The 57,060-nt window shown below is 40.1% G+C and carries 59 protein-coding genes and 3 pseudogenes (2 of these 62 cut by a window edge); 38 read left to right on the top strand and 24 right to left on the bottom strand.

Annotated features, from left to right (window positions below):
- The 3 genes from ACOQO1_RS13620 to recA form a co-directional block, all read right to left on the bottom strand.
- A protein-coding gene (locus ACOQO1_RS13620) for an RNA polymerase sigma factor (protein ID WP_420603431.1) crosses the window boundary here: on the bottom strand, window positions 1-127 show its 5' end (the start). It extends 404 nt beyond the left edge of the window; the window shows 127 of its 531 coding nt (coding positions 1-127); it begins with the start codon at window positions 125-127; the stop codon falls past the left edge of the window.
- A gap of 47 nt (window positions 128-174) precedes the next feature.
- On the bottom strand, window positions 175-597 hold the full coding sequence (locus tag ACOQO1_RS13615; protein ID WP_420603430.1) for a hypothetical protein: 423 nt from the start codon (window positions 595-597) through the stop codon (window positions 175-177).
- 95 nt (window positions 598-692) lie between these two features.
- Window positions 693-1,700, bottom strand: coding sequence for a recombinase RecA (gene recA / locus ACOQO1_RS13610; RefSeq protein WP_420603429.1), 1,008 nt, complete (start codon window positions 1,698-1,700; stop codon window positions 693-695).
- Between the two features lie 106 nt (window positions 1,701-1,806).
- Here recA and ACOQO1_RS13605 point away from each other — a divergent pair, with 106 nt between their 5' ends.
- From ACOQO1_RS13605 to ACOQO1_RS13570, 8 genes and pseudogenes are all read left to right on the top strand, one after another.
- Window positions 1,807-2,217: a hypothetical protein gene (locus ACOQO1_RS13605; RefSeq protein ID WP_420603428.1), complete on the top strand. Its 411-nt coding sequence runs from the start codon at window positions 1,807-1,809 to the stop codon at window positions 2,215-2,217.
- Between the two features lie 356 nt (window positions 2,218-2,573).
- Window positions 2,574-3,735: pseudogene (locus tag ACOQO1_RS13600) on the top strand (PSP1 domain-containing protein).
- Entirely contained in the window at window positions 3,725-4,213 is a 489-nt protein-coding gene (locus ACOQO1_RS13595; RefSeq protein WP_420603427.1) for a gliding motility lipoprotein GldH, read from the top strand. The pseudogene ACOQO1_RS13600 and the gene ACOQO1_RS13595 overlap by 11 nt, the downstream one beginning before the upstream one ends.
- Window positions 4,214-4,218: 5 nt before the next feature.
- Window positions 4,219-6,546 carry a transglycosylase domain-containing protein gene (locus tag ACOQO1_RS13590; protein ID WP_420603426.1) on the top strand — a complete coding sequence of 776 codons (2,328 nt, stop codon included), beginning with the start codon at window positions 4,219-4,221 and terminating at the stop codon, window positions 6,544-6,546.
- Between the two features lie 202 nt (window positions 6,547-6,748).
- The gene (locus tag ACOQO1_RS13585) at window positions 6,749-7,450 is read left to right on the top strand and encodes a CoA transferase subunit A (RefSeq protein WP_420603425.1); all 702 of its coding nucleotides are present in this window, start codon (window positions 6,749-6,751) and stop codon (window positions 7,448-7,450) included.
- A gap of 23 nt (window positions 7,451-7,473) precedes the next feature.
- Complete coding sequence (locus tag ACOQO1_RS13580) at window positions 7,474-7,827, top strand: four helix bundle protein (RefSeq protein ID WP_420603424.1); 354 nt, start codon at window positions 7,474-7,476, stop codon at window positions 7,825-7,827.
- A gap of 35 nt (window positions 7,828-7,862) precedes the next feature.
- A complete protein-coding gene (locus ACOQO1_RS13575; RefSeq protein WP_420603423.1) occupies window positions 7,863-8,516 on the top strand; it encodes a CoA transferase subunit B in 654 nt (217 codons plus the stop codon).
- A gap of 325 nt (window positions 8,517-8,841) precedes the next feature.
- On the top strand, window positions 8,842-9,357 hold the full coding sequence (locus ACOQO1_RS13570; RefSeq protein WP_420603422.1) for a GNAT family N-acetyltransferase: 516 nt from the start codon (window positions 8,842-8,844) through the stop codon (window positions 9,355-9,357).
- Here the strand turns inward: ACOQO1_RS13570 and ACOQO1_RS13565 are convergent.
- Window positions 9,346-9,666 (bottom strand): hypothetical protein, encoded by a 321-nt coding sequence (locus ACOQO1_RS13565; RefSeq protein ID WP_420603421.1) that lies wholly within the window; start codon window positions 9,664-9,666, stop codon window positions 9,346-9,348. The two genes, ACOQO1_RS13570 and ACOQO1_RS13565, sit on opposite strands and share 12 nt — an antisense overlap.
- Window positions 9,667-9,812: 146 nt before the next feature.
- On the opposite strand from ACOQO1_RS13565, the gene ACOQO1_RS13560 reads away from it, so the two are divergent.
- On the top strand, window positions 9,813-10,517 hold the full coding sequence (locus ACOQO1_RS13560; RefSeq protein WP_420603420.1) for an XRE family transcriptional regulator: 705 nt from the start codon (window positions 9,813-9,815) through the stop codon (window positions 10,515-10,517).
- 1 nt (window position 10,518) lies between these two features.
- Here the strand turns inward: ACOQO1_RS13560 and ACOQO1_RS13555 are convergent, their stop codons facing one another.
- The 3 genes from ACOQO1_RS13555 to ACOQO1_RS13545 are packed head-to-tail and all read right to left on the bottom strand — an operon-like array spanning window position 10,519 to window position 13,064.
- Window positions 10,519-11,664, bottom strand: coding sequence for a methionine aminotransferase (locus ACOQO1_RS13555; protein WP_420603419.1), 1,146 nt, complete (start codon window positions 11,662-11,664; stop codon window positions 10,519-10,521).
- On the bottom strand, window positions 11,657-12,136 hold the full coding sequence (locus tag ACOQO1_RS13550; protein WP_420603418.1) for a very short patch repair endonuclease: 480 nt from the start codon (window positions 12,134-12,136) through the stop codon (window positions 11,657-11,659). The genes ACOQO1_RS13555 and ACOQO1_RS13550 overlap by 8 nt, the downstream gene beginning before the upstream one ends.
- A 46-nt stretch (window positions 12,137-12,182) precedes the next feature.
- Window positions 12,183-13,064, bottom strand: a complete 882-nt coding sequence (locus ACOQO1_RS13545; RefSeq protein WP_420603417.1) for a winged helix-turn-helix domain-containing protein — start codon at window positions 13,062-13,064, stop codon at window positions 12,183-12,185.
- A gap of 108 nt (window positions 13,065-13,172) precedes the next feature.
- Between ACOQO1_RS13545 and ACOQO1_RS13540 the strand changes: the two genes are divergently transcribed.
- The gene (locus ACOQO1_RS13540; protein WP_420603416.1) at window positions 13,173-13,757 is read left to right on the top strand and encodes a YceI family protein; all 585 of its coding nucleotides are present in this window, start codon (window positions 13,173-13,175) and stop codon (window positions 13,755-13,757) included.
- A gap of 81 nt (window positions 13,758-13,838) precedes the next feature.
- Here ACOQO1_RS13540 and ACOQO1_RS13535 read toward each other — a convergent pair whose 3' ends face one another.
- The 5 genes from ACOQO1_RS13535 to ACOQO1_RS13515 all read right to left on the bottom strand — a co-directional run bounded on the left by ACOQO1_RS13535 (window position 13,839) and on the right by ACOQO1_RS13515 (window position 19,878).
- Window positions 13,839-14,585, bottom strand: a complete 747-nt coding sequence (locus tag ACOQO1_RS13535) for a succinate dehydrogenase/fumarate reductase iron-sulfur subunit (RefSeq protein ID WP_420603415.1) — start codon at window positions 14,583-14,585, stop codon at window positions 13,839-13,841.
- A gap of 5 nt (window positions 14,586-14,590) precedes the next feature.
- The gene (locus ACOQO1_RS13530; RefSeq protein ID WP_420603414.1) at window positions 14,591-16,594 is read right to left on the bottom strand and encodes a fumarate reductase/succinate dehydrogenase flavoprotein subunit; all 2,004 of its coding nucleotides are present in this window, start codon (window positions 16,592-16,594) and stop codon (window positions 14,591-14,593) included.
- 2 nt (window positions 16,595-16,596) lie between these two features.
- Window positions 16,597-17,265 carry a succinate dehydrogenase cytochrome b subunit gene (locus ACOQO1_RS13525; protein ID WP_420603413.1) on the bottom strand — a complete coding sequence of 223 codons (669 nt, stop codon included), beginning with the start codon at window positions 17,263-17,265 and terminating at the stop codon, window positions 16,597-16,599.
- 202 nt (window positions 17,266-17,467) lie between these two features.
- On the bottom strand, window positions 17,468-18,082 hold the full coding sequence (locus ACOQO1_RS13520; RefSeq protein ID WP_420603412.1) for a collagen-like triple helix repeat-containing protein: 615 nt from the start codon (window positions 18,080-18,082) through the stop codon (window positions 17,468-17,470).
- An 83-nt stretch (window positions 18,083-18,165) separates the two neighbouring features.
- On the bottom strand, window positions 18,166-19,878 hold the full coding sequence (locus tag ACOQO1_RS13515) for a helix-turn-helix domain-containing protein (RefSeq protein WP_420603411.1): 1,713 nt from the start codon (window positions 19,876-19,878) through the stop codon (window positions 18,166-18,168).
- Between the two features lie 157 nt (window positions 19,879-20,035).
- Here ACOQO1_RS13515 and ACOQO1_RS13510 point away from each other — a divergent pair, with 157 nt between their 5' ends.
- The 4 genes and pseudogenes from ACOQO1_RS13510 to ACOQO1_RS13495 all read left to right on the top strand — a co-directional run bounded on the left by ACOQO1_RS13510 (window position 20,036) and on the right by ACOQO1_RS13495 (window position 22,472).
- Complete coding sequence (locus ACOQO1_RS13510; RefSeq protein WP_420603410.1) at window positions 20,036-20,926, top strand: RimK family alpha-L-glutamate ligase; 891 nt, start codon at window positions 20,036-20,038, stop codon at window positions 20,924-20,926.
- A complete protein-coding gene (locus ACOQO1_RS13505) occupies window positions 20,904-21,887 on the top strand; it encodes a succinylglutamate desuccinylase/aspartoacylase family protein (protein ID WP_420603409.1) in 984 nt (327 codons plus the stop codon). The genes ACOQO1_RS13510 and ACOQO1_RS13505 overlap by 23 nt, the downstream gene beginning before the upstream one ends.
- Window positions 21,884-22,249: pseudogene (locus tag ACOQO1_RS13500) on the top strand (family 16 glycoside hydrolase); the annotation flags it as partial. The gene ACOQO1_RS13505 and the pseudogene ACOQO1_RS13500, both read left to right, overlap by 4 nt.
- Entirely contained in the window at window positions 22,203-22,472 is a 270-nt protein-coding gene (locus tag ACOQO1_RS13495; protein WP_420603408.1) for a family 16 glycoside hydrolase, read from the top strand. The pseudogene ACOQO1_RS13500 and the gene ACOQO1_RS13495, both read left to right, overlap by 47 nt.
- A 13-nt stretch (window positions 22,473-22,485) precedes the next feature.
- Here the strand turns inward: ACOQO1_RS13495 and ACOQO1_RS13490 are convergent, their stop codons facing one another.
- From ACOQO1_RS13490 to ACOQO1_RS13460, 7 genes and pseudogenes are all read right to left on the bottom strand, one after another.
- Window positions 22,486-22,989, bottom strand: coding sequence for a hypothetical protein (locus tag ACOQO1_RS13490; RefSeq protein ID WP_420603407.1), 504 nt, complete (start codon window positions 22,987-22,989; stop codon window positions 22,486-22,488).
- A gap of 45 nt (window positions 22,990-23,034) precedes the next feature.
- A complete protein-coding gene (locus ACOQO1_RS13485) occupies window positions 23,035-23,589 on the bottom strand; it encodes a hypothetical protein (RefSeq protein WP_420603406.1) in 555 nt (184 codons plus the stop codon).
- Between the two features lie 126 nt (window positions 23,590-23,715).
- On the bottom strand, window positions 23,716-24,573 hold the full coding sequence (locus tag ACOQO1_RS13480; RefSeq protein WP_420603405.1) for an AraC family transcriptional regulator: 858 nt from the start codon (window positions 24,571-24,573) through the stop codon (window positions 23,716-23,718).
- Between the two features lie 48 nt (window positions 24,574-24,621).
- Complete coding sequence (locus ACOQO1_RS13475; protein ID WP_420603404.1) at window positions 24,622-25,839, bottom strand: DUF1624 domain-containing protein; 1,218 nt, start codon at window positions 25,837-25,839, stop codon at window positions 24,622-24,624.
- A 92-nt stretch (window positions 25,840-25,931) separates the two neighbouring features.
- Window positions 25,932-26,549 (bottom strand): hypothetical protein, encoded by a 618-nt coding sequence (locus ACOQO1_RS13470; RefSeq protein ID WP_420603403.1) that lies wholly within the window; start codon window positions 26,547-26,549, stop codon window positions 25,932-25,934.
- A 60-nt stretch (window positions 26,550-26,609) separates the two neighbouring features.
- Window positions 26,610-26,999 (bottom strand): DUF2721 domain-containing protein, encoded by a 390-nt coding sequence (locus ACOQO1_RS13465; protein ID WP_420603402.1) that lies wholly within the window; start codon window positions 26,997-26,999, stop codon window positions 26,610-26,612.
- A pseudogene (locus ACOQO1_RS13460) lies at window positions 26,999-29,843 on the bottom strand (glycosyl hydrolase). The gene ACOQO1_RS13465 and the pseudogene ACOQO1_RS13460 overlap by 1 nt, the downstream one beginning before the upstream one ends.
- A 179-nt stretch (window positions 29,844-30,022) precedes the next feature.
- On the opposite strand from ACOQO1_RS13460, the gene ACOQO1_RS13455 reads away from it, so the two are divergent.
- The 10 genes from ACOQO1_RS13455 to ACOQO1_RS13410 all read left to right on the top strand — a co-directional run bounded on the left by ACOQO1_RS13455 (window position 30,023) and on the right by ACOQO1_RS13410 (window position 35,937).
- The gene (locus ACOQO1_RS13455) at window positions 30,023-30,304 is read left to right on the top strand and encodes a hypothetical protein (protein ID WP_420603401.1); all 282 of its coding nucleotides are present in this window, start codon (window positions 30,023-30,025) and stop codon (window positions 30,302-30,304) included.
- A gap of 95 nt (window positions 30,305-30,399) precedes the next feature.
- Complete coding sequence (locus ACOQO1_RS13450) at window positions 30,400-31,692, top strand: aminopeptidase P N-terminal domain-containing protein (RefSeq protein WP_420603400.1); 1,293 nt, start codon at window positions 30,400-30,402, stop codon at window positions 31,690-31,692.
- The gene (locus ACOQO1_RS13445; RefSeq protein WP_420603399.1) at window positions 31,692-32,252 is read left to right on the top strand and encodes a Crp/Fnr family transcriptional regulator; all 561 of its coding nucleotides are present in this window, start codon (window positions 31,692-31,694) and stop codon (window positions 32,250-32,252) included. Before ACOQO1_RS13450 ends, ACOQO1_RS13445 begins: the two co-directional genes overlap by 1 nt.
- 120 nt (window positions 32,253-32,372) lie before the next feature.
- Window positions 32,373-32,576 (top strand): tautomerase family protein, encoded by a 204-nt coding sequence (locus tag ACOQO1_RS13440; protein WP_420603398.1) that lies wholly within the window; start codon window positions 32,373-32,375, stop codon window positions 32,574-32,576.
- Window positions 32,573-33,316: an SDR family NAD(P)-dependent oxidoreductase gene (locus ACOQO1_RS13435; protein WP_420603397.1), complete on the top strand. Its 744-nt coding sequence runs from the start codon at window positions 32,573-32,575 to the stop codon at window positions 33,314-33,316. The genes ACOQO1_RS13440 and ACOQO1_RS13435 overlap by 4 nt, the downstream gene beginning before the upstream one ends.
- Window positions 33,317-33,327: 11 nt before the next feature.
- Window positions 33,328-33,696 (top strand): nuclear transport factor 2 family protein, encoded by a 369-nt coding sequence (locus tag ACOQO1_RS13430; protein ID WP_420603396.1) that lies wholly within the window; start codon window positions 33,328-33,330, stop codon window positions 33,694-33,696.
- A 116-nt stretch (window positions 33,697-33,812) separates the two neighbouring features.
- Complete coding sequence (locus ACOQO1_RS13425) at window positions 33,813-33,989, top strand: hypothetical protein (protein WP_420603395.1); 177 nt, start codon at window positions 33,813-33,815, stop codon at window positions 33,987-33,989.
- Window positions 33,990-34,001: 12 nt separating this feature from the next.
- A complete protein-coding gene (locus ACOQO1_RS13420) occupies window positions 34,002-34,625 on the top strand; it encodes a Crp/Fnr family transcriptional regulator (protein WP_420603394.1) in 624 nt (207 codons plus the stop codon).
- A gap of 68 nt (window positions 34,626-34,693) precedes the next feature.
- A complete protein-coding gene (locus tag ACOQO1_RS13415) occupies window positions 34,694-34,933 on the top strand; it encodes a hexameric tyrosine-coordinated heme protein (RefSeq protein ID WP_420603393.1) in 240 nt (79 codons plus the stop codon).
- 164 nt (window positions 34,934-35,097) lie between these two features.
- Window positions 35,098-35,937 (top strand): DUF1963 domain-containing protein, encoded by an 840-nt coding sequence (locus tag ACOQO1_RS13410; protein WP_420603392.1) that lies wholly within the window; start codon window positions 35,098-35,100, stop codon window positions 35,935-35,937.
- Window positions 35,938-36,620: 683 nt separating this feature from the next.
- Here ACOQO1_RS13410 and brnQ read toward each other — a convergent pair.
- Complete coding sequence (brnQ, locus tag ACOQO1_RS13405) at window positions 36,621-37,892, bottom strand: branched-chain amino acid transport system II carrier protein (RefSeq protein ID WP_420603391.1); 1,272 nt, start codon at window positions 37,890-37,892, stop codon at window positions 36,621-36,623.
- 273 nt (window positions 37,893-38,165) lie between these two features.
- Here brnQ and ACOQO1_RS13400 point away from each other — a divergent pair, with 273 nt between their 5' ends.
- Window positions 38,166-38,420 carry a hypothetical protein gene (locus ACOQO1_RS13400; protein ID WP_420603390.1) on the top strand — a complete coding sequence of 85 codons (255 nt, stop codon included), beginning with the start codon at window positions 38,166-38,168 and terminating at the stop codon, window positions 38,418-38,420.
- A 122-nt stretch (window positions 38,421-38,542) separates the two neighbouring features.
- On the opposite strand, the gene thiL is transcribed toward ACOQO1_RS13400, so the two are convergent.
- Window positions 38,543-39,589 (bottom strand): thiamine-phosphate kinase, encoded by a 1,047-nt coding sequence (gene thiL, locus ACOQO1_RS13395; protein ID WP_420603389.1) that lies wholly within the window; start codon window positions 39,587-39,589, stop codon window positions 38,543-38,545.
- Between the two features lie 64 nt (window positions 39,590-39,653).
- Here thiL and ACOQO1_RS13390 point away from each other — a divergent pair, with 64 nt between their 5' ends.
- The 11 genes from ACOQO1_RS13390 (at window position 39,654) to ACOQO1_RS13340 (ending at window position 50,062) form a co-directional block, all read left to right on the top strand.
- Window positions 39,654-40,913 (top strand): choice-of-anchor B family protein, encoded by a 1,260-nt coding sequence (locus tag ACOQO1_RS13390; protein ID WP_420603388.1) that lies wholly within the window; start codon window positions 39,654-39,656, stop codon window positions 40,911-40,913.
- An 11-nt stretch (window positions 40,914-40,924) separates the two neighbouring features.
- Complete coding sequence (locus tag ACOQO1_RS13385) at window positions 40,925-42,265, top strand: hypothetical protein (RefSeq protein WP_420603387.1); 1,341 nt, start codon at window positions 40,925-40,927, stop codon at window positions 42,263-42,265.
- 117 nt (window positions 42,266-42,382) lie between these two features.
- On the top strand, window positions 42,383-42,712 hold the full coding sequence (locus ACOQO1_RS13380; RefSeq protein ID WP_420603386.1) for a HesB/IscA family protein: 330 nt from the start codon (window positions 42,383-42,385) through the stop codon (window positions 42,710-42,712).
- Between the two features lie 40 nt (window positions 42,713-42,752).
- The gene (gene sufB, locus ACOQO1_RS13375; protein ID WP_420603385.1) at window positions 42,753-44,198 is read left to right on the top strand and encodes a Fe-S cluster assembly protein SufB; all 1,446 of its coding nucleotides are present in this window, start codon (window positions 42,753-42,755) and stop codon (window positions 44,196-44,198) included.
- Between the two features lie 54 nt (window positions 44,199-44,252).
- Window positions 44,253-45,131, top strand: a complete 879-nt coding sequence (locus tag ACOQO1_RS13370) for an N-acyl homoserine lactonase family protein (RefSeq protein ID WP_420603384.1) — start codon at window positions 44,253-44,255, stop codon at window positions 45,129-45,131.
- Between the two features lie 17 nt (window positions 45,132-45,148).
- A complete protein-coding gene (gene sufC / locus ACOQO1_RS13365; protein ID WP_420603383.1) occupies window positions 45,149-45,901 on the top strand; it encodes a Fe-S cluster assembly ATPase SufC in 753 nt (250 codons plus the stop codon).
- A 96-nt stretch (window positions 45,902-45,997) separates the two neighbouring features.
- Window positions 45,998-47,314, top strand: a complete 1,317-nt coding sequence (gene sufD, locus ACOQO1_RS13360; RefSeq protein ID WP_420603382.1) for a Fe-S cluster assembly protein SufD — start codon at window positions 45,998-46,000, stop codon at window positions 47,312-47,314.
- Window positions 47,315-47,402: 88 nt separating this feature from the next.
- Window positions 47,403-48,644 (top strand): aminotransferase class V-fold PLP-dependent enzyme, encoded by a 1,242-nt coding sequence (locus ACOQO1_RS13355; protein WP_420603381.1) that lies wholly within the window; start codon window positions 47,403-47,405, stop codon window positions 48,642-48,644.
- Between the two features lie 71 nt (window positions 48,645-48,715).
- Window positions 48,716-49,138, top strand: coding sequence for a SufE family protein (locus tag ACOQO1_RS13350; protein ID WP_420603380.1), 423 nt, complete (start codon window positions 48,716-48,718; stop codon window positions 49,136-49,138).
- Window positions 49,139-49,145: 7 nt separating this feature from the next.
- On the top strand, window positions 49,146-49,475 hold the full coding sequence (locus ACOQO1_RS13345) for an SUF system Fe-S cluster assembly protein (RefSeq protein WP_420603379.1): 330 nt from the start codon (window positions 49,146-49,148) through the stop codon (window positions 49,473-49,475).
- A gap of 80 nt (window positions 49,476-49,555) precedes the next feature.
- A complete protein-coding gene (locus ACOQO1_RS13340) occupies window positions 49,556-50,062 on the top strand; it encodes a DUF2480 family protein (protein WP_420603378.1) in 507 nt (168 codons plus the stop codon).
- Between the two features lie 54 nt (window positions 50,063-50,116).
- Here the strand turns inward: ACOQO1_RS13340 and ACOQO1_RS13335 are convergent, their stop codons facing one another.
- Together ACOQO1_RS13335 and ACOQO1_RS13330 are read right to left on the bottom strand one after the other, a co-directional pair.
- Window positions 50,117-51,655: an IPT/TIG domain-containing protein gene (locus ACOQO1_RS13335; RefSeq protein ID WP_420603377.1), complete on the bottom strand. Its 1,539-nt coding sequence runs from the start codon at window positions 51,653-51,655 to the stop codon at window positions 50,117-50,119.
- A gap of 254 nt (window positions 51,656-51,909) precedes the next feature.
- Complete coding sequence (locus tag ACOQO1_RS13330) at window positions 51,910-53,634, bottom strand: Ig-like domain-containing protein (protein ID WP_420603376.1); 1,725 nt, start codon at window positions 53,632-53,634, stop codon at window positions 51,910-51,912.
- Between the two features lie 667 nt (window positions 53,635-54,301).
- Between ACOQO1_RS13330 and ACOQO1_RS13325 the strand changes: the two genes are divergently transcribed.
- On the top strand, window positions 54,302-55,234 hold the full coding sequence (locus tag ACOQO1_RS13325) for a DUF3078 domain-containing protein (RefSeq protein ID WP_420603375.1): 933 nt from the start codon (window positions 54,302-54,304) through the stop codon (window positions 55,232-55,234).
- A 268-nt stretch (window positions 55,235-55,502) separates the two neighbouring features.
- Here ACOQO1_RS13325 and hflX read toward each other — a convergent pair whose 3' ends face one another.
- A complete protein-coding gene (gene hflX / locus ACOQO1_RS13320; RefSeq protein ID WP_420603374.1) occupies window positions 55,503-56,714 on the bottom strand; it encodes a GTPase HflX in 1,212 nt (403 codons plus the stop codon).
- A gap of 292 nt (window positions 56,715-57,006) precedes the next feature.
- Between hflX and ACOQO1_RS13315 the strand changes: the two genes are divergently transcribed.
- Window positions 57,007-57,060: the start of an endonuclease/exonuclease/phosphatase family protein gene (locus tag ACOQO1_RS13315; RefSeq protein WP_420603373.1), read on the top strand. Its footprint extends 894 nt past the window's final position; the window shows 54 of its 948 coding nt (coding positions 1-54); its start codon is at window positions 57,007-57,009; the stop codon falls past the right edge of the window.

Genomic DNA, 57,060 nt, shown 5'->3' with positions numbered 1-57,060 from the left:
CTTCAGTTTTATTCTTGGAATACTTAAGGCACATACCGAAAAGAATACCGGAGTATTTCCGGTATAATTCAGCTTGCGCCTGTCTTTTTCCTTTTTTACAATTATGTATCAGTTGTTCAAGATCCAAATGTTGGTCAATTTTGGATTATTGATATTTAGTTTGCTAAACTTGGGCTATTGCACTGGAATGGTGTATTCCAGATATGTTGCTTCATCATTACTATCGGTACCTGCATAAAACCTAAAATTATATTCACCTGTAAAAAGCACATTGAATTTTAGAATTGCAACAACCTCTTCCAATGCTTGTGTGCAAGCTGTATCGCCTGTCAACTCTGAACCAATGGCCACTATATCACGATTGGTCTCCGCTGTCCTTGTCACATCAAAACCCTCAAAGAAGGTGCAGCCGTTGGGCCTTATGTACGTGACTTCGATATCATAAGTCTGGTTCAGTTCAAAAAATTCAGGCACTTTGGCATCTACCACCTTAAGTGTCTTAAACTGAAAATTTTGCCCATCATCATCCAAATCACATGAGCTAAACAATGCACAAACTCCAAACAGAGCAAATAGCACAATTACCTTTTTCATCATTAAAATCCTTTTTTAACCCCTAGATGAATGGTATATGCAAGGGTTGCGTATATTTTCACAACCTTGGTCGAATAATTTGGCTTTTTGTGCCTTTTTTAGGCATTCACTGCAGCAATGGCCTCCCTAATTTTGGTTTCCAATTCTTCGGATAGCTCCGGATTGTCGGCAAGAAGCGCTTTTACCGCATCCCTTCCTTGACCTAATTTGGTGTCGCCATAACTGAACCAAGAACCACTTTTTTTGACAATTTCATAGGCAACGCCCAAATCAAGAATTTCCCCAATTTTTGAGATACCTTCACCATACATGATATCAAATTCGGCAGTTTTGAAAGGTGGAGCCACTTTGTTTTTTACAACTTTCACCCTGGTCTTGTTTCCTTGTACACCACCATCAGTGTCCTTTATCTGGGTAGATCGTCTAATATCTAACCGAACAGAGGCATAGAACTTTAGTGCATTACCACCGGTCGTGGTTTCCGGATTGCCAAACATCACCCCAATTTTTTCTCGCAATTGGTTAATGAATACAACGGTACAATTGGTTTTGCTGATCGTAGAGGTCAACTTTCGTAATGCCTGCGACATTAGTCGAGCATGTAATCCCATTTTGGAATCTCCCATTTCCCCTTCAATCTCACTTTTGGGGGTAAGGGCGGCAACGGAATCGACAATTACAATATCGATAGCGCCAGATCTAATAAGATTATCCGCAATTTCTAAAGCTTGTTCCCCGTGATCAGGCTGTGAAATGATCAGGTTGTCGATATCTACACCCAATTTTTTGGCATAAAAACGGTCAAAAGCATGTTCTGCATCAATAAAAGCGGCAATACCGCCATTTTTTTGAGCTTCTGCAATGGCATGAAGGGTCAAGGTCGTTTTTCCAGAAGATTCAGGGCCATAAATTTCAATTACACGACCTCTGGGATAACCTCCAACACCCAAAGCAATATCAAGCCCCAATGATCCCGAAGGGATAACCTCAACATCTTCGACCACGCTGTCCCCCATCTTCATGACAGCACCTTTACCATAGGTCTTGTCCAATTTGTCCAGTGTTAGTTTTAAGGCTTTTAATTTTGCTTCTTTTTCGTTGCTCATGGTTCTCTGTATTAGGAAGGCTAAAATACCATTTCTTTCTTCATGCAACAATAGGCGCGCAACCTTTTTAAAAGAAGAATGTCTTAATGGATATACAATCAAATCAATGAAAAGAAAGGCAGTCATCTATGTAATGCTGGTATTGTTGTTTTCCTGTTCAAAGGGAGATGATAACTCCAGTCAACCTTCGTCGTTACTTGGAAGGATAGAGAAGGTTTGCTCAAAAGCAAATACGAGTAGTATCAAAGAAAAAATACTGACATATCTAAATGAAGAATCCTCAACCCAGGAATACCAATATGTGCTAAAGGGGGAATATAATGGAAATGCAGTTTTTGTTTTTGGAAACTGTTGTCCTTTTTGCAATACTGTGACGCAAGTATTTGACTGCTCGGGTAATCTTTTGGGTTATGTTGATTATTCAAACTCTGGTAAAGAAAATGCAATCAATGACAATAAGATTACAAACAAAGAAAATTTATGGCCTAAAACACCAAATTGTAATTTTAAAGACTAAAAACGCAACCTTTTTAAAAGCGTGTATCTAATGGACAACTGATTCAAAAAACGATATATCGAATCGATAAATCGGTTCAACACCACACAAGGGCAAGGAAAATTTGCGCTATGAAAAGAAACAAAGTGGTTGAAAGGGCTTTTTATAAAAAGCCCTTTCTTTTTTGACTTCATATTATATGGTTCCGTAAGGCTTAACATTTTCTTTTATTGGGAGAATGAAAGTGTCAATGCAATAGGGTTTTCAAAAAAATGGCATTTCCCTGCTGGCACAAATTGTACTATATTTACCATTAGTAATTTTATGAACCCTTTTTAAGGAAATACTATGTATTTCCTTAAATCAAGATAAAAAATATGGGATGTAGCAGTTGTTCAACCGGCAAGGATGGACAACCGCGGGGTTGCAAGAACAATGGTACTTGTGGCACAGATGGTTGTAATAAGCTAACAGTCTTTGATTGGCTTTCCAATATGTCGCTGCCCAACGGTCAAAAACCTTTTGATTGTGTTGAGGTACGTTTCAAGAATAGCAGAAAAGAGTTTTTTAGAAATGTCGATGGCATTCCTTTGGCCATTGGAGATGTCGTGGCCACACAAGCCAAGTCAGGCCATGATGTTGGGATTGTAACACTAACAGGTGAGCTGGTCAAAGTGCAAATGAAAAGAAAGAAAGTCGCGCACAATGACGAAACACTCCCTAAGATTTATAGAAAAGCATCGCAGCGCGACATTGACATTTGGCAAAAATGTAGAAACAAAGAGGCAGAGATTCAAAAACGATCTCGGGAAATTGCAATATCCCTCAGGCTTGAAATGAAATTGAGCGATGTTGAATTTCAAGGAGATGGGTCCAAAGCAACTTTTTATTATACTGCCGAAGAACGGGTAGATTTTAGGCAATTGATCAAGGATATGGCCAAGGCCTTTGGTATCCGAATTGAAATGCGTCAGATTGGATACCGTCAGGAAGCTCAGCGTTTGGGCGGAATAGGATCCTGTGGTCGTGAACTTTGCTGTTCTACTTGGCTAACTGATTTCAGATCGGTGAGTACCGCATCCGCAAGATATCAGCAATTGGCACTTAATCCCCAAAAATTGGCCGGTCAATGTGGCAAACTTAAATGTTGCCTTAACTACGAACTGGACATGTACTTGGAAGCTTTAAAGAACTTTCCGCCACAGGACAGCAAACTGAATGACCCAAAAAGGAATTGCCTTTTGCCAAAAAGCGGATATTTTCAAAGAGACATTATGGTTTTCCTATAAAGACGACCCTGCAAATTGGCACGCCTTGAATAAGGAGCAAGTATTGGAGATTTTAGAGTTGAACAAAAACAAAGAAAAAATTGCCAGCTTGGAAGAATATGCCCAAGACAATGTTAGTGAGGAAAAAATGGTTTTTGAAAATGTGGTGGGCCAAGATAGCCTTACCCGATTTGATAAACCCAAGAGAAAGAAAAGAAATAACAAAAAAAGAAGAAAAAATAAACCCAAAGCTAGACCCAATGCACAATAAATTCTTCATTGTCTTGGTTTTCTTTTTGTGTCTGATTTCATGCAACGACAATTTGGTTTTTTCAGAATATCAACCAATGGACGATGGAAAGTGGGAAATAGATGATCAAGTGTTGTTTCAGTTTTCGGAATTGGATTCAGTACAGACCCATAACATGTTCATCAACATACGGAATGACAACACATTTGAATTCAGCAATCTTTTTTTAATTACCGAATTGGAACACCCAAACGGAGAGACCTTTAAAGATACGTTGGAATACAAAATGGCCGAACCCAATGGAGAGTGGCTGGGAAAAGGTTTGGGAAGTATAAAAGAAAATAAGCTTTGGTTTCAGGAAAAAATCGTTTTTCCCGATTCCGGCGTATATAAACTAAGCATTGCGCATGCCATGCGCAAAAATGGTGATGTAGATGGTGTTCACATTTTGAATGGCATAACCGATGTTGGTTTGGAAATAGAAAAAAGTACGCAATAAAAACAATGGCAAAAACAAAACAAAAGAAGCAAAAAGGTTTCTTTCCCTTCATCAAATGGTTTTGGATTCTCTTTGGATCTGGCCTCTTTTTATTTCTCTTATTATTCCTTTTGGCTGCATGGGGCGCATTTGGTGAAATGCCAACCTTTGAGCATTTGGAAAATCCAAGCACCAACTTGGCAACAGAACTTATCTCTTCAGATAGTAAAACACTTGGCAAGTTTTATTTGGAAGACAACCGTACCGATGTTTCGTATGATGAGCTTCCACAAAATTTGATTGATGCCCTAATTGCGAGTGAGGATATCCGTTTTCATGACCATTCGGGAATTGATGCGCGCGGAACCCTACGGGCAATGTTCTTTTTAGGCAAACGTGGAGGAGCAAGTACCATTTCGCAACAGCTGGCCAGACAGCTTTTTGTTGGGGTACGGTCAAGAAACAAATTTGAGACCATAAAACAAAAGGCGATGGAATGGGTCATCGCCACCCGTTTGGAAAGAAGTTATACCAAGGAAGAAATCATCAGCATGTATTTGAACATCTATGATTTTGGAAACAATGCAGATGGCATCCGTTCCGCTTCCAGAATCTATTTTGGTAAAGAGCCCAAAGACTTAAAATTGGAAGAGTCAGCTATGCTGGTAGGGATGTTGCAGAACTCTTCGCTTTATAATCCGTTACGGCGCGAGGAACTGACCTGGAAAAAAAGAAACATCGTATTGGGGCAATTGGCAAGGTATGAGTACATCACCGAAGCAAAGAGAGATTCGCTCCAGGCAATGGAAATCAATCTGAACTATAATCCGGAATCACATCGTGAAGGGTTGGCCACTTACTTTAGGATGTATATGCAGCAGTGGCTAAATAGATGGGTGAAAGAAAACCCAAAACCAGATGGTGAGAAATACAATATCTATTTGGATGGATTAAAGGTGTACACTACGATAGATTCCCGTATGCAGAAAAATGCTGAGGATGCTGTTGAGGCCCATATGAAAAATCTGCAAGCCGAGTTTTTCCATCAAAACACACCAGAACGAAATCCAACAGCTCCTTTTTTGGATTTGACCAAAGGCGCAATTGATACCATAATGCGACAAGCAATGAAACGATCGGACCGGTGGAGAGTGCTCAAGGGGCAAGGAAAAACCGCAGAGGAAATTGAAAAAACATTCCTTGAAAAAACGGAAATGACGGTCTTTGATTGGAACAGTGATTCCTATGAAAAAGACACCATCATGACACCGATGGACTCCATTCGCTATTACAAAACGTTCTTACGAACAGCAATGATGTCCATGGAACCCCAAACAGGCCATGTAAAAGCTTGGGTAGGAGGTGTTGACTATAAACACTTTCAATACGATAACGTTTATCAAGGAGCCAGACAAGCAGGATCAACATTCAAACCTTTTGTCTATGCAGCTGCCATTGACCAGTTGCGATATTCTCCTTGCGATTCCCTTCCAGATAATCAATATTGCATTGAACCTTTGAAGTATGGAAATCCGGAAAAATGGTGCCCTAAAAATTCAGATGGAAAATATTCTGGAAAAAACATGACCCTTAAGCATGCGCTGGCCAATTCGGTAAATACGGTAACTGCCCAATTGATGGATAAAGTAGGGCCAAAATCTGTGTCAATAATTGCAAAGAGTATGGGTATTAAACGAGAGATTCCAGAAGTGCCTTCCATTGCCTTGGGAACTCCGGATGCTAGTGTTTATGAAATGGTCGGGGCCTTTGGCACCTTTGCCAATCAAGGCGTTTATGTAAAACCAGTAATGGTTACCCGCATAGAGGATAGAAACGGAACTGTGCTTTATGAATATGTGCCAGAAACTAAAGATGTGTTGAGCAAGGATGTGGCCTATGCCATGGTCAATTTGATGGAAGGTGTTACCAGAGGAGGATCAGGAACGAGGCTAAGACATACTTTTGCCAAAAACGATAGGGTTTATAAAGACATCATTACTGGATATCCCTATGAATTGAACAACCCTATTGCTGGTAAAACTGGGACTACCCAAAACCAAAGTTACGGGTGGTTTATGGGGATGGTGCCCAATCTGGTTACAGGAGTTTGGGTAGGAGGTGAAAATAGGGCTGTACATTTTAAAAGACTCGCTTATGGTCAAGGCGCATCCATGGCATTGCCTATTTGGGCTTTGTACATGAAGGAAAATTATGAGAATGAAGAATTGGGTGTTTCTAAAGATGCCTTTGAAGAACCTGAGGAGTTATCCATTAATGTGGATTGTACCAAAATATTAAAAGAACTTCAAGAAGAACTGGATACCGAGGATGATTTGGATGACATTGGATTCTAAGTTGAAGATATTCTAAAAATATCGGCCCCAAGACCATTTATGGCTTGGGGCTTTTTTATTTCATAAAGAATTCCCCGATGCTTTGCGTCGGGGTTTCTGAAGAAATGTCATTCCCGCTTATGCGGGAATCCAAATAAAAAAAATTCATTTTTAAGAAATTCTTTTATTATTGTAATTTCAGGGCCTAATAAATGCGAATTCCATGATCAAGAAAATAGTACCTAATGTTGAAGAGGCCCTGGGAGGTGTAACCGATGGAATGACTTTTATGTTGGGCGGATTTGGTCTTTGTGGCATTCCAGAAAATGCTATTGCCCAACTGGTAAAATTGGGAGTCAAGGATATTACCTGTATCTCCAATAATGCTGGGGTAGATGATTTTGGTTTGGGCCTACTTCTTCAAAATCATCAAATAAAAAAGATGATTTCATCCTATGTTGGTGAAAATGATGAGTTTGAACGACAGATGTTGAGTGGGGAATTGGAGGTTGAACTTACACCTCAAGGCACTCTGGCGGAGAAATGTAGAGCGGCACAAGCCGGTTTTCCAGCATTTTATACTCCTGCCGGATATGGAACTGAAGTAGCCGAAGGCAAAGAAACCCGTGAATTTGACGGAAAAATGTATGTGCTGGAACCCGCATATAAGGCAGATTTTGCATTTGTAAAGGCATGGAAAGGGGATGAAGCAGGGAATTTGATTTTTAAGGGAACAGCCCGAAATTTTAACCCGTGCATGTGCGGAGCTGCCAAAATCACGGTAGCTGAGGTGGAGGAATTGGTACCTGCGGGAAGTTTAGATCCTAATAATATCCACATTCCGGGAATATTTGTACAGCGTATTTTTCAAGGAGCGAGGTACGAAAAACGAATTGAACAACGAACGGTTCGTTCAATTGATTAATTGTTCAATGTGAAAATTCGAAAATGAGAAATGACAAACAAAATCTAATTGTTGACAAAACGTTCGAGTTTTCATTAAACATTATTGAATTTTCAGAATCGATTAGGGAGTTGAACAGATTTGAAATGGCTTCCCAAATATTTAGAAGCGGCACATCAATCGGGGCAAATATTCGTGAAGCGCAAAATGCAGAAAGTAAAGCCGATTTTATACACAAATTTAAAATTGCGGCAAAAGAGGCAGATGAACTGGAATATTGGCTAAAACTTTGCGAGGATTCCATTCATTACCCAGAACCAAAGAAGAATTTAATGGAAGAGCTTAAGTCGATTATTTTGATTATTTCAAAAATAATTTCGACCAGTAAGAAGAGATAAATCAACAAATTTAAGAATAGGCATATTTTCAAATCATGTTAGATAAGAACGGAATCGCAAAACGAATTGCAAGGGAAGTCAAAGACGGTTACTATGTTAACTTGGGGATAGGGATTCCAACACTGGTTGCCAATTTTGTTAGGGATGACATTAGCGTGGAATTCCAAAGTGAAAATGGTGTATTGGGGATGGGGCCATTTCCTTTTGAAGGAGAAGAAGATGCCGATATCATCAACGCTGGAAAACAGACCATAACCACTTTGCCTGGAGCCTCATTTTTTGATTCATCCATGAGTTTTGGAATGATCAGGGGGCAACATGTAGATCTCACCATTTTGGGAGCTATGGAAGTGGCCGAAAATGGAGATATAGCCAATTGGAAGATTCCTGGAAAGATGGTAAAGGGCATGGGAGGTGCTATGGATTTGGTTGCCTCTGCGGAAAATATCATCGTAGCCATGATGCACACGAATAAGGCCGGTAAATCCAAGTTGCTCAAAAAATGTACGCTTCCTTTAACTGGAGTTGGCTGTGTAAAAAAAATAGTGACCAATTTGGCTGTTTTGGAGGTAACCGACGACGGATTTAAACTATTGGAAAGGGCACCGGGAGTTTCGGTAGATGAAATTGTGAGAGCTACAGAAGGAAACTTGGTAGTGGAGAACGATGTTCCTGAGATGAAAATTTAGAACAGACCAATCAGTTTGTTTTACAACAAAAACGGCACACTACACAACAAATTCTTTATTCTTCAGTTATCATAAGGTATTTTTGGTTTTATTAAATTTTTTCCCCAAATTAACACCTTAAAATTTTAACCATGGCCCCGAAACTAAACCAAACCTCTGTGGATGATTCTATCCAAGTGTACAGAAACGATTTTTTTACAGGAATTATACTATTGATCAAAAAGCTTTTTATGCTTTAGAATCTGAACAGAACAAAAAAATTCAAGAGCCAATCCTTAAGGATTGGCTCTTTTTTTTCAATATTTTTAGCTGAAAAACGACAACTATGACTCTGAGTATTGAACGCTGTACAGCTGTAGATCTGGATAATTTGGTTCAGATATCCAAGGACACTTTTATTGCGGCTTTTGAAACACAAAATGACCCAGAGGATTTTAAGAAATATATGGACTTCGCTTTCAGTAAGGAAAAACTCCAGTCCGAATTAGAAAATAAAAGCACCCAGTTCTATTTTGTCTTTGATCATAAGGAAAAAATCGGGTATATAAAACTGAACAAGGGCGAAGCGCAAACCGACATTAATGACACCGATTCGTTGGAATTGGAACGAATTTACGTTATACAATCCCATCAAGGAAGGGGAATAGGGGAATGGTTGCTTCAACAAGTAAAACAACTGGCCCATAAAGAAGGTTTGAACTATGTTTGGCTTGGTGTTTGGGAAAAGAACAAAGCGGCCATCAGATTCTACCTAAAGCATGGTTTTGTTAAATTCGGAACCCACCCCTATTACATCGGAAAGGACAAACAAACCGACTGGTTGATGCGTCTAGACGTTTAACAAAGTATTCAAAAACAATGTATCTCCTTCCGCCTGGAGTTTAAATGCTATTGAATTTTCAAATGCAGCGTGTACCAAAAGTGAAATGGCCTTGGCATTGGACTTGGTTAAACTGTTGGTCCTATAGACCACATCCCGAATGGTGGAAAAACTAACATTACTCCGAGAAGCAATGTTGGCATAGTCGTTTTTGGTAACATTTCTACGCAACACCGAAGAGAGTTGTTCGCTGATTGGTTTTCCGTAATCTTCCTGTGAAAACATGTTATCACTATTGATAACCAGATTGAAGTTTTTGATTGACCCCATACTAAAGTTTTTTAGCAGTTTGTAAATTAATTTATCGGGGTCACATCCTATTTTCTATATTTGGTTTGTAACCCAATTACAGAAATGTATAGACTAGCTGCGCAGAATCAAATATACGAAAAATAACTACATATTATAAGAAAAGTATGCGAGTAATTAAGCAGCTAAGACGTAACAAAGGTGTAAGTCAAACGCTCTTGGCCGAAGCAGTTGGTGTTAGTCTACGTACTATCCAGACTTATGAACAGAAAGATGCTAATATTCCAACTAAAAACTTATCCAAAATAGCCGCTTATTTTGATTTGACCATTGCCGAATTGTATTTACGAGCGGTCAATGAAATGAGCGATACCTACGCAGAAAATAAAACTTTTATAAAACACGGCTGCGTATTCAATCCATTGGATCATGGAAAGTATACAGTTCAAATACCGTTGGTGCTGGTAGAACGACAAAAGAACTATATAAAAAGTTTGGCGGAAAGCCGCTTGGGCAACAGTCCATTTAGAACAAATTTTGTTATTGACTTTGTAGAAGAAGATGCCTATAAGGCATTTGAAGTTTCAGGAGATTCCATGAACGATGGAAGCATTGACGCAATTCCCAATAAGGCAATAGTATTAGGCGTTAAAACAAGAAAAGAGAGTTTTGTCCGGGAAAGTAACTTAATGATTGGTAAAATTTATATCCTGGTTTGCAAAGACAGAATTATTTGTAAGAAAATCACTGGGGTTGACAGTGCTAAAAATATTCAATGCCATAACCTGAACGAATCTCCGGAATATCAAGATTTTGAACTACCCTTTGAAGACGTACTGGAAATTTTCAGGATAGTTAAAAAACAGTACTAGTCTAAATCCCGTTTAGGATTTCGGCGGCTTGATCCAATACGTCATTGGTTTTTGCAAAGCAAAAACGTAAAAACCGCTCATTGTAATCTGTACCACAAAAAACGGAGACTGGAATACTGGCAAGTTTGTGTTCCTTGATCAATCGTTCCGCAAAATCGGTATCCTTTTCTTGGGTAATCTCTGAATAATCCAACAGCTGAAAATAAGTGCCTGCTGAAGGGGTCATTTTAAATCGGGAATTTTTTATGGCATTTAAAAAATAATCCCGCTTGTTCTGATAGAAATTATTGAGATGGAGATAATGCTCTGGAGTTTTTAAATACGCTGCCAAAGCAACCTGAATGGCATGATTAACAGAAAAGACATTAAACTGATGTACTTTTTGAAATTCTTGCATCAACCATTTGGGCGCAGTGCAATACCCCATTTTCCATCCCGTGGCATGGAAAGTTTTCCCGAACGAAGAACAAATGACACTGCGTGAGGCCAGATCGGGATATTTGGCAGCACTCTCGTGCTTGGCACCATCAAAAACAATATGTTCGTACACCTCATCGCTCAATAAAATAATGTTGGTTCCTTTTAAGATTTCCTGAAGTTTCAGCATGTCTTTTTCGGACCAAATAGTTCCTGTTGGATTATGTGGTGTGTTGATGATGACCATTTTGGTCTTGGATGAAATAGCAGATTTAAATTTCTCCCAGTTCATTTTAAAATCATTGCCTTCCAAAGCAACTGGAATAACGATACCTCCAAAAAGCTCAATGGCCGGCTCATAACTGTCATAAGCTGGTTTAATGACAATAACTTCATCCCCAGAGTGGACAAAGGTTGAAATGGTACTGAAAATAGCTTGCGTGGCCCCAGCGGTAATAATGATTTCAGATTCGGGGTGGTAAGAGTGACCGTACAGACTTTCAATTTTTTCTGAGATTATTTCCCGAAGGGAAAAAACGCCCTGCATGGGGGCATATTGGTTATACCCATTTTTGAAGGCATGATCTATCAATTCCAAAAGTTTTGGATCTGGGTCAAAATTGGGAAACCCCTGGGATAGATTTACCGCATTATGGGTATTTGCCAATTGACCAATGGTTGTGAATATGGTGGTGCCCACATTGGGTAGTTTGGATGTTATATCAATCATGGATTGGATTTCTTTTTAATGATTCAATTACTTTTTCTAGGCAAGTGTCCAAATGTTTCTTTACCTCGCTCTCCCAAAACCGAAATACGGTATAGCCCATTTCCTCAAGAGCAAGATTCACTTCTTGGTCCCGTTGAATGTTACGTTCTATTTTTGGAATCCAGAATTCGCGATTGGTTTTTATTTTATGTTTGCGCTCTTCCCAATTGTGCCCGTGCCAAAATTCCCCATCAATAAAAATTACGGTCTTGTATTTTTTTAGGGCGATATCTGGCTTGCCGATCAGTTTTTTATAGTCGATACGGTACCGATAACCTGCTGCCCAAAGGGCTTTTCGAAACGCCAATTCCGGTTTGGTATTTTTTCCACGGATCTTGCCCATGATCTTGGAGCGTTCCGGCGTGGTATAAAATCCTGATTCCTCGTTAAAACGAGGGACCTTTATACGTTCTTCAGAATACTTTTTGGGCATGGTTCAAGATAGCAAAAACAGATGCATTTGGGTTTATTTAGGTGGGCTATTTGCGTTGTTTTTTGACAACTTCCAGCTTATATCCAACCCCATGAACATTGACTAAGTTTATCTGGTTATCGTCTTTGAACTTCTTTCGGATTTTTGAAATAAAGGTATCCAAGCTACGGCCCACAAAAACACCCTTGTCTTCCCACACTTCTTTAAGAAGAAAATCTCGTTTTACCACTTTGTTTTCGTTGTCAGAGAATATTTTAAGGAGTTCCGTTTCCTTTGAGGTAAGTTTGATGCTCAATCCATCTTTCATCAATTTATTTTGGTCTTTGTAGAACATATAGCTCCCAATGGTTGAATACGCCAATGAATCATGGAGTTGTGCCGCTCCTTTTTTCTTTATCCAATAAAACAGGCCAATGCCCATTAAGCCTAAAAGAACTAGAGTGTACCAAGAAGAACCCATAGCAAACCCCATTAAGGAAGAAGGCTTGTTGAAAAGCACATTTATGGTATAACAATGTAGTGGCAGATTCCGTCCCCTGCAGGGAACAATGTTCTTTTCCTCATCGTTGAATGCGTAGTAACTATAGGACACCTCTTCGTTTTGGCACTCAATAACCTCTACAAGGTATTCATTGGGCAGGTTCAGAGCTTGGAAATTTTTGGTAACTGCCGCTACTAGGCTATCAGGGGATATGGGCAGTTCTTTTTGGAATGACAATTGAAATTTATTCTGCTCCAGTTCAACCACGGGCAATATTAAGGAGGTAGAATCTTTGCTTTGCAACAACAATGTATTCCCAGTATTTCGTAAGGCAACTTTTACCAAGCTCGAGAAGGTTTCTTTTTTGGCACTGGGGGAATAATCAAATACAACAAAAGAAAGAGTCAATATGACAAGAGCGCTATACAGGGAGATTATGGCTTTCATTACCGAATGGATTTAACTCGCAAAAAATTGCATTTTTTTGCACTTCATTTACACTTTATTCACGACTCGGAAGTTATCCGATTCTAGATTTGTCCAAAAATCAGGACAATGAAAAAAATCATCATTTTATTGGTAAGCATTTGTACTATTACAGCAGCTTATGGACAAGGTACTATAAAAATTGACACGAAAAAGAGCGTAATTAACTGGAGAGGATACAATCTTTTCAAATTTAATGAGCATTATGGCACCGTAAAGTTTTTAAAGGGAGAAGTACTTTGGATTGGAGGTTCGGTGATGGGTGGAAACTTTGAAGTGGACATGAATACCATCTTAAATACCGATGGTAAATACAATGAAATGCTCGTTTCCCATCTAAAGAATAAGGACTTTTTTGATGTGGAAAAGTATCCGGAGGCAAAATTGAGCATTAACCAGGCCAAATATATAGATGGCAAGCACATGGATATAGATGCCCTACTTACGATCAAGGGAATTACCAAACCTGTCAAGTTCAAGATGACCATTGAGCAACAGGGCAAGGTTTATGAACTTAAATCCAAATTTGTAATCGATAGAACCCGATGGGGTATCAGTTATGAATCCCAAGGGCTAGTAGGAAGTCTTAAAGAAGATATTATTTCCGATGCCATTGAATTTGAGGTCATCATAGTTTTTCAACTATTATGTTAACCAGAAAGATTGAAACACAAAAAACCCAAACTCCATTTGGAATTTGGGTTTAAAATTTGTCATTCCTGCGAAAGCAGGAATCTATCCTTTCACACTTGCTGAAAGATACTCTCGGTTCATTCGAGCAATGTTTTCCAAAGAAATGCCTTTGGGACATTCCACTTCGCAAGCTCCCGTGTTGGTACAGTTTCCAAAACCTTCCAAATCCATTTGGCGTACCATGTTCTGCACACGATCTGCGGCCTCTACCCGACCTTGGGGTAACAGGGCAAACTGGGAAACCTTTGCTGAGGTAAATAGCATTGCACTTGCATTTTTACAGGCAGCTACACAGGCTCCGCAACCAATACACGTGGCAGCATCCATAGATGCATCGGCATCATGCTTATTAATTGGAATGGCATTGGCATCTACCGTATTCCCAGAGGTATTTACTGAAATATACCCGCCAGCTTGCTGAATTCGGTCAAAAGAACTTCGATCTACAATTAAATCTTTGATTACCGGGAATGCCTTTGCTCTAAAAGGTTCAATTACGATAGTATCTCCATCATTGAACTTTCGCATATGCAATTGGCAGGTAGTTATCAACCTATCTGGGCCATGGGGTTCCCCATTGATCTGTAATGAGCATGTTCCACAAATACCTTCCCTACAATCGTGATCAAATTCTACAGGTTCTTCACCTTTTGAAATAAGCTCTTCATTGAGGATGTCCAGCATTTCCAAAAAGGACATATCTCCTTCAACACCATCAAGGGTGTAGTCTACCATTTGACCTTTTGAAGAAGCGTCTTTCTGACGCCATATTTTTAATGTTAGCTTCATAACTTTTATTTGTAAGAACGTGTCTTTAATTCAATGTTTTCGTAAACCAAATCTTCCTTGTGCAGTTCCGCATCTTTAGGTTCGCCCTTAAACTCCCATGCAGCTACGTACTTGAAGTTTTTATCATCACGAAGCGCTTCGCCTTCCTCGGTCTGGTATTCTTCTCGGAAATGACCTCCACACGATTCGTTTCTGTGTAGTGCATCCTTTGCAAATAATTCACCAAGTTCCATAAAATCAGCGACCCGTCCAGCTTTTTCCAATTCTTGGTTTTTAGAATCAGGTGTTCCAGGAATTTTCACATTTTCCCAAAAATCCTTTCGCAATTCGGCAATCTCTTTGATGGCCTCTTTAAGTTCCTTTTCATTTCTGGACATACCACATTTGTTCCACATAATCTTGCCCAACTTTTTGTGGTAATAATCCACGGAATGGATTCCGGTTCCGGACATCAATTTTTCCATACGGTCACGAACTTCTTTTTCCACGGCATCAAATTCCGGGGAATCCGTAGAAATAGGTCCGGTCCGAATATCATCGGACAGATAATCCCCTATTGTATAAGGTAGTACAAAATAACCGTCGGCCAAACCTTGCATTAATGCCGAAGCTCCCAAACGGTTGGCACCGTGATCACTAAAATTGGCCTCTCCGGCACAATAGCAACCCTCAATGGTTGTCTGTAGGTTATAATCCACCCAAAGCCCGCCCATGGTATAGTGAACCGCAGGATAAATCATCATTGGGGTTTTGTATGGATTCTCATCCACAATTTTTTCATACATCTGGAAGAGGTTTCCGTACTTGGCTTCAATTACCTCTTCACCCAATTTGATTATGGTTTCCTTATCAGGGTCTTTAATCCCCGATGTCAAGGCTTTTTCTTTACCATAACGCTGAATGGCTGCGGCAAAATCAAGATAAACGGCTTCCCCGGTCTTGTTCACACCAAATCCGGCATCGCAACGTTCCTTGGCAGCCCTTGAAGCCACATCACGAGGTACAAGGTTACCAAATGCAGGATATCTTCTTTCCAAATAATAATCTCGTTCTTCTTCACCCAATTGCGTAGGCTTTAATTTTCCTTCACGGATGGCAACAGCATCTTCTTTACGTTTTGGCACCCAGATACGACCATCGTTACGCAGGGACTCTGACATCAAGGTTAATTTGGACTGATGCTCGCCTGAAACTGGAATACAAGTAGGATGGATTTGTGTATAGCAAGGATTGGCAAAAAATGCTCCTTTACGGTGCGCTCGCCAAGCTGCGGTCACATTACTTCCCATAGCATTTGTAGACAGGAAGAACACATTACCATATCCACCAGTGGCCAATACCACGGCATGGGCGCTGTGTCTTTGGATTTCCCCAGAGACTAAATCCCTTGCAATGATTCCTCGAGCCTTGCCATCGACCAAAACCAAATCCATCATTTCATGACGGTTATAGGCTTTAATTTTTCCACGATTGATTTGACGGTTCATGGCAGCATAGGCACCCAGCAATAATTGTTGTCCAGTCTGTCCCTTGGCATAAAACGTTCTGGAAACCAATACCCCTCCGAAGGAGCGGTTGTCCAAAAGACCACCATACTCACGGGCAAAAGGAACTCCTTGAGCCACACATTGATCTATGATATTTACAGATTCTTCAGCCAAACGATAAACGTTGGCTTCACGAGATCGGTAGTCTCCACCTTTAATGGTATCATAGAACAAGCGATAATGGCTATCGCCATCACCTTGATAGTTTTTGGCAGCATTGATTCCTCCTTGCGCAGCAATGGAATGTGCCCGACGTGGGGAATCTTGATAGCAAAATGTCTTTACGTTATAACCCAGTTCGGCCAACGTAGCCGCCGCGGCGCCACCTGCCAAACCAGTTCCGACAACAATGACATCAATGTTTCTTTTGTTGGCTGGATTGACCAGGTCTATTTCATTCTTATGTTTGGTCCATTTATCGGCCAAAGGACCGGATGGAATTTTAGAATCCAATATGCCCATAATTAATGTGTTATTGGGTTAAGGTGATGGTACAAAGCGATAAAAGCAAAAGCCAATGGTATCACTATTGCGAATAATTTTGTAAACGTTTTTAGCGCTGGTGTGTACTTGTTGTTGATTCCCATACTTTGAAGTGATGAAGAAAAGCCATGCCATAAATGCAAGCTCAGTAATACAAATGAAATCACGTATATAATCGTACGCCAAAAAGGAGCAAATTTTTCAACGGTCTCGGCATAATAACGAGTAGGATTCTCGGGATTGACCTCAATGTACTTATAGGTCATCTCATGAATCCAGAAATCGTAAAAATGAAGTCCCAAAAAGGCCAAAATCACAAGTCCAGAATAAATCATGTTTCTAGAAACCCATGGCGCATTGGCGCTGCCTTTATATTGAACATAACTGACGCCTCTGGCATTTTTGTTCTGAATTTCAAGAACAAAACCCATTACAAAATGTACAATGACACCTGCTATCAAAATAGGCTGCATGAGATACTGCACCAAAACATTGTATCCCATGAAATGGGATGCCTCGTTAAAAAAATCTGGTGATATTACCGATGCTAAATTGATGGTAACGTGTATAACAAGAAAAGTTACTAGGAAAAGTCCCGAAAGTGCCATCACTACTTTACGGGCAATCGAAGATTTTATCAATCCACTCATTAGTGCTGGTTTTACGCACAAATTTACGGCACGGTCAAGTTTTTAACAAGGATTGAACATCCTAAAGCAGGTTATTTAGATTCATTATTGGTAGTATGGTGTAAGCCGTGATATCCGGTTCACATTGTAAACCATAAAAAAGGCCCCAAAAATAAATGGGACCTTACGTTCTAGGTTTTAGTGGGGAACTAATTGGACTGTGCTATTCTTTGATGTTAAAATGTTTTGCCACTTCTTCATAGGACATCTTGCTCCAGTCCTTATAGGATTTTGAAGCCGGATCCGTAACAGGGGTTCCACCTGGAATGATAACATATCTAAAATCGTCAAAGAATGTAAAAAGGTTGGTGCCGCCATCAAGCGTAGATGCTTCAATTCTCAATGAACTGCCTCCAATAAAATTTGTGACGTTAAAACTATAGTACTCATCTTGACTGGCAAGGATATATGGCAATTGATGGATTTCATCGACAAGTATATTGATCTCTCTTCTACCATATACAAGTAGTACATCCTCGCTCAAATTAAAATCGGTAAGGCCAAAAGTTTCCAAAAGTTGTTCATTGGTTTCAGATGCGCCGCCTGTTTCAAAATCTCTGGGAATCCATTCGGAATATATGACATTGGCCGTACCAGGCTCTCCTTGTTCGCCATCTGCTCCGTCGGCTCCAGCTGGCCCTGCATCTCCTTGTTCTCCTTGAGGACCTATTGGCCCAGTCGGTCCTGTTGCGCCATCTTCGGCCGAACATGATAATAGTAAAAGAGAGCTAAAGAGAGCCATAAAAAATAAATGAAAGAATTTTGTTCTTGTCTGCATAATGTAATAGAGGTTTAAAATTTATTGGTAAACCTAGAATTACTTTAAGGGGAGCATGTCCGGTTTCTTTCAATTTTGAAGAATCAGGACAACACAAGATGTCTCTGGCGATACTCGGAAGGAGTAAGCCCTGTATGTTTTTTGAAGGCACTGTAAAAAGCCGATTTTGAGTTGAACCCCGACTCAAGACCGATAGAAACAATGGTGTAATTTGAAAAACTGGGACCTGTAAGCATTTTTTTTGCCTCATTGATGCGATACCAATTCATGAATTCGGAAAAATTTGTGCCCCTAAGTTTATTCACAATTTGGGAAAGGTATCCACCGCTTATGTTAAGGTACTCACTTACGGCCAAAAGACCCAGATAAGGATTCAAATAAGGTTTGTCTTCTTCAAACCAGCGTAAAAGTTCTTTGTAATAGACGTTGTCGTCGGTAAGTTCAAAGGAAGATTGTTTGTCAAGCTGGATCAATTTGGTTGCGGTAAGCTTTGCAATCAATTGAAAAAGTAACAAGTGGCGTTCGTCAAAAAAGTTTTTTTTGGAATTTTCGGAATCCAATACACCGATCAGTCGATCTTCATAAAATATGGGAACGGCCAATTCGGACTTTCTTTTTTTATCATCTAAAATGTAACGTTGGTCTTGATCAAGATCTTTTACCAATTCCCATTTTCTGTTTTGGGCAGCTGAGCCTACTATTCCTTGTCCAAGAGGAATTTCAATAGGACTTAGAATTTTTTTGTTTCCAAATTCTTTGTTGCCATAGGCAGCTTTTTGTCGTAAGACTTTGCAATTATCGTCCCAGATGTAAATTACACAGTCTTCGAGCCCAATTTTGGCAATGCAGTTTTTGGTGATATCCCAAACCACATCTTCCTCGTTCTTTTTATCGAACAAGGAAGTGGCGAAGTAACTTAAAATTTCGGTGACCTCATATCTGCTTTCATGGATTGAAAGCAGCTCGGTGGTGTTAAAGACATACCTAAGGGCCGATATCTGGAAATTGTCGTTGATGGACTCCAATGCCTTTTGTTGGGACATTTTCTTTTGCTGAACTTGATCTAAATGCTTTCCACCCATAAAGAAGAGGAAGTAGTAAAAAAAGATGAAAAGGCCCCATAATGGATAATACGGAGCGTGACCGAACCACGCATCAAAGATTTTTATGCCAACGATAACTCCTAACCAAAGCAAGCAAAGAAAAACCATGCTGAGGTACATTTTTTTCAGCCATTTGGTTTTTTTCAAAACTATTTGGTAAGGTAGATTACCAATACTTGCTTCATAGTTTTTAATGGTCTTGAAATTCCAAACTGCGGCCAACAATGAAAGTGTTAAAGCACTATTTTCATCCCATTCAGCACCAATTTTGGCGGCGGTCTTCATGGAAATCAAGGAATACCCCATTAAGACATTGACTTTCAGCACTACATATAGGACAAAAAAAACTGCAAAAGGCGTCAAAAAATATGTCCGGTACTTTCTGAAAATGTGCATGCGATCAATATAGGCATAGGCGAATGCGGTGAAAAGAACCGGAGATAAAAATTGGAAAGGCATATAAAAAAGCAGTAACAAAGGATATTTCTTGGTTATTCCGATGTCGATTAAAATCACCTGGACAATTACCAGAATGGACAACAAAATGAACCAATATAGGTATTGTGATATTTTGCTTTTCCAGTACGTATGAATCTTATAGATGCAAAGCAATGCGATAGGAAAGCTTATCAGTAGAATGATGCTATTGAAGAAATTCCAACTCATTTTTATTAGAGGTGAGGTTAAGGACATTAAAAATAGCTTTGGCCCACATTGGACAACCCATATGTTTTTTGTGTGGTAGCCAAAAATGTATAAATGGTATAGAAATAAATTTTGTAATATGGACAGGGGATTGTTTTTTATCCGATATTGAAGTCAAGTTTTAAAAACCAACGAAGCTCTAATTGTGGACATTGCCATTTTATCTGTAAGCCTTAATGTGCACTCTACAAAAAGAATTGTGGAAGAAGGCCAAAATGCAGGTCATTATGTGGAATTGATCGATCATACCAAATGCTCGGTAAAGTTGGGAGCGGGCAAACCCCAAATTTATTTGGGAGAAGAAGATGTTACCAATGAGTTTGACGCTGTTATCCCAAGAATTGGGGCCAAGGTTACCCGGCATGGAGCTGCCATTGTGAAGCAGTTTGAAATGAACAATGTTTTCAGTACGGCAAGATCATTGGGCATTATGCGTGCCAGAAACAAAGTTCGCACCTTACAGATTATGGCCAGGAAAGGAATTCCGATTCCTGAGACGCTTTTTTCCATCAACCCAAATAACATTGGGGAACAGATTGAACTATTGGGAGGACCTCCGGTTATCATCAAATTGCAAGAAGGAACACATGGGAGTGGGGTCATTTTGGCAGAGAGTAAGAAATCCGCTAAATCCATAATCGATACTTTTTATAAAATGGACACAAGCATTCTTCTGCAGCGGTATATTGAAGAAGCCAACGGGGAGGATATTAGAATCATTGTAGTTGGGAACAAGGTGGTGGCCAGCATGAAACGCACCAGCGATTTGGATGATTTCCGATCTAATGTGCATAGGGGAGCGGAGACTGAGGCAATCAAACCAACAGCAAAGGAGCAGTTCATTGCCTTGAACGCAACAAAATATTTAGGCTTGGGCGTGGCCGGAGTGGATTTGATGCGTTCTAAGAAAGGACCTGTTTTAATTGAGGTTAACGCATCGCCCGGACTTCAGGGCATTGAAGGCGCAACAGGTATAAATGTAGCCAAGCATATTATTCAATTTGTGGAAAAGAATGGGCGTAGAGGCAGAAAATAGAATCATAACCATAAATGGCGAAACCATTTCTCCGGGGCAGGCAAGCTTGGTGCGAATGGGAATTTCACGTTTGCCCACAGGAACACTTATTGATATTCCCGTGCATGTTTTTAATGGAAAAAAAGCAGGTCCAACGGTATTGGTCCAAGCGGGATTGCATGGTGATGAGATCAATGGAGTGGAAACCCTCCGAAGGATGCTTCAGGAAGATGTTTTCAACATTAGAAAGGGAGCTGTTATTGTTGTTCCGATTCTCAATATTTTCGGATTTATCCATTTTTCAAGAGATGTGCCGGATGGAAAAGATGTAAACCGAAGCTTTCCGGGAACTAAAACGGGATCCCTTGCCAGTAGGATTGCACATACATACACCTCGGAGATTTTACCCCAAGTCGATTTTGGAATCGACCTGCACACTGGAGGGAGCCAACGGGATAATTTTCCCCAGATTCGATATTCTGCACAGGATGCTAAAAGCAAAGAACTGGCTGAAATTTTCAACGCTCCGTTCTATTTTGCTTCAAGACAAATCAATGGTTCATTCAGAAAGACAACTTTTAAAATGGGAATCCCTACTATTGTATTTGAAGCTGGGGAAAGTATGCGGTTTGATGAGAAATCCATTCAAAAAGGAATGGACGGAATCCAAAATGTATTGGTTGGATTGGGAATGTTGTCCAAAAAAGGAGGGGTAAAACAAAAAAAGTCAATCCATTTAGGGCGGACCAGATGGGTACGCGCGCCAAGAGCAGGGATGTTTGTTCCAGAGACAAAAAATGGGGCGCAGGTTATAAAGGGGCAAGTTTTGGGTCTGGTCACGGACACTTATGCAAAAAAGAACAAGAAGATTAAGGCCCCTTTTGATGGACATGTATTCTGCATCAACAATCAAGCAGTGGTAAATCAGGGTGATGCCCTTTTTCATATAGGAAGTACAGAACCAATAAATTTAAACAAATGAAAAAACCAATTCTATTTATGGGAGTTTTGCTAGTTGCGGCTTCCTTAATCCTTTGTCATGGATGTAAGTCGAAAGAGAACAAAACAATAGCACTTTTTGAAGAAAATAGCGACGCTTGGTTCGTTGATGGAGACTCAAAATGGGAATTTGTGAACAACGAACTTATGGGAGTTGCTGACAGTACTTCTGGTTTTATTATCACGAAGGATAGATATCGAAATTTTGAGCTGAGTTTGGAATTTCAGCCTGACAGTACGATCAACTCCGGTGTATTTGTTCAATGTGCCAAACCTGAAATGTCTGCAACCGATTGCCATGAGCTTAATATTTGGGACTTGCACCCCAATCAAGATTTTAGGACCGGAGGCCATCGTGACCAAGGTAAAACCGTACGAAATTGTGGAAACCTTGAATGTTTGGAACACTTACAAGGCCATTACAGAGGATGGAACTATCAAAGTCTATGTGAACGATATACTTACTTCAAGTATAGAAAAAGATACTTTGTTGGAAGGGCATATTGGACTTCAGGCCATGGGAACGGGAACAATTAAGTTTAGAAAGGTGAGACTTAAAAAGTTGTAGATAAATCTCTCGGCTATTTTACCAATTCTTTTTTGTCAGCCAATCTTGCCATACTCCAATCAATGGCATCTTCCAGATTGGTGAACTGTTGGATGTTGTTCCTGAAGAACATCTTTTCCATGATAAGACTGGCAAACCCACTTTGGTTATAGCCCACAACAGAGTAAAGCTCGAGCTCATGTCTGTGGATGTAGAATTTTAACCAATCGGCGGCTACAATGGAATAGTTGTTAATTCGGTTGGAAATGTAGGCAATGGGTTCATCCCTTCCTAGAATTTCATAAGCGACGCTAATGATTTTTTCAGCCATAGCCCAATTAACGACTATACCTTCCTTAATTTCGGAAATAACAAGCCCATCAAAAAAATAAAAAATCCCAAATTCGCATTCCCGAATTTCCTTGATATTTCTAAAAAACGCTATGTCTTTGACCGATTGCACATTTACAAAATAGCATTCCGATGGTAATTTATACAATCGGAACAGGTTAAGAGGATTAAAGATAAGAAATTCCATTAAAGAAATCGCGCAAGGTCGATTAAGACCCTGCGCGATTTCATTTTATACGGGCAATTTTAAAACCCTTTTTTTGTCGCCATTTAAAATTTGGACTTTAAAGGCGATGTTGACCTTTCTCTTTTTGTTGTATTTGATGGTCAACGTACTGTTTTTAAAAGACCATCCTGGATATTGAATGGCAATTTCACGACCTAAGGCCTGAGGGACTTTTACATTTGTATGGCGTTCTATGGTACTCATCAGATTGCCCAAGGCATTATATTTAGCATACACTGAGGAGTTCTTTTCACGAAAAACCACTGTGTATATAGATGGTTCTTCAGCGTCATATTCTTCCAATTGGCTAATGTCAAAATTGGTTACCCTTTGCTGTAAAGCCGATAATTGATGTGAATGCCCCAACTGGGATACTTTTAGGAGATAATCCCCATTTCGTTTTGGTGTTGATTTCCCATAGTTTTGGTTTTCAAGGTTTGTGTTGAAAGCCAAAAGGTCACTTTCTTGGGCATTGACCCCTCCTGCCAATAAACAGAATATTGTTGATGTTAAAATGCCCTTTTTTAAAAACTTGATTTTTTCTGATTTGAACTTTTCCATGATGTTACTATTTGATTACAATGCAAAATTGGGGCATCAATAGCGCTTAGGATTTTCTTAAAAGTTCAAACTGTTTGTTTTGAAGGTCAAACTAAAACATTAATAATCAACAAGATGAAAAATGGGTTACAATGAAGCTCTAAACTGTTGCGGGGGGAGATTGTATTTTTCTTTAAATACTTTATTAAAATGCGAAGGATTTTTGAATCCACTTTCATAGCAAATCTCATTAATGCTTAATGAAGAATTGTGTAATAGTGATTTAGCACATTCAAGGCGTTTGTTCTTGAGCCAATTTCCTGGGGTTTGCTTAAAATGGTTTTTGAAATCCCGTTTAAAAGTGGAAAGACTTCGCCCGCAGAGTTTGGCAAATTCATCCATACTCAGATCATATTGAAAATGCTTAAGCATAATGTATTCCATATCGGTTTTTTCTGTATTACTTAGGGAATACAGATATTCGGCCAATAACCGATTCTTTGGATTCAATAGAATGTTGAACAGAAGCTCACGAAATTTTATCTCGACCAAGCTTTTTGGAATTTCACCAACCTGTTTGAAATAATTGAAAATACTGTGAATCAAAGATTCAAAGGAATCGTTTACATCAATTTCGAAGATTTGGTCGTAAGATGTCCGTTGGGAGACCGCCTTTAATGACTGATACTCTTTAAAGAAGTTGTTTATGAATCTGTCATTGATAAAAAAGAGCATCACGCAATAGTCCACTTCAAAGTGTTGCCTAGTGGTGTAAACCCCTTTTCGTACAAAAAGAGCATCTCCACCCTGTATTTCAAAAGTCTGGTCCGGAGAGAACCAATCCTTCTTACCACTAATTACATAATTAATGATATGGGAATCGGTGAACAATTGAAAATTTTCAACATCAATAGGGCACTTATATTCAACAAAAAGATAATCGTCGCCTACCAGTTTATTATATCTGGGATGCTTCGTAAAATATTGTCGAATATCAACTATCATATCTTAAAATTAACAATTTTAAAACCGATAGTCCTTTTACAAATGGAGCTATAGATAGCTGAGCCACCACTTTTCCCTATGGTTGGTTTTATAATTATTGTACCAACTACAAATGGGATATAATGAAACGGTCAAAACAATCCAAATGAGATAAACAACCCAAAGATTAAACCCATAACCTTGAAGTTCTGGTTGCAGGGTTATCCATAGATCAATGACCATATCGGAAAAACTGAACCCGGTCAACATAGCTGCAATTACTCCGAAGAAGTGAATTACATATAAGTGCACTATATAAAAGAACATAGGTACACGACCGATGACCACTAGCTTTTCGGACAACCAATTTTGCCAATTTTCAACCAGAGCCAAAAATACAATAGATGGCCCCAAGGTTATCAGCAAATAAAGCAGTGACGGAGGATACTTGGCAACGTTAAAAAAAGAAGCTATAGTCATGCCCATTGAATCTTGTTCGGACCAGGGGACAAGGTCTCCATAAACATTGAGTGCTCTTAGTGCAAAAAACAAGAGGGTCATTCCCAATCCCATCTGAAACAATCTTTTGATTCTTAGTTTTGGGTCAACGGAAGATTTGTATAGCTCCCCGAAATAGTAGCCCAACGGCATTACAAATATCCATGGAATCATAGGGTAGCCCACAAAAACTTGAAAACTGCCAAAATCCACCAAATTGAAAACATGAAGAAAAGTCCATATCCCAGAGGTAATGGGGTCGGTAGGTGCAATGGCATCCAGTAAATTATGACCAAAGATTGCCACGAGACATAGTCCAATCATCAATTTTCTGGGCAAATGAATGAATCCTGCCAAAAAGATCATGCTTATGCCCAGTACCCAAATTACTTGAAGCACAATAGAGGAATAATCCAATTTGAACATCCACGCCAATTTAATGATGGTAAGTTCAGCAATCACCAGCCAAATGCCTCGTTTCAATAACCAAATGGACAATGATTTTTTGTCTCTTCGTTGGCCAACAAAGAAAGCAGATGTTCCTGCCAGAAAAACGAACACTGGAGCACAAAAATGGGTCACAAAACGGGTCCAAAAGAGTGCCACATTGGTTTTGGTCATATCGGCCGGGTCAAAAAAATAGGCATCAAAATGAAAATAGTCACGAACATGATCCAGGGCCATAATGACCATGACCAGCCCACGTAGCATGTCGATGGATTTAATACGGTTTCTTCTGTTGGTTGGCATTAGATTGAAAATAAGGTTGGTGTATGTATGGTCTTTCATATGGACTCGTGCAAAGTCCAACGCAGTGATCAAATTTTCTAAGCTAAAATTATAAAGAAAGAAGCGTATTTATAATACGGATTCTTGCGCTTTTATTTTTCCATAGGATAACCGTAAACCTCGATCCAATCCACTCTGGAGCAGGCATCAGAATTTCCACCCACCATCAAATCTGTCCAGCCGATTTCCTCAACCTTGGTCAAATCGGGGTTTTGCGCCGGTTTTGTTTCAACAATCAATTCCATGTCCAAAGCCTTCCATTTAATATCCGAGATATTGAACTCCCTAATCCGCCAATCGGTTGATGGTCCGTCGAAAGCATCACTAACCAACCAAGTTCCATCCGCAAGTTTGAGGACAATGCGAAGCTGGCGGAAACCAGATTGCTTGGACCGCCATTTGATCTTTCCAAATTTGGAGAGATCTACATGTTTTGATTGATGCTTTAAAGTGATCGCCCAGGTACTTCTGCATAATCCCGACCAAACATAATAGGGATCATCTTTTGGCGTATCATGATGGCTTTTTTTGAGTTGCCCCGAATCTTCACCGTATAGATTAAGGACTACATCCGGATTGCTAATATGGTTTTGGCTTACTGGAATTTCCGCTGGAGTTTCCTTAAAATCCTCGCGAAAGAAAAGTTGAGGTCGCTCTTGAGCAAAAAGCGAACATTGAAAGAAGAGGAAAATCCATAAAAAGTACTTCATTATTCTATTTTGAATTCAATTTTTAAGTTTCTTGATCAGATTAAATTTATTTATAAAACATCACTTTTCCATATTGCTCAATTGAATCCCCAAAGCCTTTGTTGAGAGTTGTACTTCTATCAATGAGAGTACCAAAGAAATCATCAGAAAAACCAAACTAATGCCAAAAATCACATTGGCCCAGATCATTAGCTCTACATAAATGAGGAACATGGTCACAGCTGCAAGCAAGAAGCTGACTATGGCACTGGCTTGCATATTTTTGATGATTCCCAATCTTTTGCGAAGCGAATGGATTTGTTTTTTTAATGGGGAAGCTTCTGTCTCCTCAAATTGTTTGTGCAATTGGCGAATTAACCCCGCAATGGCCAAATATCTAGCATTATAGGCCAACATGGTCAATGAGATTGCCGGAAAGAGGAGTGCGGGAATACTAAGGGTCAGTTCCACTATTCTATCTTAAATTCAATTTTTTCGGTTTTTCCATTTGCGGAAATCTCAACTACATAATTGCCCTGTGGCAAATAGGTTTTTCCATTTTTTGCCTCTTCCAATTTCATTTTGTTCTTTTTGAGGAAGTTGCTTTTTCCTTTTTTGGAAAAGGCCAGATCATAGGACAAAATGTTCAAGCCTTTATTGGCCTGCATTTCTGTGGAACTTACCTCTGTTCCGTTAATGGTCATTACTTTGGCCGTGCACGGTCCAGTTGCGGAGCAATAAAAATTGACATCCAACCCTGGGGTATTTGGTTTGGCCCAAGAACTCCAGGCCTTGCCCCAACTTGCGGAATGTTTGATATTTTCAACACCAAAAACAACCAAATCTTTTAGAAGCACGTCCGCGTTCATTTTTTGGAGTGTGGCAATGTCTACCTTGTAAATACTACGCCCATGGGTACCTATAAGGAGGTGTTTGGCCTCAGGTTGAATTACTAGATCATGCACTGCTACATTGGGCATTCCATTTTGGAACAGCTCCCATGATGCTCCGCGATTAAAACTTAGGTAAAGTCCATTGTCCGTACCTGCAAACAACAAATTTTCATTTTCGTGGTCTTCCACCAACGCATTAACCGGAGAGGCGGGAATATTACCAGAAATGTTCTTCCAGCTTTTACCATAATCTTCACTTACATATATATAAGGAGTAAAATCGTCCCAGCGGTAACCATTCAAGGTTGCATAGACTCGTTCTTTTTTGTGTTTGGATGCAGCCACCTCACTAACCCATAAATTTTTTGGGAAGGAATTGGAAACATTTTCCCAACTACCACCTGCATTTTTTGAAACATGGACCAAGCCATCATCACTGCCCGTATAGATCAATCCAAATTTAAATGGGGATTCCGATATGGTTGTTATTGTTCCATAGGCAACGTTACCTTTTCTGCCTCCCTGAGTCAAGTCATCGGAAATTGCTTCCCAATCATTTCCTTGATTTAGGGAACGATGTAATTTGTTACCTCCCAAGTACAAAATATCCTGATTATGCTCTGAGAGCAAAATGGGCGTCTGCCAATTAAATCGATAAGGAGATTCTCCCAATTCATGTTTGGGTTGAATATACTTTTGGCTACCATCATCAAGATTCAATCGATAATAATTTCCAAATTGAAAACCAGTATAAACGATATCCGAGTTTCTATTGTCGATTTGCACCTGCATACCATCCCCACCCATGATCATCTTCCAAGGATTTTTCCCTGTCTGGTGCCAATGCCTATTTCCTCACTATTATGGGCTCCTTTCCATACACTCCGTTATCCTGCAATCCGCCATAGACATTATAAGGTTTTTCATGATCTATGTTGATGGCGTAGAACTGGCCAACGGTGGGAGAATTGTTCTTCATCCAATTATCTCCATCGTCATAGGTAATGTTGACCCCGCCATCATTTCCATTGATGAGGTGACCGGATTTTTTTGGGTTTATCCAAAGTGCATGATGGTCGGCATGTACATTTTCCTTGTTGATGGAAACAAAGGTATTTCCACCGTCTTCGGATTTGATCAATGGAACCCCAGCCAAATAAATATGGTCTACGTTATTGGGGTCTACCCGAATCTGTGCAAAATAATATCCATAGCTATAGAACAGATCATCAATATAATCCTCGTTCATTTTATTCCATGAGGTCCCGGCGTTGTTGCTACGATACACCTCCGCACCGATTACCGGGGTATCGAACAAGAGTGAATTGGCATTCTCTAAATATTTGGCCAGATCAATGGGCTTTACTGCCCCACTCCTCACCATTTGTTTTACGTTTTCAGCTCGGTATTTTTCTTGAAATCCATTAGTCTTGAGGTAATCGTTCAGTTTTTTATCCTCTAGAGCAAGAAAGGTTTCGGTATTCATGGATTTAAAATCATCCTTGGTCAGGCCGTCCTTTTTCTTGTCGGATTTTTTCTCTCGTCTAAACTGACTGTCATGAACGGCGTATACAATATTATCATCAAAAACCGCCAATCCAATTCTGCCTACACCATCTCCTGTAGGGAAACCACTTCCTTCGGAAGTAACCAAGGTCCAACTTGCACCGCCATCAACACTTTTATAAATTCCAGAAGCGGAACCATTCCCTGAGAAATTCCAGGCTTTTCTGTCTTTTTCCCAGGCTGCAGCGTATTGGATGTTAAAGTTGTTGGGTGCGTGTGCCACATCAATAATTCCGGTAGCGTCATTTACAAAAAGGGTTCGCGTCCATGTATTGCCCCCATCCATGGTTTTGTAAACTCCCCTTTCCTGGTTTGGAGAGTACAAATGACCGGTAACTCCTACCACAACATCATTGGGGTTATCCGGATTGACCAGTATTCTACCGATATGATGCGAATCGTGAAGTCCCATGTTCTGCCATGTCTTTCCTCCATCCATTGATTTTAAAATGCCAATTCCGGCATAGGACGAACGAGAGGCGTTGTTTTCCCCGGTTCCCACCCAGATTGTTCCAGTTTTCCAATCCACAGCAATGTCTCCAATGTTTTGTGTGTTGGAATTGTCCAAAATGGGGTTGAATGAAATCCCATTGGAAGTAGTATGCCATAACCCACCGGAAGCATAGGCCACATAGAATTCTGTTGGGTCGTTGGGGTTGACTTCTAAATCGACAACGCGTCCGCTCATCACCGAAGGACCAATATTTTTAATTGGGATATTTTTGACCAACGAGTTTTCGGCCATTTTGGCTTTCTGGTCCAAGGCCTGAATTACTTGGTCAGATGAGGTTGTGGATTGTTGGGCAATTGTAGTTTGGAAAAACAAAATGAGGCAGAAAAAGAAAAGTTTTTTCATCAAATTCAAGGTTTAATTCTTTGGATCAAGGTATGAATAAGTAACCGCAGGAACAAACAAAGAAAATGAAATCAACCAAGGAATGGATTATCAAAATGGGATTTTATCAACACTGATTTTACCATATTCATAAAAAAATGCTTATTTTCTTCGAATTAACCATTTAAACTATAAATAATATGGAAGAGTACTTACCGTTGATTATTCAACTAATTTCTGGAGCCTTAGGAGGTAACTTAGCAGCAAAATTATTGCCAAAACTAAACCTTGGAACACTGGGCAATTCCATTTCGGGAATTCTTGGTGGAGGACTTGGAGGTTATCTGTTGGGTATGTTGGGCCTAGGCACCGATGGTGGAATGGATGTGGCCGGAATTCTGGGAAGCATTGCCGGAGGTGGTGTTGGTGGTGGCGTAATCATGGCCATTATTGGAGCCATAAAAGGAGCGATTACCAAATAAGTGGATTATACAAACTATAAAAGGAGCCATTAAGGCTCCTTTTTTGTTTGTGGTCGATACTCAAATTTTTACATTTGAAACAAATAGTACAGTTCATGAAATATCATCAAATCGACAGTCAACTTTTTATCAAAAACCGTAAAAAATTTATGGCGCAAATGAAGCCCAAAAGTATTGCGGTGTTCAATTCCAACGATATTTATCCCATTAGCGCAGACAGCACCATGCCTTTTGAACAGCATCGGGATATTTTTTATTTGAGCGGAGCCGATCAGGAGGAGACCATGTTGTTGCTTTTTCCGGATGCCATCGATAAAAAACATCGTGAGATTTTATTTGTTAGGGAGACCAATGAGCATATTGCCGTTTGGGAAGGAGCAAAACTTACTAAGGAACAGGCTACCCAGGTTTCTGGAATCGAGACCATTTATTGGTTGACGGACTTTGACAAGGTGTTTTTTGATTTGATGACCGAGGCCGATACGATTTATTTCAACACCAACGAGCATTACCGTCAAGCGGTGGTGACCCAAACCCGTGAGGATCGGTTTATTGAAAAATGCAAAAAAGACTTTCCTGCCCATCAATGGGCCAAGAGCAATCCGATTCTTCAACAGATCAGGGGTATAAAAGAACCTGAGGAAATTGCCCTGATGCAACGAGCATGTGACATTACGGAAAAGGGATTTCGAAGGATTTTGCAGTTCACCAAGCCAGGAGTTTGGGAGTATGAAATGGAAGCAGAGTTTTTGCACGAATTTGTTCGGAATCGCTCCAAAGGGTTTGCCTACACTCCGATAATTGCCTCGGGAAACAATGCCAATGTGTTGCACTACATTGAAAACAACCAGCAGGTGAAGGATGGGGATATGATTCTTATGGACTTGGCAGCGGAATATGCCAACTATGCCAGTGATATGACCCGTACCATTCCGGCAAATGGAAGGTTCACAGATAGACAAAGGGCGGTTTACAACGCTGTACTTCGGGTGAAGAATGAAGCAACGAAGATGTTGGTGCCAGGAGTTATTTGGGCCGAGTACCATAAAGAGGTGGGCAAGATCATGACCTCGGAATTATTGGGATTGGGCTTATTGGACAAATTGGACGTTCAAAATGAAAATAAAGATTGGCCGGCCTATAAAAAGTACTTCATGCATGGCACCAGCCATCATATTGGCCTGGACACTCATGATTATGGAGAACTAAAAACACCAATGAAACCTAATATGGTCTTCACCGTGGAACCTGGGATTTATATTCCCAATGAAGGAATGGGCGTGCGTTTGGAAGATGATGTGGTAATCCAAGAAAACGGAGAGCCTTTTAATCTGATGCGGAACATTCCTATTGAGGCTGAAGAGATTGAGGAATTGATGAATTCCTAATGCACCCTTTAAGACAACATATTCAAGAGTTGATTCAACTGACCGATGAGGAATTTGATGTTGTCCTGAGTCATTTTGAACACGTAAAGAAACGTAAGCACCAATACATTGTTCAAGAAGGGGACTTGGTAAACAAAGAATATTGGGTAATCAAGGGGTGTTTGAAGAGTTGTTTTTTTGATGATGATGGAAAGGAACACATACTCCAGTTTGGATTGGAGAATTGGTGGATTACGGATTACGAATCTTTCATCAAGAAGACACCATCAAAAATTGCAATAGATTGTGTTGAGGATTGTGAACTTTTGTACATCTCCTACGAAAATCGAGAGAAGTTAACGGCCCAAATGCATAAAATGGAACGTTTTTGGGCCAAAAAAAGCAAATACGGCAGGATAGCACTTCAAAAAAGAATCTTATCCCTATTAAAAAATTCAGCTAAAGAACGCTACAATCTTCTTTTAGAAGAATATCCCCAACTTTTTCAACGGGTACCCAAAAAATTGATTGCCGCCTACCTTGGTGTTTCCCGAGAGACCTTGAGCCGATTGTCCTCTTAAGACCACACTTGTCTTTTTCCATTTTTACATGTGACATATGTCACACATAATCTGTGACCTATCTCCTTTCTGCCCTTACCGTACTGTGGGAACTTTGTAACATAATTTAAAATAAAAAATATGCCATACGTAAACATTAAGGTTACCGATGAACAGGTGACCATGGAGCAAAAAGCTCAATTGATTGAAGGAGTAACACAATTGCTTGTGGATGTTTTAAACAAGAATCCACAGACCACACACGTGGTTATAGACGAAGTACCCATGGGAAATTGGGGCCATAATGGGAAACAATATATGGGAACGCAAAAACAAGAACAATGAAAAACAAAACAGTTATAATTACAGGTGCTTCAACGGGTATCGGTAAAGAAACAGCCAAATACTTTTTGGATAAGGGCTCTAATTTGGTCATGAACTCTTCAAATGAAGAGAATCTTAAAGAAACATATGAAGCTTTTGGTTCTCCATCCAATGCGATTTGTTTTGCCGGAGATGTAAGTAAACCGGAAACAGGAAAGCAACTGGCAACCTTGGCTCTTGAAAAATTTGGAAGGATTGATGTGTTGATCAACAACGCAGGGGTTTTTTCACCAAAACCTTTTCTAGATGTCACCGCAGTGGACCTAGAACGTTTTTGGAAGATAAATCTTTTGGGAACCTATTTTACCACTCAAACGGTTATTCCACAAATGGTGAAACAGCAAGGAGGTTCCATTATCAACATCGGAACCGTATTGGTTGATCATGCTATCGGGGGTTTCCCTGCTACAGCTCCACTGACCAGCAAGGGAGCAATTCATGCTTTGACCAGACAGTTGGCGGCCGAATTTGGAAAGGACAACATAAAGGTTAACACCATTGCACCGGGAATTATCAGAAGTCCGTTACAAGGCAAAATTGGAATTGAAGATGCGGACAGTTTATCTGGGCTTCATTTATTGAACCGGATTGGTGAGGCCCAAGAGGTTGCAGAGGCGGCCTATTATTTGGCAACGGCAGATTTTGTAACAGGAGAAACTATAAATATTGCTGGTGGTCACACGGTAGGCCATTCCATTTAAAAAAGAGCATAATGTATAAAGAAAATATAGTAGAAATAGAACAGTTGATGAACAACTATTTTGAAGGAATCTTTAAAGGAGAAGTAGATAAACTTGAAAGTAGCTTTCATGATGATGTTCATCTCTATGGAGATATTAAAGGAGAGGACTATCGCAAAAGCAAAAATGAATATTTGGAAGGTGTGAGGAACAGAATGAGCCCTTACGAACTGAAAGAAGACTTTAAAATGAGAATTGTTGGAATCGATGTTATGGGTAAAGTTGCCATGGCCAAAGTTCATGTCCCTTTTTCAGGATATAATTATTATGATTACTTATCGATGGCCCAAATTAATGGGAAGTGGATTATTGTAAATAAAATATTCACGCATGTTGAATAGAAAATGACTTTGGGTTCAAAACAAAGTTCAAAAGCGGCCTGGGATTGTTCCTGGCCGCTTTGTATTTTATGGTACATTAGTAGTGTTATGGATTTGAGAAATAAAGACAACAAAATATGAGGCCAATTTTCTTTTTGCTCCAACAGCCCAACATTGAGGAAAAAATGAAAGAAGCTCCGGACAGTGCTTATGAAATCGGAGTGGTTATTGGATCGTACCTTCCGTTTGTGGTTTTGGCGGGGATTGCCTATGCCATTTATCATTATAATAAGAAGAAAAGAGGAAGTCGCTAAAACCCGAACTAAATGAAAGCAGGTTTTTTAGCAGATTGTTACCCTCATTTGGAAAAATCCCTAATTGAAGAAATTACACAGCATTCTATAAAAAAGGATTTTTTAAGCGGGGAAAAGATTGTAGAGCAAGGGCAATATATGAAATACTTGCCCATTGTGGTATCGGGTAACGTAAAGGTTTTTAGCCAGGAGGATGCCATCCAATTTCTATTGTATTATATATCCTCAGGAGGGTCTTGCATATACAGTTTTGCCCACATACTTAGAAATGAAAAGGCCGATTTTTCTGCCATTGCCGATACCGACAGTACCTTGTTGCTTCTACCTGTGGAGCGGGTAAAACTTTGGATGGGAAAATATCCCTCATTTGGTAATCTGGTCTTGGATGATTTTCAAAAACACTATTCGGATTTGCTCAGTACCACAAAACAACTAATCTGTTTTAATCTGGAAGAACGCCTTATCGAATATTTAAGAACCAAGACCAAAATTGAAAATTCAAATCTTCTCAACATTTCACACCGAGAAATTGCAGATGACCTAGGGACCTCTAGAGAGGTTATTACGCGGGTAATGAAAAAATTAGGCGCAAATCAAAAAATACAACAACAGGGACGAAAAGTAAAAGTGCTCTAATAGTAACATATGTCACTGTTTTATAAGTACATGGGCGCTAGTTTTGTGCATTATAAAATATGTCACCAATGTCTGAAGAAACACAATTAATTCCAGGAAACTCGTTGATTACCAACACCCCAGAAGAAGGGAGGGCTCTTGCCATAAAAATTGCAAGGCTTACCATAAAAATCACCCAGCCTGATGCTGAGGTCAGGGACAAACTCCGCCCTACCTATGCCAATGATGCTGCCATGTTAATTTCCATAGGACAAACCGTTGCCGCTGAATTTGCGATTATCGCCCAGGCAAATAATTATTGGCGCTGACCAATTGTAAATAGTGGTTTGTTTCTCCAAACGGCCCATTTGTCAATTTGGCTTGAATCATCAAAGTTAAATAGGAGAACTTTAGTTTTTCAAAAACAGTTTGTAGTTCAATTAACGTGGCTTTTTGCACAAAGAAGAACCGAGTAGATTTTTGGTCGATTAATATGGGGTCAATTCATGAGGAGAATGTATTAAAACTGCTAACGAATCTTGTAAAAGAACGGACACGGTTATTTCCCAAAGATGAAATTGAGAGGTCAACAAATATTTTGGAGACCCGTTTTGGTGGTCGTCCTATAGGTGAAACTGGAATGAAATGGCCCCATTGTAATGGATGCGGAAGTCCGTTCAAATTTGTTGGGCAGGTACATTTATCCATTTATCGACATACACCACCTTTTGATTTCTTTGCTTTTTATTATTGTTGGGAGTGCGGTTTGAAAAATCGAACATCATTTTTTAATGCCAACGAACCAAATGATGCTGTTGGTTGGAAAGTTGTAACCTACGATTCACTAAAAGAGAAAGACGCTAGTTTGTTGCCCTTGCCCCACACTTTTGAGGAAATCGATTTGATCAAAGAGAGACAAGTAACCTCTTCTTTGGAAAAAAGCTTTCCAGATGTGGTTGGGTTTGAATTGCATGCTCCATCGATTTGGAGAGAACTTAATGCATTGGTTGACCCAAAAACCAACAGGGTTGAAGCTGGATATTGGGATAAAATAAATAGACTTAATAAGCTTGCTGCTTCTCTTGTTGGGTTTAAAAATGAAAAGAATCCAGAACTGCGAAACAAAGGATTGAACCTTGACGGGTATCCCTATTGGTGCAATGGTCCAGACCAGACTCCCCAATGTCCTGAATGTGCTTCCTCCATGGAACTATTAGTACAAATCTCACCCGATAGTGCTGTACATGCCAACTGGAGAGATGGCTGGACGCCATATGTTTTCTATTGCGCGAAGCACAAACATCAATTTTCATTGTGTTTTCAAGGGACGTAGTCGCTTATAGATTATGATTCTGAATCCCAGAAGCCATCAAATCGGCAAAACCTGTCAGAAATGGAATTTCCTGAAGGGGATATTTTGCTTGGTCAGCAGCAAGCGGTGGAAACCCTTATCAATTGTAAATAGGGAGCGGTCATTCCATATGTACCATTCATCAATTCAGTTAGTGGCTACATAATAAAATCTCCGAGTTTTGATGCTATACAACAATGTTCAATCATGATTGATCATTGAAAAGTAGGTTGGGGGATTTTAACACAAAACGTTGGAATTTTATAATGTGCAAGGATTGTTTTTTGAATGAAATATTCGAATTCGAATCTCAATCAGATTTTGAGAAATTTGAATTTGACCTGTTAAAGAAAGTAAGTGCCGGCAAGGTCGAAATATTTGACATTGACGATGAAGATGAGTTAAATGTATTTAATTTCGAAGAGCGTTATAGATGTTCTTCTTGTGGTAAAAACTGGATAATGTCCGCTCCCAAGGATACTTGGAAAGGATACTTTTTAATACAAAAAAATGCCATTAAGTATCAAAAAAAGTTAAATCTAATTGATAAAGGTAAATTGGCAGGCTGCTGTTTCATCTCTGCAGTATTCTTAATTATACTAGTGTGGTATTTTGTATTTTAACATCACAACAAGGTCTTTATGCTACTAATCCTATAACAACGATCATGCCCTTTTTTGCGCCACTAAATTTCCTAAAATAAAAACCACCAAAGCTGGCAATACCCACCCCAGATGGTATTCCCTTAAGGGAATCCAAGCGGCAAGGGAAGAGATTGCACCCGCATGACCAATGCTTCCCAAAAAGTCCGGAATGCTAAATAATATTGTGGCGGTTACCACCCATTTAAAAATTTTAGGAGAGGCGTATTTGTCCGGTACTACGTTCAGCAAGATCAGAACAATGGTAATAGGATAGATGAACATGAGTGCAGGAATAGCAACAGCAATAATGTACCCAACATTAAATTGACCCACCAAAACCCCTAATACACAACCAATAATGGTGGTTATGGTGTATGCCAATCTGGAATCGTTAAAGCGCCCTTTTATAAAATCTGCAGTTCCGGTAATAATGCCCACGGCTGTGGTAAAGCAAGCCAACCCTACCAAAATACTCAACCCTAAATTAGCAGTATTACCCAACGTCTCCGTGCTAATGCCGCTTAAAATGGATGTGCGGGACACATCAGCATCAAAGGAATCGTGGAACAAGGCTCCGGTAATAATAAGCCCAGTGTAAATCAAGAACAGGCCAAGTCCGGCCATCCATCCCGCTTTTCGGATTAAGCTTTTCTTGACTTCATAAGAGGTGGAGGTTTCCTTTAGATTAATGGAAATAATAATCACGCCGCCAACCACCACGGCACCAATGGCATCAAAAGTTTGGTAGCCTTCTAAAATACCATGGCTGAATGGACTTTTGAACTCAGTAGGACCAAACGTGAAATCAAGATTGAAAATGGTCGCACCTATGATTAGCAACAAAACGATCAGAATACCTGGAGTTAGAAACTTGCCAATAACATCCAGAATCTTGGATCGGTTCACCACAAAAACGTAGACCAGGGCAAAGTAAATGATGCTCGTGAGCAGATAGGATGAGTCCCAAATAGGTTGTATGGCCATTTCATGGGTTACCGATGCGGTTCTTGGAGAAGGCAGAGCTATGGAAATGGCGTAGACAATATAGCAATACACCAAGCTGAATGTTGGAGACACTTTTTTGGCAAAATCAAACATCGTGCCTTGCAATTTGGCATGTGCCAGTATACCCAATATAGGAATGAGAACTGCTGAAAGGCAAAACCCAAAAGCAACTACCCACCAGAGGTTGCCAGATTTAAAACCTAATTGTGGGGGAAGAATCAAATTCCCTGCTCCGAAGAATAACGAAAAAAGAGCAAAAGCGGTTACGGCAACAATTTTTCTGTTCATAAAGTGTTAATAATTTTTTGTTAAAATAAATCAAAATATTATATTTCGATGTTGTATTTCGGCGAAGTAATCCAACTTTATGTCGATGAACGTGCATTTCATCGAAAAAACACCTTTCCGAAATCAACAATAAAATAAAAAGTTATCAACAGGCGTTGCATAAGTAAAGTATAACCTAAAATACCGGTCGTATAAAATAAAATTACAGATAATGTTTTAGCATTATTCGATCCCCAAATCGTAGCCAATGCTTCCCCAAACAAAACCCAACTTATGAAAACATCCTCTACCCAACATGGCAACAAATTTTCTTCTTTCTTCTGCAACTTATTTGGACATCATTATGTAGTATCCAAAAGGGTAACACAACACATTAAAGAGTACAAATGTCTACACTGTCAAAAAGAAGTTACCACAGATGTAAGTGGTAAACTTTCTGCATTGACGCCACAGATGCAAGACATCAACAGTACTCTGGAAGATATGTATCGCAAGAGACAGAACAGGCACGTACAGCACGTGGCCTGATCTTAGCTATTATAGACGTACTGATTTTTAAGCTTATCCCGGAATCAAGTAAGCAACCGGCCCTATGCAGTCCAGTGCCCCAAGACCGCATAAAAGGCTATGCTCTTGGTTTTCGGGATTTTTTATGAAGTAAATGAATTCCAACCTTGTGCGGTCAAGGCAATTTTGGTATTTGCCCTAGTAATTAAATGGACTCCTTCTTCTTTTGGGGCAATATGACCGATTACGGTTAAGTTGGGATTGCCCTTTATCTTGTCAAAATCTTTTTGATCAATGGTAAATAACAGCTCATAATCTTCTCCCCCGCTCAAAGCGATCATGGTAGAGTCCATTTTAAATTCCTCCGAAGCAGATATGACCGTTGGGTCCAATGGGATTTTATCCTCAAAAAGATTGCAAGCCACTTCGCTTTGATTGCACAAATGTAGAATCTCTGAAGAGAGCCCATCACTAATATCAATCATGGAAGTGGGTTTCACTTCCAGTTTTTCCAATAATTCAACAATATCTTTTCGAGCTTCCGGTTTCAGTTGACGCTCCACGATGTAGGAGTAGGGTTCTAGATCGGGCTGATTGTTGGGATTCACTTTGAAGACCTCTTTCTCCCGGTCCAAAACCTGAAGGCCCAAGTAAGCACCACCCAGATCTCCGGTTACCACCAAAAGGTCATTTGGTTTTGCATTACTTCGGTATACTATGTCAGTTTCATTGGCAACACCAATTGCGGTAACGCTAATGATCATTCCCTTGGTAGATGAAGTAGTATCCCCTCCAACCAAATCAACTTTGTACATTTTACAGGCCATAGCCACACCTTCATAAAATTCCTCAAGCGCTTCCAAAGGAAATCTGTTGGAAACGGCAATGGAAACTGTTATTTGAGTAGCCCTGGCATTCATGGCATAGATATCAGATAGGTTTACAATTACAGATTTATATCCCAAATGTTTCAATGGCATATAGCTAAGGTCAAAATGTACACCTTCCACCAACATATCCGTTGAGATAATTGCTTTCTTATCTTTAAAATCAAGCACAGCCGCATCATCACCAATTCCCTTTAAAGAGGATTCATGCTCTAGTTCAAAATGCTGGGTCAAATGCTTTATCAGCCCAAATTCACCTATATTTTCCAGTGCTGTCCGTTGTGGATTCTTGTCTTCGATCATTCGGCAAAAATAAACAGGATAATTATAAATTGTATCTTTAATAGAAACTTAAAATTGCTATATAATGTTGAAACCTACGCTATTAATGCTTCTAATGGCTTTTGCAATTTTTGGATGCTCAAGCGACAATGGAGTAGACAACGATTCCGGAGATAACAATAATGGAAATGCAATTAACCTGGGCACAGGTGCTATAGAACGGGGAAGCACACCTTGCCAAAATGGGATGGCATCCATTTATCCCTGTAGTGGGTACGACTTGTTGCTTCAAATGAACCTTGACGCTTTTGGGGCATCAAAAGGCAATGACATTTGGGGATGGACAGATTCCACTACTAACAATGAATATGCGATAATAGGGTTGGATAATGGAACTGCATTTGTTGAGGTTACAGATACCGATAATCCTGTTTATTTAGGAAAATTACCAACCGCTACAACTGCTAGCTCATGGAGAGATGTTAAGGTGTATGGTGATTACGCTTTTATTGTTGCTGAAGCTGAGAACCATGGCATGCAGATTTTTGACCTAAAAAGATTGAGAAATGTAGCCAACCCTCCAGAAGCATTTACAACGGATGCTCGATACACAGGATTTGGAAATGCGCATAATGTTGTGATCAATGAGGAGATGGGTTTTGCGTATGCTGTTGGAACAGCTAGAAATGATGCATTCAACGGAGGAGTCCATTTTGTTAATATCCAAAATCCAACTAGTCCAAACGGAGTGGGAGGATATGGCGCAAACGGGTATACCCATGATGCTCAAGTTGTGACTTACAATGGTCCGGATACTGATTATACAGGGCGTGAGATCTTTATAGGCGCCAACGAAAACCAAATTGCCATTGTGGATATTACGGACAAGTCCTCACCCACAGAAATACAAACATTGGGCTATAGTAATATTGGATACACCCATCAGGGATGGTTTACGGAAGATCAGCGATTTTTCATTTTAGGGGATGAACTGGATGAAACAGATTTTGGTTTTAATTCCAGAACCCTTGTTTTCGATTTTATGGACTTGGACAATCCTGTTTTGCATACCACTTATTTGGGCCCAACCGGTGCCATTGATCATAATGGATATGTAGTTGGAGATGAATTTTTCCTCGCCAACTACACGGCTGGCTTGCGCGTGTTGGATATTTCGGATATTGCAAACGAAAATATTACGGAGAAAGCTTTTTTTGATTCCTACCCAGCTGGTAATACGGCCGGCTTCAATGGTGTTTGGAGTGTCTACCCATTTTTCCAAAGTGGAAAAATCATTTTAAATGACATCAACTCAGGACTGTTTGTAATTCAAAAATCAAATTAAGCAGATTGATAATGAAAAGGATATTTGGCTTTTTTATAGTTGCTTTTGCTTTGTCGTGTAGCACAGATGTAGAGCCAACAGAACAGATACCAGAGGTAATTTTTATAGGAGAAGTAGATTGGATTAAAAACTATGGAGGCTCGGGTGAAGATACTGCCCAAAAAGTGATTCAAACCACTGATGGTGGGTATGCTGTATTGGGGTTTAGCAATAGCACTGATGGAGATATCACTGGAAAGGCCACCGATGTGAATGACTATTGGCTGTTGAAATTGGATGCCGATGGAAACCTGCAATGGAACAAAACCTATGGGGGGAGCAAGGATGATCGTGGACAATCTGTGATCCAAACCGCGGATGGCGGCTTTGCCATTGTAGGATATGCCATGAGCGACGATGGGGATGGAAGCAACAATGAAGGGTTTCATGATAATTGGATTTTACGACTTGATGTCAGCGGAAACATTTTATGGGAAAAGAGTTTTGGCTTTTCTGGCCATGATCATTCTTATGATGTGATTCAGACAGCGGATGGTGGGTTTTTCTTTTCTGGATTTTTAGATGTGACCTCCTCCGGAGGAAATGGAAACGATGGAAAAGGAAGCTATCTCACGCGCCATGGTGTGGGGGAATTTTGGGGCACAAAACTCGATGCAAATGGAAATCTACAATGGCGGAGGTATTTTGGAGGCACCAACAATGATCGTTCTTTTGGGGTGGTGCAGGCAAATGACGGTTCGTTTGTATTGACAGGAGCCTCGGAAAGCAACGATTTTGATATTAAAAACCCAAATGGGAGCTATGACTTTTGGGTAATCAAAGTAAGTGATAAAGGAGAATTGCTCTGGGAGAAATCCTTTGGAGGCAGCGGAATTGACAAAGCCTATGACATAGTAAAAACCAACGATGGAGGATATGTGATTGCGGGAAATACTTTTAGTACCGATACAGATATTTCAAAAAACAATGGCGAATCAGATGTTTGGCTCATCAAAATTGATACTAATGGAAACTTGGTTTGGGAAAAGACATATGGTGGAACTGCATTTGATGCTGCAAGGGGAATTGGACTAACCGCCGATGGAGGCTTTGTCATAGCTGGAAATTCTAAAAGTTCAGATGGCGATGCCACTGAAAACCAAGGAGAAAATGACCTCTGGATAATCAAAACGGATGCCCAGGGAGCCATTGAATATCAAAAGACATTTGGAGGTTCTGGTTTGGACTATGGTTTTGATGCAATTCAAAATGCAGAGGGGAGTCTAATTTTAGTGGGTGAAACGGCCAGCGAGGATTTTTCTGAAGTTGAATCCAAAGGGATGACCGACCTTGTGGTCATCAAAATCAAATAACCCTTTCTTCCATAGATAACCCCTATTCAACCATTCGTTATTATAATGTTAGGAAATATGGTAAAACCCTACTTATACCATATATTTGTAAGCTATTTAGACTAAATCCAAGTAAGAATGATTAAAGTTTCAGAAACTGCCAAGCAAAAAGTGGTGACTTTGATGACTGAGGAGGGCTTTGATGCAACTACGGACTTTGTGCGAGTAGGGGTAAAAAGTGGAGGTTGCAGCGGATTGTCATATGAACTGAATTTTGATAAAACCGCCACAGATACAGATAAAGTTTTTGAAGATAATGCAGTACGTATCATTGTCGATAAAAAAAGCTTTTTATATCTGGTTGGTACCACTTTGGAATATTCCGGAGGATTGAACGGGAAAGGATTTGTTTTCAACAATCCAAATGCACAACGAACCTGCGGTTGCGGAGAGAGTTTTTCATTATAAATTGTTGATCGACCATTGGTCATTGACGAATTGAAAAAGTATGGCTTATACAGAGGAAGAATTAAAAAAAGAACTGGAAACCAAGGAGTATGAATATGGTTTCTATACCGATATTGAATCCGAAACCTTTCCAAAAGGGTTAAGTGAGGATATCGTAATTGCCATTTCACAAAAGAAGCAGGAGCCGGAATGGATGACGGAATGGCGCTTGGAGTCCTTTAGGGCCTGGAAGGAAATGGAGGAACCGGAATGGGCCAATGTCACTTACCAGAAACCCAACTTTCAAGACATTTCCTATTATTCTGCCCCAAACAAAAAACCCAAATACAATAGTTTGGATGAGGTAGATCCCGAGTTGTTGGACACCTTCAAAAGGTTGGGAATATCCCTGGATGAACAAAAGAAACTGGCAGGGGTGGCCGTGGACATTGTTATGGATTCGGTTTCAGTTGCCACAACCTTCAAAAAGACTTTAGCTGAAAAAGGAATCATTTTCTGTTCCATTTCAGAAGCCATTCAAGAACACCCCGAGCTGGTCAAAAAATATATCGGTACAGTGGTGCCTCAAAAAGATAATTTTTATGCCGCTTTAAACTCGGCCGTGTTTTCTGACGGATCGTTTTGCTACATTCCAAAGGGGGTACGATGTCCTATGGAATTATCCACTTACTTCCGAATCAATCAAGCAGGAACAGGTCAGTTTGAAAGAACCCTTGTAATTGCGGATGAGGGAAGTTATGTGAGCTATTTGGAAGGATGTACTGCACCATCTAGAGATGAAAACCAATTGCATGCCGCAGTTGTTGAGTTGATTGCATTGGATGATGCCGAGATAAAATACTCCACGGTTCAGAATTGGTTCCCAGGGGATAAAGATGGTAAAGGTGGAGTATTCAATTTTGTGACCAAGAGAGGCATTTGCGAGAAGAATGCCAAGATTTCATGGACACAGGTTGAAACTGGATCTGCAGTAACTTGGAAATACCCTTCTTGTGTATTGAAGGGAGATAACTCCATTGGCGAATTTTATTCCATTGCGGTGACCAACAACTTTCAACAAGCGGATACGGGAACCAAAATGATTCACTTGGGCAAAAACACCAAGAGTACCATTATTTCCAAAGGAATTTCTGCCGGACAGTCCCAGAACAGTTATCGCGGATTGGTTCAGGTAAATAGCAGAGCGGAAAACGCGCGGAACTTTTCGCAATGTGATTCATTGTTGATGGGAAACAAATGTGGTGCGCACACTTTTCCCTATATAGAAGCAAAAAACAAGTCGGCCCAAATAGAACATGAGGCTACCACCAGTAAAATTGGTGAGGACCAGATTTTCTATTGTAACCAACGCGGGATTGATACCGAAAAGGCCATTGCGTTGATCGTAAATGGATTTAGTAAGGAGGTATTGAACAAACTCCCCATGGAGTTTGCGGTAGAAGCCCAAAAATTATTGGAAATAAGCCTTGAGGGCTCAGTTGGATAAAATTGGATTGTCCCTCGACGGGACTTTAGGGGAGTTTTCAATAAAAACAACAAAATGAAAAAACTACTACTACTTATAATAACACTTGCAGCAATAACAAGCTGTAAACAAACGAAAAAAGAAGCCGATACTACTGAGGAGAAAACCACAGAGGCTGCCAAACCAGAGGTTAAGTTGTATACGTTTAGTGGTGGGACAGTTGTAGCCAACAAACTGGAACTTTTTTCACAGGACACTACTTACACCGGTCAATCCAAAGAATTTGCTGATGCGTTTTATGTTATTAGCCATCCCAATGGAAATTTGATGTGGGATGCAGGTCTTCCAGAAGGTTTGGTTGGGCAGCCAGAACCTTTTACATCACCAGATGGTGCTTTTACGGTTTCCAGAAAGGATTCTGTGGCCAACCAATTGGCAAGCATAGGATTGAAAGTAGAAGACATTGATTTTATCTCATTGTCCCATACCCATTTTGACCATACGGGGCATGCCAATGTATTTTCGGGATCAACTTGGATAGTTCAAGAACCTGAATACGATTTTGTAGCCAACGAAGAAGCACAAAAAAGCAGGGCGGATAATTACAATGCCATTAAAGAGTTGAAAAACATTAAAAAAATTAACGGAGACCATGATGTTTTTGGAGATGGAAGCGTCGTCATAAAATCCATGCCCGGGCATACACCAGGTCACCAGGTATTGTATCTGGATTTGGGTGAACATGGTCCGTTGCTCCTGACGGGGGATATGTACCATTTTTATGAAAATAGAGAGCACAAAAGAGTGCCAATTTTTAATACAGATGTGGCTCAGACCAAGGCAAGTATGGCAGCTTTTGAGGCCTTTGCCAAAGAAAAAGGCGCAAAAGTTTATTTACAACATGCCAAAGGTGACTTTGAAAAATTGCCCAAAGCACCCAACTATTTAAAATAATATTGAAGAAGAACACGATGTTAGAAATCAAGAATTTACACGCTAGCGTAGAGGATAAAAAAATATTGAAGGGAATCAACCTTCAGGTAAATGCGGGAGAAGTACATGCCATTATGGGTCCTAACGGATCTGGGAAAAGTACATTGGCATCCGTAATTGCAGGAAAGGAAGAATTTGAGGTAAAGAAGGGGAGTATAGCTTTGAATGGTGAGGATTTGGAAGAATTGGCTCCAGAAGAGCGATCACATAAAGGAATATTTCTTTCCTTCCAGTACCCTGTGGAGATTCCCGGTGTAACGGTGACCAACTTCATGAAAACTGCAATCAATGAATCAAGGAAAGCAAGGGGCTTAGAAGATATGCCAGCCAACCAAATGTTGAAGTTGATTCGTGAGAAATCAAGTTTGTTGGAAATAGACCGGAAATTTTTATCCCGCTCCCTAAATGAAGGATTCTCCGGTGGGGAGAAAAAGAGAAATGAGATATTCCAGATGGCCATGTTGGAACCCAAGTTGGCCATTTTGGATGAAACTGATTCTGGATTGGATATTGACGCACTTCGTATTGTGGCCAATGGCGTGAATAAATTGCGTGGAAAAGACAATGCCATTATCGTGATAACGCACTACCAAAGATTGTTGGAATATATCGTTCCAGATTTTGTACATGTATTGCATGATGGTAAAATTGTAAAGTCAGGAACCAAAGAGTTGGCTTTGGAATTAGAAGAAAAAGGATACGACTGGTTAAAGCAGGAGACGGTAGTATAAACACTTTGTCATTCCCATGAAAATGGGAATCCATAGGAAAGTTTAATTGTTATTTATAGATTCCTGCCTTCGCAGGAATGACAACGAGAGAGAAACATGGATTTAAAAGATAAATTACTTTCTTCATTTATTGCTTTTGAGAACAATGTGGACTTGGACCATCCTGTCCATGAATTACGTTCCGAGGCCATTAAAAATTTTGAAGCAAAAGGATTCCCATCCAAAAAGGAAGAGGCTTGGAAGTATACCTCATTGAATAGTATTCAAAAGGTGGACTTTAGCGTTTTTCCCAAGCAAGAAAACACGCTGGATTATAAGGATATCAAAAAATATTTCCTTCATGAAATTGATACTTATAAGATTGTATTTGTAGATGGGGTCTACAGTTCTTACCTGTCTGAAACCACACATGATGGCGTAGATGTTTGTTTGATGAGCGCTGCGTTCAGCAAACCAATGTACAGACAGATCATTGAGCTTTATTTTAATAAGGTGGCTTCCAAAGATGAATCGTTGACAACGCTTAACACGGCTTTCAGTAAGGAAGGTGCCTATATCTATATCCCCAAGAACAAAGCACCAAGAAAGCCCATTCAAATTATACATTTTGCTACAGGCAATGAGGCAGCTTTAATGCTGCAGCCAAGAAATTTGGTTGTGGTAGAGGAAAACGCCGAGGTGCAAATAATAGAACGTCATCAAAGCTTGACCGACAATGAAGTGTTCACCAATTCCGTGACGGAAATCTTTGCCGCCAAAGATGCAATGGTAGATTACTACAAGGTGCAGAACGATAGGGACAATGCTTCATTGATCGACAATACGTATATCTCACAAAAAAACAACAGTGTGGTTCGTGTGCACACCTTCTCCTTTGGAGGAAAACTGACACGGAACAACCTCAATTTTTACCAAAACGGTGAACGTATTGATTCTATCTTGAAAGGGGTTACAATTCTGGGTGAAAAACAACATGTTGATCATCACACTTTGGTTCATCATGCGCAGCCCAATTGTGAAAGCCATCAGGATTACAAAGGTATTTTTGGGGAGAAATCCACAGGGGTTTTCAACGGAAAAATTATTGTGGACAAGATAGCGCAGAAGACCAATGCCTTTCAGCAGAACAACAATATATTGATCAGTGACAAGGCCACCATCAACACAAAACCCCAGTTGGAGATTTTTGCAGATGATGTAAAATGCTCCCACGGATGTACCATTGGGCAATTGGATGAAGATGCATTGTTCTACCTACAGTCCAGAGGTATTCCCAAAAAGGAAGCTGTGGCTCTGTTAATGTATGCCTTTGCCAATAATGTATTGGAAAGTGTTCGCATTCCTGAGCTCAAGACCAGAATCAATAAGATTATTGCCAATAAGTTGGGTGTCCGCGTGGGGTTTGAATTATAATTTGGTGTCATTTCGAGCTGTCATCCTGAGCATAGTCGAAGGATAGGCGAGAAATCCCTAAAACCTTAGCTTTTTCACTTCGTTCAAAATGACAAATAAAATTACTCTGGAAAATAAGCTTAATGTTGATGCGATTCGTGAGGATTTCCCCATTCTAAACAGATTGGTGAATGGAAAACCTTTGGTGTATTTGGATAATGCTGCGACTTCACAAACACCGCAACAGGTGATTGATGTTATTGTGGAATACTACCATAAGTACAATGCCAATATCCACAGAGGTGTACATACACTTTCTCAAGAGGCTACGGATGCTTATGAGGCGGCCAGAGGAAAAATCCAAAAGCACTTCAACATTGCAAAACCCCATGAGGTTATTTTGACTTCTGGCACTACCCATAGTATAAATTTGGTGGCCAACGGATTTTCTTCTTTTATAAAAGAAGGGGATGAGATCCTGGTTTCTGCCATGGAACACCATTCCAATATTGTGCCTTGGCAAATGCTTTGTGAGCGTACCGGAGGAGTTTTAAAAGTCATTCCCATGAACCAAAATGGGGAATTGATTATGGAAGCGTACCATAAGTTGCTGTCCAAGAAGACCAAATTGGTTTTCTGCAACCATGTCTCCAACGCTTTGGGAACCATTAATCCCATTGAAGAAATTATTGATGCAGCACATAAAGTAAGTGCAGCAGTATTAATTGATGGAGCACAGGCCGCTGCACATATAAAATCGGATTTGCAGGCATTGGATGTGGATTTCTATACGGTTTCTGCACATAAAATGTGTGGTCCAACCGGTGTGGGGATGTTGTATGGAAAAGAAGAATGGCTCAAGAAATTGCCCCCTTATCAAGGTGGTGGAGAAATGATTGAAGAGGTGACCTTTGAAAAGACCACCTATGCCGATCTCCCTCATAAATTTGAAGCAGGTACTCCAAATATTTGTGGTGGAATCGCTTTCGGAGCGGCTTTGGATTATATGAATTCCATTGGTTTTGAGGTCTTAACCGCTTATGAGGATGAATTGGTTCAGTACGCAACGGAACAATTACTGACCATTGAAGGATTAAAAATATATGGAACGGCAGAACGCAAGACTTCGGTCATTTCATTTAATATAGAAGGAATCCACCCGTATGATATTGGGACAATTCTGGATAAATTGGGAATAGCAGTACGTACCGGGCACCACTGTGCACAACCCATCATGGATTTTTATCAGATTCCGGGCACGGTAAGGGCAAGTTTTAGCTTTTACAATACCAAAGAAGAGGTAGATGCTTTGGTTGAAGGGGTAAAAAGAGCAAGAAACATGCTACTGTAGCAAGAAGTTATCTTTCTCTTAAAGGTTTGATTAGCAAATGTCCGAATTGTACTTTTGAACAAAATGAATAAATGACCATAACAGAAATACAGGAAGAAATTGTAGACGAGTTTTCCATGTTTGATGACTGGATGCAGCGGTATGAGTATATGATCGAGCTTGGAAAATCCCTTCCGCTGATAGAGGAACAATACAAAACGGAAGACAATATTATAAAAGGGTGTCAAAGCAAGGTCTGGGTGCATGCTGAACTGGATGATGACAAATTGGTTTTTACGGCAGATAGCGATGCCATCATTACAAAGGGGATAATTGCTATTTTAATCCGTGCTTTCAGCAATCAAAAACCACAGGATATCATTGATGCCAATACAGATTTTATTGACGAGATCGGGTTAAAGGAACACTTGTCTCCCACCCGCGCAAATGGTTTGGTGAGCATGGTAAAGCAGTTGAAATTGTACGCTATTGCTTATCAGACACAGTTAAACTGAAATAATAATGAGCAAGGAAATAACAATAGATACACAAGAACTCGGAGAGAAAATTGTAAAGGTGCTCAAGACCATTTACGATCCTGAAATACCAGTGGACATTTACGAACTGGGATTGATTTACGATGTGTTTGTAAATGAAGATAATGATGTGAAGATTTTAATGACCTTGACATCTCCAAATTGTCCGGTGGCAGAGACTTTACCTGTTGAGGTAGAGGAAAAAGTGAAGTCTTTGGATGAATTGAAGGATGTTGAAGTAGAAATCACCTTTGATCCCCCTTGGACCCAAGAGCTGATGAGCGAAGAGGCAAAGCTTGAGTTGGGAATGTTGTAACCATGTCACACTGAGCTTGTAGAAGTGTTTAATAGAGTATGCTATTTTAATTGGATTCCTGCCTTCGCAGGAATGACAAGATGGAAAAAGAAATAATAAACAGAGTAGCCCAAAGTAAACTGGTAACCTTTGATCTTGAGGAACTATATCCAATAGGGAAAAGAGAATTACTGGATATAAAAGATTGGCTCTACGAAGGGATTATTTTAAGGGAAAAAGAATTCAGAAATGCTCTGGAAGAACATGACTGGTCTTCTTATAAAGATGCACATGTAGCCTTGACTTGTTCCACCGATGCCATTGTCCCGGGATGGGCCTTTATGTTGGTGACATCCAAACTGAATTCATACGCTAAAAAAGTAGTGATTGGCAGTTTGGAGGATTTGGAAGCTTCGCTTTATCAAACTGTTTTGGATAGTTTGGACTATTCTGAATTTAAAGATAAACCCGTCATCATAAAAGGATGTTCCAACAAACCTGTTCCTGAAAATGCCTATATCATGGCCATGACCAAAATGCAACAAGTGGCTAAAAGTGTAATGTACGGAGAGGCTTGTTCGGCTGTTCCGCTTTACAAGAGAAAATAAGAAAAGTAAATCCGCAATCAACAAATTGCGGATTTTATTTTTTGATCGGATGTACTATTTTACAAAAATGGAGAGAACAGCTGATTCTTCGGTTTCTTCCGTAAGTTCAAGTTCTAAAGGCACTCCATTTTTCCATACAGTGGCGTTAACAATCTCACCTTGGTATATACCACCTCCCACATAAATATCATTGCCATAAACATAAACTGAAGATGCGGCAGAATCTGACGTTCCTAAATTGGTAGGTTCGCCATTTTTCCAGACAACAGCTTGATCTAAACTCTCATCGTCTCCATAACATGTGCCGGCTACATAAACATCCTGTCCCATTACAAATATTGATTGTGCCTCAGCATCTTTAGAACCATCGGTTAGATCGGTAGATTGACCATTTATCCAAATTTTGGCAATGTCCATCCCGTTTTCATTTTCCTCATAACCGGCAACATAAACATCAGAACCAATTGCGTATACAGAGAGGGCTCTGCTATGGTTAATCTCATCGGTTAAATCTTCCTGAGTAGTGTTTGTCCATAATTTGGCAGTGCCATCTATGTTCTGTTCGCTCTCTTTATGACCTGCTGTATAAATATTCGTTTGGTTTACGAAGATTCCTGATGCTAAAGATCCGTCATTATCATTGTTAGATAGTGTTGCATAGGTGACTCCATTTTTCCAGATTGTGGCATTTGCAATGTCATCCTCATCAGTTTCACTACCAGCTATAAAAATTTCTTCATCAAAAACATAAATAGAATGTGCCACACCATAGTTGTTTTCATCGGATAGTGTGTATAAAGATTCTCCGTTTTTCCACACTTTAGCCGAGGGCAGGTTATTTTGGTTTGATTCAATTCCACTTACATAAATATTTGTGCCATACACAAATACAGATGTTGCAACGCTAAGCTTGGTACCATCAGTAAGGTTTGTTGGTTTGCCATTTTTCCATATCACAGATACTTCAATACCATTGATGACTTCGTAACCCACAGCAAAAACACTGGGTTTTATCAACAGCTCGCAGCTCGCTTGGAGATTACCCACCATTGCTTTGATGGTTGTTGAACCGGCCGATAAGGCCGTAATCATGCCGTTCTCGTCTATTGTTGCAATGTTTTCATCAGCGGAACTCCAAGTTATGGTGTCACCCTCATCAGCCCCGGAAACTATAGATAAAGTCTCTGAATCCAAGGTAAAAAGTTCAAGTTCGGTTTTGTTAAGTGTTATGGCCGTGGGCTCTGCCTCTGTAACTGTAAATGTCTTTGCCGAGGAATAGGTGTAGTCGTCTAAGGTGATGCTTATCCTTCCTGTTGTGGCGCCTTCGGGGATGGTGACCATAAGCTTTGTGGCCGTGGCACTGGTAACGGGCACAACCGTTGTGCCAATCTTTACGATATTGGCAGCTGCGGTGGCACTAAAGTTTTTTCCGTTTATGGTAACGGCGGTACCCACGGGCCCCTCCTCTGGGGTGAACCCTGTGATCTCTGGGTTCTCAGCTACGATTTTGGGGCTATCATCCTTGCCACAGGAAATCAATATTAGACTAAAAGAAAGAAGGGTGAAGAATGAAAAGTAGATATATTTTTTCATAACACATTGGTTTTTAGTGTTTAGAACTTTCAAGAAAGTGCAAAAAGTGTATGGCGGGTGCTGCCAATTGACGGATATGCAGTTTGGGTTGACGGATGGAGTTTTGATTTAATTGCAAGGGGCAAAAGATACCATCAAAATAGTAAAGCCCCTGCCTTATCATAAGAACAGGGGCCTTGACATTGTATAATCCTATAATTTTATTAATTGCCGACTCCTCAATAACGAGGGAGGAGCTTTTGTTGTCTAAAAACTTAATTTATAAAAATGGAATAGGCATGGGTATTATTACCATCACCATTGGTCAAGTCGGTGGGGATATCGTTTTTCCACATTTTGGCGACTTTTATACCATTGTTGTTAGCCTCATAACCAACCACGTAAACATCCTCTCCATATACTTGAATAGACTGTCCTTCTGCAGCATTACTTCCATTGGTTAGAGTATAAAGTCCTCCTCCATTTTTCCATACGGTTATACTTTCGTCTTCATTTTTAAGGGCATATATCTGCTCGTTTTTTACAACCAATGAGGTCACATAACCTTGATTCATGATATGCTGCAAATTACTGCCGTTCTTCCAAATTCTGGCTTCTCCATCAAAACTACCCCCTACATAAACATCTTCCCCATCTACATATACGGAGTATGCATATGCATCATTGATTCCATCTGAAAGTTTTTCTTCCGTACCATTTTTCCACACTTTGGCGACGCTTATATTGTTTTCAATTTCATATCCAGCTACATACACATCTTCCCCACTTACAAAAACAGATTCTGCATATGCGTCATTAGTTCCATCAGAGAGTGTGGTAGCTGCGCCATTTGTCCACAATATTGCCTCATATGTCCCATTATTACTTTCCCTGCTTCCTGCCATATATACGTTTTGCCCTTCCACATAAACTGAGTTTGGACGTGCTTTAGTGAACCCAAAAACAGTTAGCGGAGTGTTGTTCTCCCATAATTTGGCTTCGACACCATTATTGCCAGATCCAAAACCGGCAACATATATATTGGAATCACTTACAAAGACAGATCTTGCCTTAGCATTATCGGACAAAACCGAGGGTTGGCCATTCTTCCATAATATAGCTGTAAATATGTTATTAGTGCTAGACTCTCCCACAACATAGAAATTTGGGTTTACGGTAAGGACACTGGTAGCGGATTCATTGTCCACTGTTGCGGTGATGTTGGCTTCACCAGGAGCTATGGCCACAATGTTCCCCTCTTGATCCACGGTGGCAACACCCTCGTTGTCACTGCTCCATACCGCTGGACTTGTACTTTCCACAGCGGCCTCTAGAACTGATATTTCAAGGACTGCAGTATCATCAGTAAACAGCTCCAGTTCCGTCTTATCCAGCTCCAGTTTGGTCACAGGGCCGTCCACTACATTTATCGTACACTCAGCAGTTCCGCCTCCTGCAGCTGCCGTGACCTTGGCTGTACCGACCTTCAAGGGGGTCACCACACCGTTCTGGTCCACAATGGCCACGGTCTCGTCGTCACTGGCCCAGGTCAAGGTGTTGCCCTCTAGATCAGAGGTCACCGAAAGGGTCTCCATATAGGTATCGTAGGGGTAAAGTGTTGTTTCGTTCTTGTTGAGCACAATACTAAGGGGTTGTACTATCTCAGTAACAGTAAATGTCTTTGCCGAGGAATAGGTATAATCGTCTACGGTTACGCTTATCCTTCCTGTTGTGGCGCCTTCGGGGACTTTGACCACAAGTTTTGTGGCCGTGGCGCTGGTGACTGTTGCCACAGTTGTACCGATCTTTACGGTATTGGCAGCAGCGGTGGTACTAAAGTTTTTTCCGTTGATGGTGACGGCGGTGCCCACGGGCCCCTCTTCTGGGGTAAACCCGGTGATCTCTGGGTTTTCAACCACGGTTTTGGGGCTATCGTCCTTGCCGCAACTCAGCAGGGTTAGGCCTAGGGCCAGGAAACAAAAGTAGATGTACTTTTTCATGATAATGATTTTTTAAAAGATTAAGGAGTCCAAGAAAGCGTAAAAAGCGCACGGAGAGTGCTGCCAATTGACGGATGCGCGGTTTGGGTTGATGGATGGGGTTTTAGCTAGCTGTTACCAGTTGTAAGTTGATAGTTAATGGTGGTGATGGATGATGGGTCAAAGGGGAAGGGCGAAAGGTTAAAGAGGTATGGGAAAGTGCGAAGTATGTGGTTGGATACTTCGATTGTTGGGATTTGGGAAAGGAGGCAATGTAAAAGGTATTGTCCCCTTGAGGGGACTTTAGGGGTGTTTAGTGAGAACGGAGTTTAGTTGGGGGTTAGCCGACACGAATTGCACTAATTTCACAAATCTTTGTTGATGGTGGATGAAAAATAAAATGTGAAGGGTGGAAGTTTAAAGAGGTCAGAGAAAAGTGCGGGGTTGGATTCTTCAATTGTTGGAGTTTGGGATTTGGAATTTTCAGGCGATGATGAGTTAGTGAAAAAGTAAGCTAATGAAGTAGTTACCGGATGTTCGTTTTCTGATTTCAGAAGTCCAACATCTGAATGCGAAGGCCCAAAACTTATTGCTTGTTTTCCTGTTGTTGCAATGGTAAAAAATAGAACGTGGAATTTTCAGTGTGACATTTCTTAATTTTGCGTTTCTAAACACAAAACTCCATACTATGAAAAAACTACTTTATGCTAGTGCTGCATTTTTTTTGCTGGTAACTGCACATGCACAAACAGAAGAGGAACTAAAGGCCCAGATTGCCCCTAAAAAAGATTCCATTGCCGCCATTCAGGGTCGTGTTGATGCGCTACAGGCCCAATTGGACGCCCTTCCTGGGTGGAAGGTAGGTGCTTTTGGAACCATTGGCGGAAGCCTTTCAAACTTTAACAATTGGTTCTCTCAAGGGATTCCCAATAATAATTCTGGAACCATTGGATTCACAGTGAATGCATTTGCCAATCAACAAGAAGAAAAATTCTTTTGGAGGAATGCCATGAACATCAATTTAAATTGGGTGAAATTGGATGATAAGGACGACCCCAATGACGATGACGGTTTTAGAGAGTCAACAGATGTGTTCAATATTTCCTCACTTTATGGATACAAATTGAGCGACAAGTTTGCCATCTCTACTCTTGGGGAATACCGAACTACCATCTTGAGCAACTTTAACGATCCTGGATATTTGGACGTGGGTATCGGGGGTACTTGGACCCCTATAACTGACTTAGTAGTGGTGATTCACCCACTCAATTATAATTTTGTTTTTAGCGATGAGGATACCATTTTTAATTCGTCTTTGGGAGCAAAAATTGTAGCTGACTATACCAAACAAATAGGTGCTATAAGTTTTAAAAGTAATCTGTCCATGTTCCAGAGTTACGAAAGTGGGGATTTGAGCAATTGGACTTGGACCAATTCTTTTGCCTATACCTTATGGAAAGTAATTGGTGTTGGGTTTGATTTTGGATTACGGAACAACAAGCAAGAAACACTCAATTATATAGTGAACAATGCCCCAACGCCGGATCCCACTGCTACATTTGACACCATTGATAATGAACTACAAACGTATTGGACACTTGGGTTGAGCTATTCGTTCTAAACAAGCTTTTCCAATAACCAAAAAAGCCCTCCAATTGGAGGGCTTTTTTGTGGGGTTAATACGATTTGTAGGTGTTGTTCAAAACCAAGATATAAGTAGGTTAAGTTTATAGAAGACTCGGTTGTAACAGTAACACTTAAAAACAGTATGAAAGTAGTTTTTCTGTTGTTAGAGCCTAAATTTTTGTTGTGAACTATTAAAAAAATGTGGTGGAAAATGTTAACGATTGTATTTCGTCGGGAAACTAAAACACATGGTCTAAAGCCCTTTAATATTGATCAAGGTGTTCAGGGTACAAAAAGTTATTGTAGGGGAATCTGGTAACATGAATATCGCGTACTTCATCGTAGACCCGTTTTCTAAAATCGTCCAGATTCTCTTTGTTCAAGGCCGAGATGAAAAGTGCACGGTCACCAATTTTGTTATACCAGGTTTTTTTCCATTCTTCTAATGTAAAGTGAGCTTGGGTCCGTTCCGTTACCAAATCATCCTCTTCAATAATCTCGGCTTTATATTGATCGATCTTGTTAAAGACCATAATGGTCTTTTTATCGGCGCTTTTAATTTCATCCAAGATTTTGTTCACCGAGGCAATGTGTTCCTCAAAATTGGGATGCGAAATATCCACCACATGAAGCAGCAGGTCCGCTTCGCGAACTTCGTCCAAAGTACTTTTAAAACTCTCTACCAATTGTGTGGGCAATTTTCGGATAAAACCAACCGTGTCGCTCAACAAAAAAGGAAGGTTGCCAATCACCACTTTCCGTACGGTGGTATCCAAGGTGGCAAAAAGCTTGTTCTCCGCAAAGACATCACTCTTGCTGATCACATTCATCAAGGTCGATTTACCAACATTGGTATATCCTACCAAAGCAACCCGCACCAAAGCCCCACGGTTTCCACGTTGAGTTTCCATTTGTCGGTCAATTTTGGTGAGCTTCTTTTTTAAAAGAGCAATCCTATCTCGAACAATCCGCCTATCCGTTTCAATTTCCGTTTCACCCGGTCCACGCATTCCAATACCCCCACGTTGTCGCTCCAAGTGTGTCCAAAGACCTGTTAATCGAGGTAAAAGGTATTCGTATTGTGCTAGTTCTACCTGTGTACGGGCATAACTGGTTTTGGCACGTTGCGCAAAAATGTCAAGAATCAAACTGGTTCTGTCCAGTATTTTGCAGCGAAGCATTTTTTCAATGTTGTTCTGCTGCGCAGGCGAAAGTTCATCGTCAAAAATAACGGAGCCTATCTCGTTCTCCTTTACATATTTCTGAACCTCTTCCATTTTACCGCTTCCAATATAGGTTTTGGGATTGGGTACATCCATACGCTGTGTAAAACGGTTGGTAACTTCACCTCCTGCCGTATAGGTAAGAAATTCCAATTCGTCTAAATATTCCTTGACCTTATGCTCGTTTTGCTCTTTGTTGATTACACCAATGAGCACTGCCTTTTCATAATTTGTAACTTTCTTCTCTAGCATCGAACCGAAATAATAAGAGTTTTATGCATCCAACTTTACATTGAGGCGATTCATCAAAAACTTCATGAACTTTTGTGATGGCCTAAATGTTGAAAACAAAACGCTGTTATTTAGATTCCCGCTTTCACTTCAACTTAGCTCAGTGAGCACGCGGGAATGACATTTATATGGAAACTCGCAGCTCGCTGCGAGAAACACTTTTTTATTAAAGTGCAAATCTAAACAATGTTTACGAAGCTGTTTTTGTACTTTGGGGTTTATATTTATAAGGATAACCGTAAACCTCCTCACATTGAAGCATCTGGAAAACCAATATACCGTAGCTTTCTATAATCTTGAGAATTTT

Origin of the sequence: Flagellimonas sp. (genome assembly GCF_965222555.1) — a bacterium.
Lineage (GTDB): Bacteria > Bacteroidota > Bacteroidia > Flavobacteriales > Flavobacteriaceae > Flagellimonas.
Note: the sequence above shows the minus strand (reverse complement) of the source record. Positions and strands in the feature narration are given on the sequence as shown.

Coding starts and splice junctions, on each gene's coding strand:
- ACOQO1_RS13615 (WP_420603430.1), bottom strand. CDS start 597: ATGATGAAAAAGGTAATTGTGCTATTTGCTCTGTTTGGAGTTTGTGCA.
- recA (WP_420603429.1), bottom strand. CDS start 1,700: ATGAGCAACGAAAAAGAAGCAAAATTAAAAGCCTTAAAACTAACACTG.
- ACOQO1_RS13605 (WP_420603428.1), top strand. CDS start 1,807: ATGAAAAGAAAGGCAGTCATCTATGTAATGCTGGTATTGTTGTTTTCC.
- ACOQO1_RS13595 (WP_420603427.1), top strand. CDS start 3,725: ATGCACAATAAATTCTTCATTGTCTTGGTTTTCTTTTTGTGTCTGATT.
- ACOQO1_RS13590 (WP_420603426.1), top strand. CDS start 4,219: ATGGCAAAAACAAAACAAAAGAAGCAAAAAGGTTTCTTTCCCTTCATC.
- ACOQO1_RS13585 (WP_420603425.1), top strand. CDS start 6,749: ATGATCAAGAAAATAGTACCTAATGTTGAAGAGGCCCTGGGAGGTGTA.
- ACOQO1_RS13580 (WP_420603424.1), top strand. CDS start 7,474: ATGAGAAATGACAAACAAAATCTAATTGTTGACAAAACGTTCGAGTTT.
- ACOQO1_RS13575 (WP_420603423.1), top strand. CDS start 7,863: ATGTTAGATAAGAACGGAATCGCAAAACGAATTGCAAGGGAAGTCAAA.
- ACOQO1_RS13570 (WP_420603422.1), top strand. CDS start 8,842: ATGACTCTGAGTATTGAACGCTGTACAGCTGTAGATCTGGATAATTTG.
- ACOQO1_RS13565 (WP_420603421.1), bottom strand. CDS start 9,666: ATGGGGTCAATCAAAAACTTCAATCTGGTTATCAATAGTGATAACATG.
- ACOQO1_RS13560 (WP_420603420.1), top strand. CDS start 9,813: ATGCGAGTAATTAAGCAGCTAAGACGTAACAAAGGTGTAAGTCAAACG.
- ACOQO1_RS13555 (WP_420603419.1), bottom strand. CDS start 11,664: ATGATTGATATAACATCCAAACTACCCAATGTGGGCACCACCATATTC.
- ACOQO1_RS13550 (WP_420603418.1), bottom strand. CDS start 12,136: ATGCCCAAAAAGTATTCTGAAGAACGTATAAAGGTCCCTCGTTTTAAC.
- ACOQO1_RS13545 (WP_420603417.1), bottom strand. CDS start 13,064: ATGAAAGCCATAATCTCCCTGTATAGCGCTCTTGTCATATTGACTCTT.
- ACOQO1_RS13540 (WP_420603416.1), top strand. CDS start 13,173: ATGAAAAAAATCATCATTTTATTGGTAAGCATTTGTACTATTACAGCA.
- ACOQO1_RS13535 (WP_420603415.1), bottom strand. CDS start 14,585: ATGAAGCTAACATTAAAAATATGGCGTCAGAAAGACGCTTCTTCAAAA.
- ACOQO1_RS13530 (WP_420603414.1), bottom strand. CDS start 16,594: ATGGGCATATTGGATTCTAAAATTCCATCCGGTCCTTTGGCCGATAAA.
- ACOQO1_RS13525 (WP_420603413.1), bottom strand. CDS start 17,265: ATGAGTGGATTGATAAAATCTTCGATTGCCCGTAAAGTAGTGATGGCA.
- ACOQO1_RS13520 (WP_420603412.1), bottom strand. CDS start 18,082: ATGCAGACAAGAACAAAATTCTTTCATTTATTTTTTATGGCTCTCTTT.
- ACOQO1_RS13515 (WP_420603411.1), bottom strand. CDS start 19,878: ATGTCCTTAACCTCACCTCTAATAAAAATGAGTTGGAATTTCTTCAAT.
- ACOQO1_RS13505 (WP_420603409.1), top strand. CDS start 20,904: ATGGGCGTAGAGGCAGAAAATAGAATCATAACCATAAATGGCGAAACC.
- ACOQO1_RS13495 (WP_420603408.1), top strand. CDS start 22,203: ATGAGCTTAATATTTGGGACTTGCACCCCAATCAAGATTTTAGGACCG.
- ACOQO1_RS13490 (WP_420603407.1), bottom strand. CDS start 22,989: ATGGAATTTCTTATCTTTAATCCTCTTAACCTGTTCCGATTGTATAAA.
- ACOQO1_RS13485 (WP_420603406.1), bottom strand. CDS start 23,589: ATGGAAAAGTTCAAATCAGAAAAAATCAAGTTTTTAAAAAAGGGCATT.
- ACOQO1_RS13480 (WP_420603405.1), bottom strand. CDS start 24,573: ATGATAGTTGATATTCGACAATATTTTACGAAGCATCCCAGATATAAT.
- ACOQO1_RS13475 (WP_420603404.1), bottom strand. CDS start 25,839: ATGAAAGACCATACATACACCAACCTTATTTTCAATCTAATGCCAACC.
- ACOQO1_RS13470 (WP_420603403.1), bottom strand. CDS start 26,549: ATGAAGTACTTTTTATGGATTTTCCTCTTCTTTCAATGTTCGCTTTTT.
- ACOQO1_RS13455 (WP_420603401.1), top strand. CDS start 30,023: ATGGAAGAGTACTTACCGTTGATTATTCAACTAATTTCTGGAGCCTTA.
- ACOQO1_RS13450 (WP_420603400.1), top strand. CDS start 30,400: ATGAAATATCATCAAATCGACAGTCAACTTTTTATCAAAAACCGTAAA.
- ACOQO1_RS13445 (WP_420603399.1), top strand. CDS start 31,692: ATGCACCCTTTAAGACAACATATTCAAGAGTTGATTCAACTGACCGAT.
- ACOQO1_RS13440 (WP_420603398.1), top strand. CDS start 32,373: ATGCCATACGTAAACATTAAGGTTACCGATGAACAGGTGACCATGGAG.
- ACOQO1_RS13435 (WP_420603397.1), top strand. CDS start 32,573: ATGAAAAACAAAACAGTTATAATTACAGGTGCTTCAACGGGTATCGGT.
- ACOQO1_RS13430 (WP_420603396.1), top strand. CDS start 33,328: ATGTATAAAGAAAATATAGTAGAAATAGAACAGTTGATGAACAACTAT.
- ACOQO1_RS13425 (WP_420603395.1), top strand. CDS start 33,813: ATGAGGCCAATTTTCTTTTTGCTCCAACAGCCCAACATTGAGGAAAAA.
- ACOQO1_RS13420 (WP_420603394.1), top strand. CDS start 34,002: ATGAAAGCAGGTTTTTTAGCAGATTGTTACCCTCATTTGGAAAAATCC.
- ACOQO1_RS13415 (WP_420603393.1), top strand. CDS start 34,694: ATGTCTGAAGAAACACAATTAATTCCAGGAAACTCGTTGATTACCAAC.
- ACOQO1_RS13410 (WP_420603392.1), top strand. CDS start 35,098: ATGGGGTCAATTCATGAGGAGAATGTATTAAAACTGCTAACGAATCTT.
- brnQ (WP_420603391.1), bottom strand. CDS start 37,892: ATGAACAGAAAAATTGTTGCCGTAACCGCTTTTGCTCTTTTTTCGTTA.
- ACOQO1_RS13400 (WP_420603390.1), top strand. CDS start 38,166: ATGAAAACATCCTCTACCCAACATGGCAACAAATTTTCTTCTTTCTTC.
- thiL (WP_420603389.1), bottom strand. CDS start 39,589: ATGATCGAAGACAAGAATCCACAACGGACAGCACTGGAAAATATAGGT.
- ACOQO1_RS13390 (WP_420603388.1), top strand. CDS start 39,654: ATGTTGAAACCTACGCTATTAATGCTTCTAATGGCTTTTGCAATTTTT.
- ACOQO1_RS13385 (WP_420603387.1), top strand. CDS start 40,925: ATGAAAAGGATATTTGGCTTTTTTATAGTTGCTTTTGCTTTGTCGTGT.
- ACOQO1_RS13380 (WP_420603386.1), top strand. CDS start 42,383: ATGATTAAAGTTTCAGAAACTGCCAAGCAAAAAGTGGTGACTTTGATG.
- sufB (WP_420603385.1), top strand. CDS start 42,753: ATGGCTTATACAGAGGAAGAATTAAAAAAAGAACTGGAAACCAAGGAG.
- ACOQO1_RS13370 (WP_420603384.1), top strand. CDS start 44,253: ATGAAAAAACTACTACTACTTATAATAACACTTGCAGCAATAACAAGC.
- sufC (WP_420603383.1), top strand. CDS start 45,149: ATGTTAGAAATCAAGAATTTACACGCTAGCGTAGAGGATAAAAAAATA.
- sufD (WP_420603382.1), top strand. CDS start 45,998: ATGGATTTAAAAGATAAATTACTTTCTTCATTTATTGCTTTTGAGAAC.
- ACOQO1_RS13355 (WP_420603381.1), top strand. CDS start 47,403: ATGACAAATAAAATTACTCTGGAAAATAAGCTTAATGTTGATGCGATT.
- ACOQO1_RS13350 (WP_420603380.1), top strand. CDS start 48,716: ATGACCATAACAGAAATACAGGAAGAAATTGTAGACGAGTTTTCCATG.
- ACOQO1_RS13345 (WP_420603379.1), top strand. CDS start 49,146: ATGAGCAAGGAAATAACAATAGATACACAAGAACTCGGAGAGAAAATT.
- ACOQO1_RS13340 (WP_420603378.1), top strand. CDS start 49,556: ATGGAAAAAGAAATAATAAACAGAGTAGCCCAAAGTAAACTGGTAACC.
- ACOQO1_RS13335 (WP_420603377.1), bottom strand. CDS start 51,655: ATGAAAAAATATATCTACTTTTCATTCTTCACCCTTCTTTCTTTTAGT.
- ACOQO1_RS13330 (WP_420603376.1), bottom strand. CDS start 53,634: ATGAAAAAGTACATCTACTTTTGTTTCCTGGCCCTAGGCCTAACCCTG.
- ACOQO1_RS13325 (WP_420603375.1), top strand. CDS start 54,302: ATGAAAAAACTACTTTATGCTAGTGCTGCATTTTTTTTGCTGGTAACT.
- hflX (WP_420603374.1), bottom strand. CDS start 56,714: ATGCTAGAGAAGAAAGTTACAAATTATGAAAAGGCAGTGCTCATTGGT.